At 33.3% G+C, this 42127-nt stretch carries 30 protein-coding genes, 2 tRNA genes and 1 pseudogene; 17 read left to right on the top strand and 16 right to left on the bottom strand.

All coding sequences use genetic code 11. From position 1 onward, the window contains the following. Window positions 1-87: 87 nt before the first annotated feature. Both F596_RS0107320 and F596_RS0107315 read right to left on the bottom strand, forming a co-directional pair. Window positions 88-1311 (bottom strand): IS4 family transposase, encoded by a 1224-nt coding sequence (locus F596_RS0107320; RefSeq protein WP_019036432.1) that lies wholly within the window; start codon window positions 1309-1311, stop codon window positions 88-90. 325 nt (window positions 1312-1636) lie between these two features. Next, entirely contained in the window at window positions 1637-3847 is a 2211-nt protein-coding gene (locus F596_RS0107315) for a RelA/SpoT family protein (protein WP_019036431.1), read from the bottom strand. Window positions 3848-4296: 449 nt separating this feature from the next. Between F596_RS0107315 and rho the strand changes: the two genes are divergently transcribed. Further along, complete coding sequence (gene rho, locus F596_RS0107310) at window positions 4297-6270, top strand: transcription termination factor Rho (RefSeq protein WP_019036430.1); 1974 nt, start codon at window positions 4297-4299, stop codon at window positions 6268-6270. 224 nt (window positions 6271-6494) lie between these two features. On the opposite strand, the gene F596_RS0107305 is transcribed toward rho, so the two are convergent. The 3 genes from F596_RS0107305 to F596_RS0107295 form a co-directional block, all read right to left on the bottom strand. Beyond that, window positions 6495-8204, bottom strand: a complete 1710-nt coding sequence (locus F596_RS0107305; RefSeq protein WP_019036429.1) for an acyl-CoA dehydrogenase family protein — start codon at window positions 8202-8204, stop codon at window positions 6495-6497. A 73-nt stretch (window positions 8205-8277) separates the two neighbouring features. Further along, entirely contained in the window at window positions 8278-9300 is a 1023-nt protein-coding gene (locus F596_RS0107300; protein WP_008448106.1) for an electron transfer flavoprotein subunit alpha/FixB family protein, read from the bottom strand. Between the two features lie 14 nt (window positions 9301-9314). Beyond that, a complete protein-coding gene (locus tag F596_RS0107295; RefSeq protein WP_008448100.1) occupies window positions 9315-10184 on the bottom strand; it encodes an electron transfer flavoprotein subunit beta/FixA family protein in 870 nt (289 codons plus the stop codon). Window positions 10185-10424: 240 nt separating this feature from the next. On the opposite strand from F596_RS0107295, the gene bamK reads away from it, so the two are divergent. Then, window positions 10425-11066: a BamK family beta-barrel-assembly machinery protein gene (bamK, locus tag F596_RS0107290; RefSeq protein WP_019036428.1), complete on the top strand. Its 642-nt coding sequence runs from the start codon at window positions 10425-10427 to the stop codon at window positions 11064-11066. Between the two features lie 26 nt (window positions 11067-11092). After that, the gene (gene glmM, locus F596_RS0107285) at window positions 11093-12487 is read left to right on the top strand and encodes a phosphoglucosamine mutase (RefSeq protein ID WP_008448136.1); all 1395 of its coding nucleotides are present in this window, start codon (window positions 11093-11095) and stop codon (window positions 12485-12487) included. 111 nt (window positions 12488-12598) lie between these two features. Here glmM and F596_RS0107280 read toward each other — a convergent pair whose 3' ends face one another. Genes F596_RS0107280 through rlmN form a run of 3 tightly spaced genes read right to left on the bottom strand, consistent with a single transcriptional unit; the run spans window position 12599 to window position 15704 of the window. After that, window positions 12599-13699: a PdxA family dehydrogenase gene (locus F596_RS0107280; protein ID WP_008448166.1), complete on the bottom strand. Its 1101-nt coding sequence runs from the start codon at window positions 13697-13699 to the stop codon at window positions 12599-12601. A gap of 51 nt (window positions 13700-13750) precedes the next feature. Then, on the bottom strand, window positions 13751-14668 hold the full coding sequence (locus F596_RS0107275) for a DUF4837 family protein (protein ID WP_008448129.1): 918 nt from the start codon (window positions 14666-14668) through the stop codon (window positions 13751-13753). Next, window positions 14661-15704: a dual-specificity RNA methyltransferase RlmN gene (rlmN, locus tag F596_RS0107270; protein WP_008448170.1), complete on the bottom strand. Its 1044-nt coding sequence runs from the start codon at window positions 15702-15704 to the stop codon at window positions 14661-14663. The genes F596_RS0107275 and rlmN overlap by 8 nt, the downstream gene beginning before the upstream one ends. 634 nt (window positions 15705-16338) lie before the next feature. Here rlmN and F596_RS0107260 point away from each other — a divergent pair. The 4 genes from F596_RS0107260 (at window position 16339) to F596_RS0107245 (ending at window position 22065) form a co-directional block, all read left to right on the top strand. Then, window positions 16339-17802: a glycoside hydrolase family 125 protein gene (locus tag F596_RS0107260; RefSeq protein ID WP_008448138.1), complete on the top strand. Its 1464-nt coding sequence runs from the start codon at window positions 16339-16341 to the stop codon at window positions 17800-17802. 155 nt (window positions 17803-17957) lie between these two features. Beyond that, window positions 17958-19004, top strand: coding sequence for a phosphatidylinositol-4-phosphate 5-kinase (locus tag F596_RS0107255; RefSeq protein WP_008448164.1), 1047 nt, complete (start codon window positions 17958-17960; stop codon window positions 19002-19004). 18 nt (window positions 19005-19022) lie between these two features. Continuing rightward, entirely contained in the window at window positions 19023-21092 is a 2070-nt protein-coding gene (locus F596_RS0107250) for an alpha amylase C-terminal domain-containing protein (RefSeq protein WP_019036426.1), read from the top strand. A gap of 13 nt (window positions 21093-21105) precedes the next feature. Then, window positions 21106-22065 carry a hypothetical protein gene (locus F596_RS0107245; protein WP_019036425.1) on the top strand — a complete coding sequence of 320 codons (960 nt, stop codon included), beginning with the start codon at window positions 21106-21108 and terminating at the stop codon, window positions 22063-22065. 87 nt (window positions 22066-22152) lie between these two features. On the opposite strand, the gene tilS is transcribed toward F596_RS0107245, so the two are convergent. Genes tilS through F596_RS0107230 form a run of 3 tightly spaced genes read right to left on the bottom strand, consistent with a single transcriptional unit; the run spans window position 22153 to window position 25403 of the window. Further along, window positions 22153-23523 carry a tRNA lysidine(34) synthetase TilS gene (gene tilS / locus F596_RS0107240; protein WP_019036424.1) on the bottom strand — a complete coding sequence of 457 codons (1371 nt, stop codon included), beginning with the start codon at window positions 23521-23523 and terminating at the stop codon, window positions 22153-22155. Continuing rightward, window positions 23513-24718 carry a class I SAM-dependent rRNA methyltransferase gene (locus tag F596_RS0107235; protein ID WP_019036423.1) on the bottom strand — a complete coding sequence of 402 codons (1206 nt, stop codon included), beginning with the start codon at window positions 24716-24718 and terminating at the stop codon, window positions 23513-23515. Before F596_RS0107235 ends, tilS begins: the two co-directional genes overlap by 11 nt. A gap of 22 nt (window positions 24719-24740) precedes the next feature. Next, window positions 24741-25403: a 3'-5' exonuclease gene (locus F596_RS0107230; RefSeq protein WP_019036422.1), complete on the bottom strand. Its 663-nt coding sequence runs from the start codon at window positions 25401-25403 to the stop codon at window positions 24741-24743. Between the two features lie 103 nt (window positions 25404-25506). Here F596_RS0107230 and F596_RS0107225 point away from each other — a divergent pair, with 103 nt between their 5' ends. From F596_RS0107225 to F596_RS0107215, 3 genes are all read left to right on the top strand, one after another. After that, window positions 25507-27969, top strand: a complete 2463-nt coding sequence (locus F596_RS0107225) for an FtsK/SpoIIIE family DNA translocase (RefSeq protein ID WP_019036421.1) — start codon at window positions 25507-25509, stop codon at window positions 27967-27969. 66 nt (window positions 27970-28035) lie between these two features. After that, entirely contained in the window at window positions 28036-28650 is a 615-nt protein-coding gene (gene lolA1, locus F596_RS0107220) for an outer membrane lipoprotein periplasmic chaperone LolA1 (protein WP_019036420.1), read from the top strand. 250 nt (window positions 28651-28900) lie between these two features. Then, window positions 28901-29404, top strand: a complete 504-nt coding sequence (locus tag F596_RS0107215) for a MarR family winged helix-turn-helix transcriptional regulator (protein ID WP_019036419.1) — start codon at window positions 28901-28903, stop codon at window positions 29402-29404. 603 nt (window positions 29405-30007) lie between these two features. Here the strand turns inward: F596_RS0107215 and F596_RS0107205 are convergent. Both F596_RS0107205 and F596_RS0107200 read right to left on the bottom strand, forming a co-directional pair. After that, window positions 30008-31594: a PorV/PorQ family protein gene (locus tag F596_RS0107205; RefSeq protein WP_019036417.1), complete on the bottom strand. Its 1587-nt coding sequence runs from the start codon at window positions 31592-31594 to the stop codon at window positions 30008-30010. A gap of 110 nt (window positions 31595-31704) precedes the next feature. Continuing rightward, window positions 31705-32643, bottom strand: coding sequence for a hypothetical protein (locus F596_RS0107200; protein WP_019036416.1), 939 nt, complete (start codon window positions 32641-32643; stop codon window positions 31705-31707). Between the two features lie 178 nt (window positions 32644-32821). Between F596_RS0107200 and prmA the strand changes: the two genes are divergently transcribed. After that, window positions 32822-33691 carry a 50S ribosomal protein L11 methyltransferase gene (prmA, locus tag F596_RS0107195; protein WP_019036415.1) on the top strand — a complete coding sequence of 290 codons (870 nt, stop codon included), beginning with the start codon at window positions 32822-32824 and terminating at the stop codon, window positions 33689-33691. On the opposite strand, the gene F596_RS0107190 is transcribed toward prmA, so the two are convergent. Together F596_RS0107190 and F596_RS0107185 are read right to left on the bottom strand one after the other, a co-directional pair. Next, on the bottom strand, window positions 33648-34502 hold the full coding sequence (locus tag F596_RS0107190) for a GH25 family lysozyme (RefSeq protein WP_008448107.1): 855 nt from the start codon (window positions 34500-34502) through the stop codon (window positions 33648-33650). The two genes, prmA and F596_RS0107190, sit on opposite strands and share 44 nt — an antisense overlap. 142 nt (window positions 34503-34644) lie before the next feature. Next, window positions 34645-36288 (bottom strand): diphosphate--fructose-6-phosphate 1-phosphotransferase, encoded by a 1644-nt coding sequence (locus tag F596_RS0107185; protein ID WP_019036414.1) that lies wholly within the window; start codon window positions 36286-36288, stop codon window positions 34645-34647. A gap of 254 nt (window positions 36289-36542) precedes the next feature. On the opposite strand from F596_RS0107185, the gene F596_RS0107180 reads away from it, so the two are divergent. From F596_RS0107180 to F596_RS0107155, 6 genes are all read left to right on the top strand, one after another. Then, window positions 36543-36815, top strand: a complete 273-nt coding sequence (locus F596_RS0107180; RefSeq protein ID WP_019036413.1) for a hypothetical protein — start codon at window positions 36543-36545, stop codon at window positions 36813-36815. A 17-nt stretch (window positions 36816-36832) separates the two neighbouring features. Next, window positions 36833-37378 carry a 1-acyl-sn-glycerol-3-phosphate acyltransferase gene (locus tag F596_RS0107175; RefSeq protein ID WP_019036412.1) on the top strand — a complete coding sequence of 182 codons (546 nt, stop codon included), beginning with the start codon at window positions 36833-36835 and terminating at the stop codon, window positions 37376-37378. Between the two features lie 3 nt (window positions 37379-37381). Then, window positions 37382-39964 carry a golvesin C-terminal-like domain-containing protein gene (locus F596_RS0107170; RefSeq protein ID WP_019036411.1) on the top strand — a complete coding sequence of 861 codons (2583 nt, stop codon included), beginning with the start codon at window positions 37382-37384 and terminating at the stop codon, window positions 39962-39964. A gap of 62 nt (window positions 39965-40026) precedes the next feature. Continuing rightward, window positions 40027-40353 carry a hypothetical protein gene (locus tag F596_RS0107165; RefSeq protein ID WP_019036410.1) on the top strand — a complete coding sequence of 109 codons (327 nt, stop codon included), beginning with the start codon at window positions 40027-40029 and terminating at the stop codon, window positions 40351-40353. A gap of 404 nt (window positions 40354-40757) precedes the next feature. Beyond that, a tRNA-Val gene (locus F596_RS0107160) sits at window positions 40758-40832 on the top strand. Between the two features lie 6 nt (window positions 40833-40838). Continuing rightward, a tRNA-Tyr gene (locus F596_RS0107155) sits at window positions 40839-40920 on the top strand. A gap of 327 nt (window positions 40921-41247) precedes the next feature. Here the strand turns inward: F596_RS0107155 and F596_RS10955 are convergent. Continuing rightward, a pseudogene (locus tag F596_RS10955) lies at window positions 41248-41937 on the bottom strand (IS5 family transposase); the annotation flags it as partial. Between the last annotated feature and the right edge of the window lie 190 nt (window positions 41938-42127).

Raw genomic sequence — 42127 nt, 5'->3', positions numbered from 1 at the left:
TATTACTGTCCGCTAAACATAGAAATCCTCACTCCAACTCATTGAGACACAATAGTTCGGATGACAGCATGTTAGTGACAAGCCCCCTTATTCATTTTCTGTTACCTCCGGTGGCGATTCAGCCGCTGCTTCAAGCATGAGTTTCATATCGGCATCCGGCATGTTGAAGAAATTATTCATGTTGAGGTATTCCATAAGTACAATGCGCACCATAGTAGCCAGCCCTGAGAAACTCCACCGCCTCTGCAATGAGCTTTGCATCAGTGACAGTAATAGATTGGCAATGAGTGTAACCCAAATCTGTATCTTGATGGCGTTGGCACTCTCGCCATAGAAGTATCTAAGCGGGAAGTTCTGTTTTATCTGCTTGAAAAGAGTCTCTATCTGCCACCTCCTGCGGTAGATGGCTACGATAGTCTCCATGGACATGTCAAAGTCGTTGGTAAGCAAGGACACCAACTTTGGCGTCTTTCCCTTCTTGATATCCACATAGGTGACGATACGCGCTATATGGTTGATACCGCCCTTCCTGAACACCACCACCTGCTCACGATATTCCATCAGCCCATCCTCGTTCATATCCATGCAGTCTACCAACACCTCGTATTTGAGATTTTTCTTCATCTTGGTGACATAGACGACGTTCCTTTCGGTCAGTTCCTCAAACTTTTCATAGTTGATATATGCACGATCCAGGGCAATGATTTCATCATGCTTAAAATGGCTGGGGGCGAGCATAAAGGAATCGTTGGTAGCGGCAGAAGTGAACTTCACGTCACAGTGAACTCCTTCGTTTGCATGAATGACGGAATGCACTTTTATGCCTCCCTTCTTCTTTCCCGTCTTAGGATGCCGTCCCACACCCTTGAAGATGACGTTAGAGAACAGGGTTATCGTGGTGGAATCGATGATTCTCAGACGTTTTATCCATTCCTCCGTACCATTGCGTCGGCTGTCCGAAGAAAGTTTGTCCTTATTGGACTCGTAAAGGTCGTGGTACACGTCCTCAAAGAATTTCTCCGAGCGTCTGGCGTTCGCATCTGACAGGGTACTGCGCTTAGGAACCCTGTCAATGCCTATGTGATGAAGCTTGCGCACCTCAGCCGTCATTGCCGCCTCTATCTCGCGCAGGGAGTCGAAGCGCATGATGACTGCATACAGCATCGTAAGAAGATGGGTGAAGCCGTCAAAGGTTTTCACATACCGCTCACCGCCGTTTCGGCGGCTTATTTCAACTATTTTGTCATGGTCGAGAGATTTTATCAACTGACCATATACCGGCTGTCCGAAAAAATGTGTACTTTTGCCCATGTTATCTGAGTTGGGAAACAAAAGCAAAGATAACAAAAAGGGCTGATACCTCGTGAGAAGTGTCAGCCCTAAATTTGTATCTTACTCAAAAGTTTAGCGGACAGTAATAATAATTTATAGCATAATATACTATGAATCAGATGAATATTAGGCTTTTAAGGGTGGACTAAATAAGTTATAAATAATGAAACAGGGTATGCCTATTTTAGCATACCCTTATAACAATTTTATAATAATATAAAAAATATTCAGAATTAATTATTTTACTTGATGTTAAAGATAAAATCTTAATAAACGTTTTTAGTAGAAAGAATTTTTTAGTTTATTATATTCTTATAACTTGCTTTACGCCTTTTACGGTATTAATTTTCTTTATTAAAAGATTGAGGCGAGAGTTGTCATCAAGCATAACAACAAGGTTCCCTGAAAAAAGTCCATCATGTGAATCAATATTGATAGAGCGCAAGGTTATTTTTTCATCTTTTGAAATAATATTCATTATATTACTTACTATACCTATATCGTCATTACCTATCACTCGTAGAGTAATAGCATATTGTGATATTCCCTTACCACTCCATCGTGCTTTTACTATTCGGTATCCGAAACGCGAACGTAGATCAGTAGCATTGGGGCAGTTTGTTCTATGAATTTTGATGCCACCATTTACTGTAACAAATCCAAAAACTTCATCACCATATATAGGATGACAACATTTTGCTAACGAAAAATCAATTCCCTTTAGATTTTGGTCTATCACTAAAACATCATCATTTGTTTTAAGAATTTCGTCTGTTTTATTGTTAAAGGCATAGTTTTCGGCACTTTCAGCTTCTTTGGGTGGATTTAAGTTGTGAACATGATTATATACCTTCTGATATTCTTCTATAACATTGTTAGGATCAAGTTTACCTGCAGCTATCTGCTTATAGAAATCGGACACTTCTTTGAATCCTAATTTCTTTAACAGTTGCATCATAGTACCTTCCTCTATTTCTATTTTTTTATTTTTAAATCTTCTTTCTAATAATTCCTTGGCAAGTAGTCCTTCTTTAGCTTGTGTTTCTTTTATAGCTAAACGAATTTTTGCTTTAGCTCTTGATGATCTAACTATAGACAGCCATTCTTGTTTTGGTTTTTGGTTAGTACTTGTAAGAATCTCTACAGTATCTCCACTATGTAACTCTGTACGTAAGGATACATTCTTACTATTTATTTTACCTCCAACGCATTGATTCCCTATACGAGAATGAATGTGGTATGCAAAGTCAAGCACTGTAGAACCTTTAGGAAACTTTAAAAGATCTCCTTTGGGGGTGAAAACATAAATTTCATTTTCATATAAGTCGGATTTAAATTGATCCATTACCTCTAAGTTGTTTCCAGCTTCGAGAGCTGTACGTATAGAGGCTAACCAATCATCAAGTCCTCCTTCTGCTTTGATACCTTTATATCTCCAGTGAGCAGCTAATCCATGTTCGGCTATTTCATCCATACGTTCTGTACGTATCTGCACTTCTACCCACTTAGCTGCAGGTCCTAAAACTGTGATATGTAAACTTTCATATCCGTTAGATTTTGGTACAGAAAGCCAATCTCTTAGTCGCTTAGGATTAGGTTGATACATATCTGTAATGATAGAATATGTCTGCCAGCATTGCATTTTTTCTTTTTCTATAGGAGAATTAAGTATAATGCGTATAGCAAAAAGATCATAAATACCTTCAAAGTTACACTTTTGTTTTTTCATTTTTTGCCAAATAGAGTGTATTGACTTTGTTCTACCTTTTATATAAAAATGTAATCCGGCATCTAATAATTTCCTTTGAACAGGTTCTATAAAATTTTTTATATAAGCATCTCGTGCTTGTTTTGTAGCATTTAGTTTTTCTTTTATATAATAGTAAGCATCATGTTCAAGATATTTTAGGGAAAGGTCTTCCAATTCACTTTTAAGCTGGTATAATCCTAATTTATGAGCTAATGGTGCATATAGATAGTTAGCCTCTTCTGCTACTTTATTTCGAGCTTCTATATTCGCAGTGTCTCTGATTTGTCGCATTAGGTTCACTCTATCTGCTATCATGATAAGGATAACCCGCATGTCTTCAGCAAATGAAAGCAATAGGTTGCGAAAGTTTTCACTCTCTATTATAGGTTTTTTAATATATAAATTTTGTATTTTGTTTAAGCCATGTATTATCTTTGCGACTCCTTCTCCATACTCTTTCTTTACATCTTCTATACTTGTGAAATTATCTTGTACACTATTATATAAAAGTATAGCTAAAACAGAGTCTCGTTTTAAACCAATATTCTTAGTTGCGATAAGTGTAGTTTGTAAAGCACATAAAATAGGATTAAGGTTAAACATATTACGTTTAACCTCATTATTGCTAATAGAATTATTTATATGCGTTTGAATTTTTTTCATATCTTGACTTGGGAAACTTTCTCCAAGTATTTCACGCAAATCCTTTAGTATTGATGCTACTTTAAGCTTTTCTTCCTCTGTAAAAGTGAATTTCTCTTCCATACTTATAGAATATATTCGTTTTCGCAAAGATACAAAATACTTGTCTTTTACATCTTTTTTTATACAAGCTTTAGCATATAAATAACAAAAATCACTTTTAGTTTGTTAATGTGGGTATATATAAAAACGCATTAATATAAACAAGCGACAGTCATGGGTAGACAAAACACAGCATAGGAAAAGGAAAATATACAAATTAAAAGTAGTTATTAAAAGAACAAAATATTAATATATATTACACATATATACTGCTCACCAATAGAAAAAATTATAATACATACTATAGTTGCTTTTTAAAGTAGATCTACCCTAAATAAAAAAGATATATTATTTTTTGGAAAACTGATATAAATATTATAACTTTGCAAAATCAAAACATTTAATTATTGTTTCCATTCGTTAGAAACAAAAATTATTCTTTAAATGTATTTCCTACACATAGTTTATTTATGTTAAGCAAAGAAGAATTATCGGACAAAGATGTCCAAGAATTGCAAAGTATTGCATTAGAAAATGGTGTGTCATTTAGTAAAAATGAGGATAAAGAGTCTCTTATATATGCAATATTAGATAAGGTTGCAGAAGAGATTGGCAATGCTCATCCTTTAGAATCAAAGCGAAAGAGAAATAGAATTACGCGAAAAGATACTGACCATGTTTATTCTGTTAAAGGTAAAACTGGTGAAAATCTCGACTCAAAGAAGAGCACCCAAGCCTCATCTTCTGAGTCAGAAACGGAAGAAAAGCCAAATTCAGTAGAAGAGGTAGTTTCTCCTGTCGAGGCTCTTGCATCTATGCCAAAACATAGAGGACGTAAATCTAAGGCAGAAATAGAAACTATTACACGTGCAGAAGCTGCTTTGAAAGAATCGAAAGTTTCATCTAAAGAAGCATTTAATCCACAAGAAACATCAGTAGTAGTTACTGATTTACAAGAGGTAGAACAAACTTTACATAAGCATGAAAATCCTATGGAAGAGGATTCTAACACTGTAGAGAAAGTCGCTGATAATGAAGAGTGGACTGAAGAGGAGAATAGTCTGCTTGCTAAACTTCAAGAAAAGGTGCAGGCTCATAATAGTATGAATCAAGAGATGATTCCTGAAAGCTCTGTTAATGACAGTGTATGGGAAGGTGATCCTAATGATGGAACAGATTTTATAACTGTGCTAGATATTCCTATAGAAGATCAAGGGGCTATACCTAATTATGACATGTTCGACCAGCCTACAGCTCCTATAGCTTCTATTAATGATCCAATTATATCTCGTCCAGCAGCTATGCCTATAGTACAATACGAATTTAATGATATTGTAAAAGCGAATGGTGTTTTAGAAGTATTGTCAGATGGATATGGTTTTCTTCGTTCAAGTGATTATAATTACCTTTCATCTCCAGATGATGTATATATTTCTGCAAATCAAGTTAGACAATATGGCTTAAAGACAGGAGATGTAGTAGAATGTCATGTTCGTCCTCCTCATGATGGAGAAAAATATTTTCCACTAACAAGTATTGATAAAATTAATGGTAGAAATCCTGCAGAAGTACGTGATAGAATACCTTTTGAGCACCTTACTCCATTATTTCCAAATGAGAAATTTAATTTAAATGGAAAGCCTAATGTGATGAATATATCGACACGTATAGTCGATTTGTTTTCACCTATTGGTAAAGGCCAACGTGCATTAATAGTAGCTCAACCTAAAACAGGTAAAACTATTCTTATGAAAGATATTGCTAATGCTATTGCTGCTAATCATCCTGAGGCTTATCTTATGATGTTGCTTATAGATGAGCGACCTGAAGAAGTTACCGATATGGCACGAACAGTCAATGCAGAAGTTATAGCTTCAACCTTTGACGAACCAGCTGAACGTCATGTAAAGATAGCAGGATTAGTATTAGAAAAGGCTAAGCGTATGGTAGAATGTGGACATGATGTTGTTATTTTCCTTGATTCTATAACGCGTCTTGCTCGTGCGTATAATACGGTAGCACCCGCTTCAGGTAAAGTTCTTACAGGTGGTGTTGATGCTAATGCTCTTCAAAAGCCTAAACGCTTTTTTGGTGCTGCACGTAATATAGAAGGTGGCGGCTCATTAACAATTATAGCAACGGCTTTAATTGATACTGGATCAAAAATGGATGAAGTTATCTTTGAAGAGTTTAAAGGCACAGGTAATATGGAGCTTCAGCTAGATCGTAGTCTTTCTAATAAGCGAATATTCCCTGCAGTTAATCTTGTTGCTTCTAGTACGCGTCGCGACGATTTGCTACAAGATAAGACTACTCTTGATAGAATGTGGATTCTACGAAAAAATATAGCAGATATGACAGCACTTGAAGCTATGAATTCTCTTAACAACTTAATGCGTCGCACAAAAGATAATGATGAGTTTTTACTATCAATGAATGGATAAGCTGTTTTTATTTATAAATTTTGATAGTATATTTGAAATCAATAATTGTAAAGAAATACTAAAGGAGATATTTTAAGAGCGTTTCAAAGAGTTTCTTTTCTTTTAGTAGTCTTATAAAATTTTTATTATTTTCTAAAAATAAAAGGGGGTGTATCTATTATGATACACCCCTTTTTCATTTTATAAAAAGGTAGAAAATAATAATGAGTTAACTTATTACCTTTCTATTTTTGCTCAAAATTAACAAGGTCTGTAACTTTGAAATTATTAATATAAGCTATCTTTCCGGTTATATTTTCTTCTGCCATTTGTACAAATATATGTGCACTCTTTGCAAAAAGCTCTGGAGCTTTTGATGAATCGGCAATAATTAGCAAAGCCATAATTATCTCAGCTGTAATATCATAAAGACGACGTGCAAGTAAATCTTGTGCATCTTGACTTTCCATTTCTTTCACTTTGTTGATAGATGATTCATATTCTTCTACCATTTTCTCTATTCGCTTAGATAATGGTTGCATATCTTTAGATACTGGTTCAGCAAGCATTTCACGCATAATGCCTAAGTAAGTCCCATTCATAACATATCTATTTGCTGCAACAACTTGCAACTGGGTAGTGCCTTCATAAATAGAGAAAATACGTGCATCACGATATAAACGCTGACACTTATACTCCATAATAAAACCAGAACCGCCATGTACAGATATGCTATCGTAGGTGTTTTGATTAACATATTCTGAGTTCATACCCTTTGCTATTGGAGTAAAAGCATCTGCCAAACGAGTGTATTTCTTCATTTCTTGACGCTCCTCAGGTGATAGTTTCTCAAAGCGAGCAATATCTTCTAAAGCCTTATATAAATCCACATAACGTGCAGTTTGGTATAGTAGTGAGCGTCCAGCGTCCAGCTTTGCTTTCATTCTAGATAGCATATCATAGACAGGAGGCATATTTATTATTTTCTTACCAAACTGAGCACGTTCTTTAGCGTAAGCTAAGGCTTCATTATAGGCTTCTTGACTAACACCTACAGATTGGGCAGCAATACCTAATCGAGCACCATTCATTAATGCCATGACATATTTTATCAAACCTAAACGTGTATTACCACATAATTCTGCTTTAGCATTTTTATAAACTAATTCACATGTAGGTGATCCATGTATACCTAATTTATTCTCTATATGGCGTACATCAACTCCACCATTACGCTTATCATAGATAAACATAGACAGACCACGTCCGTCTTTAGTACCCTCTTCTGACCGTGCAAGTACAAGATGTATATCAGAATCACCATTCGTTATGAAACGTTTCACACCATTCAGGCGCCAACAATTCTCTTTCTCATCGAAGCTTGCCTTTAACATTACACGCTGAAGATCGGAACCAGCATCAGGCTCTGTTAAGTCCATAGACATTGTTTCACCTGCACAGATACGTGGTATATATTTCTGTCGCTGCTCTTCATTTCCAAATTCATATAAGGTATCAATACAACTCTGTAATGACCATATATTTTGAAATCCCCCATCACCTGCAGATATCATTTCCGACATCATTGAGAAAACTACATTAGGAAGATTTAATCCTCCATAACGACGCGGCATACTAACACCCCACAAACCTGCTTTACGGGTAGCTTCAAGATTTTCAAGAGTCTTGCTTGCATAATGCATACGATTATCAATAAGGTGCGGACCTTCTAAGTCTACCTCTTCAGAGTTAGGTGCAATTGTTTCACCTGCTATTTCGCCAGTAACATCAAGTATTCGCTTATAGTTTTCAATAGCATCTTCATAGCAAACAGGTGCTTCTTCGTACTTTTCTTTATCGGCATAGTTACGCTCTTTAAGCTCAACTATGCGCTTCATTAATGGATGATCGAGATGAAACTCAATCTCTGGATGTTCTGTATAGTAATTAGCCATAATTATATCTTTTCAAGTTTTTTCTTTAAAATTGCTGATTTAAAATCTCTTTTTAAAGGACTTTAATTATTTTTCATTTTGTATTTTGCTTATAATACTTAATCATTTTAGGCACCACTTCTTCTATAGTACCATTTATAACATAATCAGCAATCTGATTAATAGGTGCATCAGGATCACTATTTATAGAAATGATAATACCCGATTCCTGCATACCTGCTATATGTTGTATCTGACCAGAAATACCACAAGCTATATAAACCTTAGGGTGAACAGTAATACCAGTTTGACCTATTTGACGATCATTATCTATCCACCCAGCATCTACTGCTGCCCTACTAGCACCTACTTCGCCATGTAGCTCCTTTGCTAATTGGAATAATAACTCAAAATTATCTTTAGAACCTACGCCATAGCCTCCAGCAACAACAATGGCAGATCCTTTTAAGTTATGCTTAGCTGCTTCCACATGACGTTCTAACACCTTTACGGCATAACTCAACTTGCTAACATACTTGTTTACATCAGGATAGACCACCTCATTTTTTGCCTTACCATTATAAATAGCTTTCTGCATTACTCCAGAACGTACTGTAGCCATTTGAGGACGATGCTTAGGATTAACTATCGTAGCTACAATATTTCCTCCAAAAGCTGGACGTATCTGATATAATATCTTATCATAGTGTTTACCTTCTTTCTTATCATCATATGGGCCTATCTCTAACTGAGTACAGTCGGCAGTTAACCCACTTGTTAGTGAAGATGATACACGTGGACCAAGGTCTCGCCCAATAACAGTTGCCCCCATTAAGCATATCTGTGGAGATTCTTCTTTAAAGATATTAACCAAAATATCTGTATGAGGTGCAGATGTATAGGGAAACAAATGCTCATCATCAAACACAAATAACTTATCTATACCATAAGGAAGCACTTGAGATTCTACTTTACCTTTTATACCAGAGCCTGCTACAATAGCATGTAATTCTACTTGAAGCTCGTTAGCAAGTTTTCTTCCCTTAGTTAATAATTCTAGTGAAACTTCCTGTACTGTAGTACCTTCAAGCTCACAATATACAAAAACATTATTCATTACTTTGCCTTATTTTAGCCTATAATCTTTTCTTCTAATAACTCTTTCATGAATCCTTCTATATCTTCATCTGAGCTACTAAGCGTTTTACTCTCTTTTGCTTGAAACACAATATTCTGCACAGCTTTTACCATAGTAGGTGAACCAGCTAAACCACATTGAGCCTCATCACCATTAACATCTGCCACAGACCACTGATTAAGTGTTAAATAAGGACGCTCATCATAAAGATATTGCCACGTCTCTTTACCTGTACGCTCCATAGGACAAGTAGCATACTTATATTTCATTATACGCTTAACATTACAAGGACGAGCTGGTGCTGCAGAACCATTTACTGTGATAAGTACAGGTAAAGGAGCTTCTACCACTTCTACCCCACCATCAATATGACGACGAATAATAGCCTTTCCGTTTTCTATTTTAACTATCTCTTCTGCATATGTTACTTGATTTAATCCTAATTTTTGAGCTACTTGAGGTCCTACCTGTGCAGTATCACCATCTATAGCCTGACGTCCACCAATGACAATATCAACATTTCCTATTTTTTTTATTGCCATAGATAAAGCATAAGAAGTAGCTAAAGAGTCGGCACCCGCAAACTTGCGGTCGGTAAGCAGCCAACCTGTGTCTGCTCCTCTATAAAGACTTTGACGAATAATTTCACCAGCACGTGGAGGCCCCATTGTTAATACACCTACCGTAGAATCAGGATTTTGTTCTTTTAACCTTAATGCTTGTTCTAAAGCATTTAAGTCTTCTGGATTAAAAATAGCAGGAAGAGCTGCTCGATTAACTGTACCTGCCGCTGTCATTGCGTCCTTTCCCACATTACGTGTATCTGGCACTTGTTTAGCAAGTACTACAATTTTTAAACTCATAGTTATATATTATTTGTTTTATATATGATATTTAGTTTACGAGTATGTTATGGCAAAAGTAAGATTTTTCTGCTATAATAGAAAACTTTTACCCTCTTTTTCTACAAATACATCACACTTATATATACTTCAAATAGATATTATGCTAAATAAAAAATAAAAAAGATATAAAATCAAAGTATAAAATAGCTTTCTTAATTACTTTTCTTACCTTTGCAAGGTATATTAATAATTAAAAGAATGAAAAAAATATTTTCCTTATGCGCATTAGCTGCAAGTGTTATAGTAATATCTTCATGCAACAAACATGAAACTTATGCTGATCAATTAGATCGCGAGAATAATGCTATAAATTCTTATATTATAAAAAATAAAATAAATGTAATAAGCCAAGAGCAATTTGCTAGCCAGAATAACACTACAGACACTATAAAAAATCAATATGTTTTGTTTCCTAATAGCGGTGTTTATATGCAGATTAGGGAAAAAGGTACAGGCGATTTTATAAAAAGTGGAGAGACTGCACGCATACTTATACGATTTTCGGAATATAATATATTAACAGGCACTATACAATTATCAAACAATACATTGCTATGGAGTAGTGTTGTAGATAAAATCTCTTTAACCAACTTTAAAGGTACGTACACAGCTTCTTTTAATAATGCTTCAAGTCTTATGGCTACTGTTTATGGCAGCACGTCAGTACCAAGCGGCTGGTTAGTGCCTATACCTTATTTAAAGATTGGAAGATTAATCCATTCAAGCTCTAAGTTAGCCCATGTTAGGCTTATAGTCCCATCACAGCAAGGTCAAGCAAATGCCACTCATGATGTTTATCCTTGTATGTATGATATAACTTTCCAAAGAGGATTAGAATAAGAAATATTTAAGTATAAAAAACTATTATGACTTTAATAAAATCAATTTCAGGTATCCGTGGCACTATAGGAGGTCATGTTGGCGATACCTTAAACCCTTTAGACATAGTAAAGTTTACTACAGCTTATACCACTTTTATTGGTCGTAAACACCCAAATAAAAAGCTAAAGATAGTTGTAGGTCGTGATGCTCGCATATCAGGCAAGATGGTAAAAAACATTGTATGTGGCACTTTAATGGGTATGGGAGCTGATGTAATTAATATAGGCTTAGCTACTACCCCAACAACAGAATTGGCTGTTCGTATGTCGGAGGCTGATGGAGGTATTATAATTACAGCATCACATAATCCTCGTCAATGGAATGCTTTGAAATTATTAAATAATGAGGGGGAATTTCTTACAGCTAAAGAGGGTGCTGAAGTATTAAGTATTGCAGAATCTGAAGATTTCGACTATGCTGGTGTTGATGCCTTAGGATCTTATCGTGATGATGATACTTTCGATGAACGACACGTTGAGGCTGTATTAGACCTCAATTTAGTAGATGTTGATGCTATAAAGAAGAGTAAGTTTAGAGTTGTAGTAGACTCAATAAACTCTGTAGGTGGTGTGATTTTACCTCAGCTACTTGATAGATTAGGCGTCGATTACACTTTTATTAATGGCAAAGCTAATGGCGACTTTGCACACAATCCTGAGCCAATAGAGAAAAATCTCACCAGCATAATGAATGAATTATCAAAAGGAGGTTATGATCTTGGAATAGTGGTAGACCCTGATGTTGACCGTTTAGCTTTCATTCAGGAAGATGGTAAGATGTTTGGTGAAGAATATACTCTTGTAGCTGTAGCCGATTACATTCTCGATAATACGAAAGGCAACACTGTAAGTAATTTAAGTTCTACACGTGCTTTACGCGATGTTACTGAAAAACATGGTGGTAAATATTATCCTTCTGCCGTAGGAGAAGTAAATGTTACTACTAAAATGAAGGAGGTAAATGCTGTTATAGGTGGAGAAGGAAATGGTGGAGTAATATACCCAGAGTCTCACTATGGGCGTGATGCTCTTGTAGGTATAGCCTTATTCTTAACATTATTAGCTCAAAAAGGTATGAAAGTGAGTGAACTACGTGATACTTATCCAAAATACTTTATGGCAAAGAATCGTATAGATCTTACTAAAGGTACTGATATAGATGCTATCCTTAATAAGATAAAAGAGCTTTATTGTAATAATACAGATGTAGCTATTACTGATATTGACGGCATAAAGCTCGATTTCCCTGAATCGTGGGTACATCTTAGAAAATCTAACACGGAACCTATCATACGTGTTTATAGCGAAGCAAAAACTATGGAAGAAGCTGATGATTTAGGTAAAAAGCTCATGCAAGTAGTATATGATATGGAAAAATAAAATTAGAAAAGCACCATTTCATATACGATATAAGCATACATATATATTATAATATGGCAGAAATTAAGTCTCGGAAAAGACACCGACTTAATTTCTGCTTAACTTTATATCTTACTCTTTAGGCATATTATCATTGCGTTTTATAGCAAAACGTACTTTCTCGCCTTCTTCTTTACGCTCTTTATAAAGCTTAGGTAAAGGATTAGCAAAAGGTTCATCATAATTAGAACGATTACGATAAATATCAATAGCTGTATAAATAGCATTTCGAAAAGCATCTATTTTTACTATATTTTTACCTGCTTGCGACAAATTATTAGGCATATCAGGAGCTGTACGTATTAAAGATAATCCTGCTGTATAGTTTATTCCATTAGTAGCAGGAATAATATGAAAAGGTGTAAATGCTTGTTCGTAATACATTGCAAGAATACCATCAAACTGTTCATAATCACCATTGCCAAAGAAAGTATCAGAAGGATAAGCTCCAAAAGCTTGTATCCCATTACTTGCTAACTCTTCTATGGCTGGCTGTATAATATCTACTTCTTCTGAACCTAATAATCCGCTATCTCCTGCTTTAGGATTTACTCCCAGCAAGGCTATTCGAGGACATGATACACGAAAGTCGCGTTTTAGACAGTTATGAAGAAGAGTGGCTTGCTTTACGATAACATTCTTTGTCAAACATTCGCATACGTCCTTTAAAGGTAAGTTGCGTGTAGCTAAAGCTATACGCAAGCCTTCATTTACTAATATAGTCAAACCTTCTGTCATTATACCAAGATGATCGTTTATATAACGACTTTGCCCGCTAAAATGAAATTTATAATTATTATCTAACGGACATGTTACAAGAACATCAAACAGACCTTTTTTATAATCTTCTAAAGCACGATCTATTGCTACTAAGCCTGCATTACCCGATTCTTCAGATGCTTCTCCAAGGTCTACTTTTACCTCCTCTTCTAATATTGGTAATAGATTAACTTTGTTTTCTGCCATTTCTGTGGCATCATTAATGATAGTAAAATTAGCCTCTATATTTAAAGCATTGCGGTGATAAGTAGCTACTTTGGGCGATCCATAAACAATGGGCGTACAAAGGTCTAACATGCCTGGTTCTGCAAAAGTTTTAAAAATAAGTTCATAACCAGTCCCATTAGTATCACCATGGGTTATCGCAACGCGTAGTTTTTTGTTATTTTCCATTCTGTAATATGAGTTGGTAAGTGTTTAATATGTTTTTTATCATAAGAATTTTCAGTGTAACGTATATAAGGCAGCTTCCAGTCGACGCATACGATTACGTTTTTCTTTTTCTGGAGCAAAAAGGAAAGCCTCTACTGCTAAACATTTATCTTGCTTTCTGACCTTTGGTAATAAGTAAGTAACAAAACTTCCTCCCATTGCATCTTTCTTCATCTGCCATGTTCCTCGTATTGTTATGTTACCTGTATGTTTGCTTATAGTTTTACTTGATATATTAGCAAGGGCAAGATAATCACCTTTCTGAGTTCCTTGAATGTTTTGTTGCATAACACTATCATGCTGTGCTTGAAACTTTTTTTCATTAATATAATAAAGACAAATATTCATCATTCCTTCTGAAGCATTATTAGATAACCACAAAAAGTCTTTTCCCACTTTGCTTTCTGTGAGCTCTGTTGGTAAACTTATTTGTTTCCTAAAAAGTTTCAGTACTAATGCTTCCGCCTTATTATTAGGTTTTTGAATGAGATTTTGTTGCTCTCGCATAATCTCTTTTTGAAGAATTTTTATGAGAACTTCTGGCATTATTCTTTTTAATACAGCCTCATCTTCTGCTTTAATATAAATAACTAATTGGTTGTCTACGAACTCATTATCTTTTTCTATTAAGCAGATTGAAGGTATACCTTTTTTAGTTATCTTCTTTATCTGTACTACTACTATTGTACGAAAGTTATTATTACTCACAGATAATTTTTTAGCTTTTATTACATCTACCATGGGTTCAGCCTGGAGCAATCCCGGTGTAGGCACAGATAGGGCATTATATACAATATTATTCACATCGCCCACAACTAATACCTCATATGGTTTACCTACACTTTTAGGTCTACTTGCTATATCTTTACACCCTAAAAAAGCAAATAATATAATGGGGAGTAGACAAAAGTAATAAATATTTTTATACATTTTCTTTCTTCTTTGCCGTAGAAAGCAGACCACATGCTGCAAAAATATCCTGTCCTCTGCTGGCACGAATAGTTGTAAAAACACCATGCCTTGTTAAGTAATCACGAAAATGTTCCATTGTAGAAATATCAGACCCCTTTAAAGGAACATTTGGTATTTGATGAAACCTAATGAGATTAACCCTGCACTCTAATCCTTTTACAAGATTTATTATAGCTTTAGCATGTTCTAAACTATCATTCTTCCCACCAAAAACAATATATTCAAAAGACAATCTACGCTGGTGCGAAAAATCATAATTATGTAAAAGATTTATTACCTCTTTTATGCTCATAGCTCGCTCTGCAGGCATCAACTCCTTTCGCTGTTCCTCTAAAGGAGAATGCATGCTTATAGCTACCTGACACTGGCTCTCGTCTAAGAATCTTTTTAATTTGTTTTTTACTCCTACACTACTTACCGTTATACGTTTAGGCGACCATGCATATGCATACTCTGCTGTCATAATCTCAGTAGTACGTAACACATTGTCTATATTGTTCATAGGCTCACCTTGACCCATGAAAACTATATTTGTTAGCTTTTCTCGCTCAGGTAATGAATAAATTTGATTAAGAATATCTGTTACCGATAAGTTTCCTTCAAATCCTTGCTTCCCAGTTTGACAAAATAAGCAATTCATTTTACAACCTACTTGTGATGAAACACATAGCGTAGCACGGTCGTTATCAGGGATATAAACTGTCTCTACAAATTTATCTTCTTCCGTAGGGAAAAGATATTTTATTGTACCATCTTTTGAGTATTGTGCATCTATGGGAGCTTTACAGCCAATAGTATATACCTTTGAAAGCTTCTCACGATTAGCTTTCGATATGTTAGTCATCTCATCAATACTCTTAATATGCTTTATATATAGCCATTCTGCTATTTGTTTACCCGCAAAGGCAGGTAAACCAAGATCTTTAGCTATTTGCTTTAGCTCAAAAAGAGTCTTACCCAATAAGGGAAGTTTTTCTATAATTGTCTTGTTCATCTTTGCAAAGTTAATAAAAAGACATGAAAAGATTAATAGTTTTATATTTTTATATCTTATTAGTCTGCTAAAACTGTTTAAAAGATTGTAATTCAATGAGCTATAAAAGAAAGGTGTATCCGACAAAATAGTTTCTTTACTATAATATATGACAATATGTTTTATACGCTATAACTTATATGCTTTAAAGTACTAAATGTAGGGAAATATAAAAGCACATGCTTATCAAAAGTTATTAATTATGAAACTTTATACATATTGTTCTAAAATATTTAAAGGGAAACGGTATTTTCAAAACATATTAATATAACTTTTATATAATAATAAGTATGCTTAAAACTATAAAAACATAATCTTTATAGAAGAAAAATAGCTTATTTTTGATAGATTTTTAATCTATTTTATATTCAAAAATAATCTATTTTTATTTATAATACCTATTCTTTTCATTGCAAATATATATGTTATTCCGCAATAAAATATAAACATTTTACTCTTTTTCAATATATACACAAAGAAAGAAATGCTAACAGTTTGCAAATTATTGTCTTTTTTGTTCATATCTAACTTATAATTTGAAGAATTTATGTACATTTGCATATAATCTATATATTAATATAACTAAAGCATATCAATGAAAATATCATTTCTTATAACAGCTGTTTTTAGTGTTACTTGCCCTAACATCATGGCTAATAATATATCTATCAATAAAGATAAAATACTTGTAAATACTTGCGTAAAAGATGCTATTACTTATGTTTGTCAACGTCCAAAAGAAGCTGATAGGCTTTTTAAATCGGACGTTGTAGATAAGGAAATAAGACGTATATTAAAAATGCTAAAGAATAGAAAATTAGCATGGATGTTTGAAAATTGCTTTCCTAACACTTTAGATACTACTGTTCATTTTACAACTGACATTAATGGCAATCCTGATACTTTTGTATATACAGGAGATATACCTGCTATGTGGTTACGAGACTCCAGTGCACAAGTATGGCCTTATCTACAATTTGCAAATAAAGATAAACGAATAAAGGATATGATAAAAGGGCTCATTCTTCGCCAGTTTAAATGTATTAATATAGACCCTTATGCTAATGGTTTTAACAAAACACCTGATCCTAAAGGCAAGTGGATGAGCGATGGTACAATAATGAAACCCGAGCTGCACGAGCGTAAATATGAAATAGACTCTCTTTGCTACCCTATTCGTTTAGCATATGAATATTGGAAAATAACTGGCGATGCAAGTATTTTTGATAAAGAATGGCTAAAAGCTATTGATAACATACTCATGGTTTTTCATGAGCAACAGAAAAAAAACGGAAGAGGGTCCTATTCTTTTCTACGTGTTACCGATCGTGCATACGACACATTAAGTAACGCCGGATGGGGGTCGCCCGTAAAGCCTGTCGGGCTTATAGCTTCGGCTTTTCGCCCATCAGATGATGCTACTACGTTTCAGTTTCTTATCCCTTCTAACTTTATGGCTGTATCTTCATTAAAAAAAGCTACAGAAATTCTTTCTAAAGTAAATAAAAATTCAACTATAGCTTCTGAATGTATTAACTTAGCCACTGAGGTTAGTAACGCACTAAAAAAATATGCTATTTATAATCATCCCAAATATGGTAAGATATATGCCTTTGAGGTAGATGGGTTTGGAAATCATCTTCTCATGGACGATGCTAATGTCCCAAGTTTGCTATCAATGCCTTATCTTGGAGATGTAGATATTAAGGATCCTATCTATCAAAATACCCGTCGCTTCATATTAAGTGAAGACAATCCTTTCTTTCATCATGGCAAAGCTGGTGAAGGCATTGGCAGTCCGCACATAGGGAATGATATGATTTGGCCAATATCTATTATGATGCGAGCTTTTACTTCGACAAGTGATGAAGAAATAAAACGATGTATTATTATGCTTATGAATACCGATGCTAATACTGGTTTTATACATGAATCGTTTTATATGAATGATGCAAACAATTTTACACGACCATGGTTTGCTTGGCAAAATACACTTTTTGGGGAGTTAATTCTAAAGATAATTAGCGAGGGTAAAGTTGATCTTTTAAACAGTTTATAATAATTTATTTAATAGATACTTATAATATTGTTTATCTTTAAAGTTAAAACTCATAAGATTAAAAAAGATTTATATATTTGTTTATATCAATCAATATAATTATCTTTGCAATTAAATGATATTCCTTCATTCTATTATAAATAGCCAATCACAAGATGAAGCATAAATATATTTTTTTACTTTTATTACTTTTTCCTATTCTTACTTTTTCCCAAGGCATAGTTATTGGAAATTATACTTTTAAAAATAATGCTAAGTTTCATGGAGAGATGTTTCGTGGTAAGCCATGGGGAAAGGGTAAAACAATTTATCCAGATGGAAGTATTTATGAGGGAGTATATGCTAAAGGTGTACGTGAGGGTATTGGCACACTTACTAAACCTAATGGAGAGAAATATGAGGGTAACTGGTTTCAAGATCAGCAATTAGGCTATGGTAGGTATACTTATTCTAATGGTAATATTTACGAAGGATTATGGTTTAAAAATCAACAACATGGCATCGGTACTATGTATTATTATAATAAAGATAAATATGTAGGTAGCTGGAAAAATGGCAAAAGATGTGGTGAAGGAAAATATATATTTGCAGATGGATCATATTATGATGGCTCATGGGAAAATGACATGAAAAATGGTCATGGACAGTTTGTCTGGAGAGACAAGTCTTCTTATACAGGCAATTGGGTAAACAATGTAAAAGAAGGTCGTGGTATCTTTATTTATTCTAATGGTGATGATTATTCAGGAGGATGGTCAAAAGATCTACAAAACGGTAGAGGTACTTATCATTTTCGCAACCGTGATGTTTACCAAGGCGATTATGTTAATGGGCAGCGTACTGGAACAGGTCTGTTACGTTATAGGAATGGTGATGAATATTATGGCCATTTTGTAGATGGAGAAAAAAGTGGTTCAGGTATGATGAAATGGCATAACGGTGATATTTATACAGGAGAATGGAAAAACGATAAGCAAAATGGTAAAGGCAAGCTAATTAAGCATAATCAAGATATATATGAAGGATCTTTTTCCGATGGTATGCTTAATGGTAACGTATCTGTTAGCTATGCTGATGGTTCTGTTTTTAGAGGTATTTATAAAAACAATAAGCGTAATGGCGATTTTATAGAATATGATAAAAACGGACAAATAAAAGCAACAGGTACTTATAATAACGGAGTAAGACACCAAAATAAATAACATTAAAACTTCTATTTTATGGAAAAGCAAACAAACCAAACTACTACTTCAAAACCAAAAGTTATGAAGAAAAATATAGTAAAACACATAGGAATAGTAGAGCATGACCCTTTCTTGAAAGAGTATGAGACTATTATTTCTAATAGGCATAACTTTATTTTAAATAAGAAAGAGGAGTTAACTAAATTTACCAATAATTCTTTATCTGACTTTGCCAGTGGCTATAAGTACTTTGGTTTGCACAAAACCGATTCAGAATGGATATTTCGGGACTGGGCTCCAAATGCTAAAGCGATCTATCTTATTGGTGATTTTAATAATTGGAAAAAATCATCTAAATATAAAGTAAAACGTATTAAGGGTACTAACAACTGGGAACTTAAGCTACCTTTAACAGCATTAAAACATGGACAGCTATATAAGCTCATTATAGAATGGGACGGTGGCGAAGGAGAACGTATTCCTGCATGGGCACAACGTGTAGTGCAAGATGAGAACACACACATTTTTTCAGCGCAGGTGTGGGATCCTGAAACTACATACAAATGGAAGAAAAAGGTATTTACACCCAAAACCTCACCCCTACTTATCTATGAATGTCATATAGGTATGGCGCAAGAAAAAGAAGGTGTAGGCTCGTATAATGAGTTTAGAGAAAATATTCTTCCACGCATTGTAGAAGACGGTTATAATGCAATCCAAATAATGGCTATACAAGAACATCCTTATTATGGCAGTTTTGGTTATCATGTGAGCTCATTTTTTGCACCAAGTTCGCGCTTTGGAACTCCTGAAGAATTGAAGCAGCTTATTGATGAGGCTCATAGAAAAGGTATAGCTGTTATAATGGACATTGTTCATTCGCATGCTGTAAAAAACGAGATAGAAGGTTTAGGCAATTATGCTGGTGATCCGAATCAGTTCTTTTATACAGGCGATCGTCATGAACACCCAGCTTGGGATTCTCTTTGCTTTGATTATGGTAAAAACGAAGTTATTCATTTCTTGCTTTCTAACTGTAAATACTGGTTAGAGGAGTATCATTTCGATGGATTTCGCTTTGATGGCGTTACCTCTATGCTTTATTATAGTCATGGCTTAGGTGAGGCCTTTACAAATTATAGTAACTATTTTAATGGTCATCAAGATGATAATGCCATTTGTTATCTAACACTTGCTAACTTACTTATTCATGAGGTAAATAAAAAAGCAATAACAATAGCAGAAGAGGTCTCTGGTATGCCTGGATTAGCAGCTAAAGTAAAAGATGGTGGTTATGGGTTTGATTATCGTATGGCAATGAATATTCCCGATTACTGGATAAAGACTATAAAGGAATTACCTGATGAAAAATGGAAACCTTCATCTATCTTTTGGGAAATTAAAAACAGACGTATAGATGAAAAGGTTATCTCTTATTGCGAATCGCATGATCAGGCTTTAGTTGGAGATAAAACGATTATCTTCCGTCTTATAGATGCTGACATGTATTGGCATTTTAAAATAGGAGATGAAAACGAAGTAGCACACCGCGGTATAGCTTTACATAAAATGATTCGTTTAGCTACAATAGCAGCTATAAATGGCGGCTATTTAAACTTTATGGGCAATGAATTTGGTCATCCAGAATGGATAGATTTCCCACGCGAAGGAAATAATTGGAGCTATAAGTATGCACGACGCCAATGGAGCTTAGTAGATAATAAAGATCTTAACTATAAATATTTAGGCTATTTTGATAAGAGAATGCTTGAAGTTGTTAAGAGTGAAAAGAAGCTAATAGATAGCACTGTGAATGAAATCTGGCATAATGATGAAGATCAAATACTTGCTTTTATGCGTGGCGAGCTACTATTTGTTTTTAATTTTTCACCTAATAAATCATTTACAGATTATGGGTTTTTAGTTCCTGAAGGATCTTACAATGTTGTTTTAAACACAGATAATAAGGATTTTGGAGGATTTGGATTAACAGATGATAGCATAGAGCATTTTACAATAGAAGATCCTCTTTATAAAAAAGATAAAAAAGGTTGGGTGAAACTATATCTGCCTGCTCGTAGTGCAGTAGTTTTAAGAAAGAAATAATTAATATATATTAATGGAAAGTAAGTTATTGCGCTTTATTAGTGCTGTGTTTTTTTGCTCATTTAGTTTCTGTTTCTTGTTCTTTTATCAAGTAGATGTAATGACGGTAACACAGCATATTGCTTCGCATGGTAAAACTTTTTATAATCCAATAGTAGGTGCTATCTTAATAACAGTTATTCTACAACTGCTACAAAATAGTATTGATGTTTTTGTAAAAATACCAAACAGAGTATTCGCTTTAACTTACTTCCCTCCTATCGTTTTACTATCTCTTATAAGTAGTATTCGATCAGATGTAGAATATAATAATTTCGCTATTAGTCAATGGTGGTGGATATTATTGATATTGTTTCCTATATATATTTTTATAGTTTTCTTTGTTAAACGTTACGAACCGTATGCACAGCAACAGCGCAACATAGGGGTGTTTTCACAAAGTATGTGGAGAAATCTATTTATTTTGTTTCTTTTATTTTTTTTTGTTGGTTATTTTTCAAATAATGATCCTTATTTCCATAAACGAGCAAAAATAGAACATTTAATAGACCAACGTCAATATACTAAAGCTTTATCTGTGGTAAAGACCTTATCACATACAGACTCTGTAATATCTATGCTTACAATATATGCTGCTGCTCGTAGCAATAAGCTTACAAACCACTTGTTTAGCTACCCTTTAGTGGGTAGTAGCCATGTCATGCGTCCTCTTTATGTGCATTCTTATTTACAGCCAGATAGTATAATATTAAAAAACACACTATTGTCTGCTAATTATCAGCTAATGGGTTTTTTATTAGACCGTAATCTCTCTCAATTTATCCGCTATCTCCCACAGTATTATCCTTCAAAAAGTGTTTTACCTCGCTACTATAAGGAAGCTGTACGTATTTATTCATTACATTTAAAAGATAGTATTCCTTCCCCGCCATATCCTCATGATAGCTATTACCAATATTATTTTAATAAATAATATTGGCTTATTTATATAACAGCTCTAATCTAAAAGAATAAGTGTTTTATAAAGAAAAACAAGATGCCTTAGATAATATACTGTGTTTTATGTTGTTTCATGCGTTTTTTCTAAGTACTTTATTCTTAAAACTTTGGTTGATATATTAGTATATCTTACTCTATTGTCTGTACGTAGACCTACTAACCAAAGTGGTTTTCCAGTGACATCGGTAAGTAGAAGTTGATCAGATTTCTCAAAACGATTTCTTTTCATATTAGTAAGATAGTCACTAATCAATTTTGATTTATCCATTCCAAAAGGCATAAACCTATCTCCTTGTGTTATATTTCGCAAAACAAGGGGGAAAGTTATGTTATCAGCATCTATATATACAGTACAAGGCTCTTTACTAAGATCTGTTTTTTTTATGGTTTTATTATCTATATATGTAATTTGTATAGAGCGATTTTTATCAATTATATATAATCCTGTTTCCGGTAATAGCTTATTTATATCTGCATGTAATTCTTTTTTACGTACAATAAGAGAAAAAGAATCTAAAGTTATTTCATATTTTTCACTTTGCCAAAGATTTCCTACCATATTCTTCTTAAAATCGGAAATAGAGCTTATTTGCTCAGAGTTGAAACCTAATGGAGAAAGTAGTTCAAATAAAAAATATTTTTTTGATGGGAATTCAGTAATCACTTTTAAAGGTATGGACAAAGAGCCATATGTGTAAAGTTTGCTGTGTGAGATGCCAAACTTATCAAAATAACGCAAAAGAGCATCATCGGCTACCGTTCCAGCTTCTGAGAGATATTGTGCTGTTTGTGCAATAGATGCTTGTACAGAAGGATTAATTTCTTTTAATAACGGTATCACCAGAAGACGTAATTTATTACGTACTACATTAGATACAAGATTACTACTATCAGTAACATAGTGTTCACCTTCGCCAATGATAAATGTTTCTATATCTTTACGTGTACAGCTAAGTAACGGTCTTATTACATTTCCGTTACGAGGTGCTATTCCTGTTAGCCCATGTATACCCGTTCCACGAGTAAGATTAAGCAAAATAGTTTCTACAGAATCTTCTTGATGATGTCCAACACAGACGCCTTCTGCATTAATACTCTTTCGTAATTGTTCGAAATAAGTATAACGAAGTTCACGCGCAGCCATTTCAATACTTATTTTTCTAAGAGAAGCATATTCTGTTGTATCAAAATGAATGCGCTTTAGTGGGATATCATGTCTATTACATAAATCAATACAAAACTGTTCATCACGATAGCTTTCCTCACCACGAAGTTTGAAATTACAATGAACAGCATTTATTTTATAGCCTAATTGGTGTAATACCAGTAATAGAGATACACTATCAGCTCCTCCTGAAAGAGCTACCAAATAACATTTTTCTTTATTTAATAACTGATATTTGGCTATAAATTTCTTAACTTTATTCAACATATAATACTAATCCTTTAAGATATTCTCCTTCTGGATGATATATATTGATAGGATGGTCAGCTGGCTGATGAAGCTGATGTAGAATACGCACCTTACGCCCTGCTTGTGCAGCTGCAGTAAAAACAGCTTGACGGAAATAATCTTTAGTTACTGCTTGAGAACAGCTAAAAGTAAAAAGTATACCTTTCTTTTTTATTTTTTCAAATCCTTTTAGATTTAAACGGGTATAACCACGCAAAGCATTTTTTAAAGCATTTCTATGTTTAGCAAAAGCTGGTGGGTCTAATATAATTAAATCATACTTATCGTCATGTTCATCTAAATATTTGAAGGCATCTTCACAAAAGGCAGCATGACGCTTATCTTTAGGGAAATTTAGTTCTATATTTTTATTAGTTAACTCTATAGCCTTAGCTGAACTATCAACAGAGTGTACTTCCTTTGCCCCTCCTCTCATCGCATACACCGAAAACCCACCTGTATAACAGAACATGTTTAAGACGCTACGATCTTTAGAATAAAATTCTAATAACTTGCGATTCTCACGCTGATCTATAAAAAAGCCAGTTTTCTGTCCTTTTATCCAATCAATATGAAAAAGTAATCCATTTTCTATTGCTATATTATTATCTGTATAACCATAAATAAATCCATCTTCCTGACCCAAATTAGCCTTGTAAGGTAGAGTTGTTTCACTTTTATAGTAAACACTATTTAGGTTATCTCCCATAATGTTAATTAGAGCATTAGTAATAAGATGGCGATCTACATGCATTCCTACAGAGTGAGCTTGCATAACTGCTGTATTACCATATATGTCAATGATTAATCCAGGAAGATTATCCCCTTCGCCGTGGACAAGACGAAAAGTAGTATTATTATTTTTTGATATGCCTTTTTGGGTAGTTTTATTTATTACTCCTATAGCCTTGCGTGCTTCAAAAGCCGAAAATAATCTATTTTCATAAAAAGATTCATCAACGTAGACTTCTTCGAAAGACAGAACACGTATAGCTATGGATCCTACCTGATAATGTCCTATAGCTATGAATTTGCCTTGATTATTTAACACGCAAACTACCTCTCCTTCTTTTATTTCTTCTTCCATCGTTTTTATAGCTCCTGAAAAAATCCAAGGATGGAAGCGAAGAAGACTATCCTCCTTACCTTTTTTTAAGTAAACCTTTTTATACATACTTATTTTTAGTTTGCTCTTATTATTTTTTATCTTCTAACTTTTCTTTTTGTAAGTCAGAACATATTATATCATTTTTTATAAGATTGTAATCACCTGTTTGCTTTAGCTCTTTTATTCTTTCATAAAGATTAATGCAAGCCCATGCATCTATTGCTGCATATTGTTTTTGCTTATCAGTTAGCTCGATATTCTCCCAATTGGTTAATTGTTCACGCTTTACTATCTTTTTCCCAAATATATTAGCATATATCTTTTGCAAACTTAAATCATTTATTCCAATATCTTTCACACAATCTTGTAAATCAATAAAATAGCCAGGATTAAAACTTATTCTTTTGTGTAGCATATGAAAATCATCATGCAAAGATATGCCTACCTTAGGAATAGTAGTATCTTCTAACAAACTAATAATGCTATTAGTCATGCCTATAATATTCAATCGAAAAAGAAAGCATTCTTTATGAGTAGATACTTGTAACAAAGCAACCTTATGACTTCTACCTTTTTTAAATGATGGACGAGTCTCGGTATCAATACCAAGAATCTTTTTTTGTTGTAGATAGTTTACTGCGACAGAAGCAGCATCAGCTGTTTCTATAACTTGTATTTTACCAGGAAATATAACCCGTGGAAGGTTGTTTATTTTTTTCTTATCAAAATTACTATAAATTATAGATCTCATTTTTATACGCTTTCTGTGTGCAAATTTAAAAAAAAACTACGAGAACATAGATGTATATGGCTCTAAATTATTAATTTTGCAAGGATAAAATATAGAAAATGGAATGGTAAGAAAGAAGACAGAACGTACATCAAAGACTTTTATAGAAGCTTTAGGGGTAAAGAGTATTTTTAACGATAAAACAGGGCTTATAATAGGATTGTTGCTTGTTTTACTAGCCATTTATATTTGTTTTGCATTCTTCAGCTATTTTTCTACAGGTCAGGCAGATCAAAGCCTTGTAACAGATCTTCGTCCAGGAGAGCTAAAAAATACAGGACAAGAGTTTCAAAACATTTGTGGATCCTTAGGCGCAATGATATCTTACTTTTTCATATCAAGGTGCTTTGGTATACCTGCTTTCTTTATACCCGCATTTATAACCTTATGTGGCGTAAAAATGATAGGAGCATATAAAAACGTAAATCTTTGGAAATGGTTTTTAGGTATGGCTCTTTGCATGATTTGGTTATCTATTACTTTTGCCAAATTTCTTACGCCATTAATGAATAATCAGATATTTAACCCAGGAGGTGATCATGGAGCTTATAGTGTTCACTTTATAGAAAATTTTGTAGGAACTCCCGGATTAATCGTTCTTTTGGTAATAGTTTTAGTAGCATTTCTTACTTATCTTACATCTGAAACTATCACTGTTATAAGAAGGATTATTAATCCTATTGGTTATTTACGTGATAAGGTTAAATTTACTGTAGTAAACAAAGATAAGGGAACTATTTCTAATACGGAAGAAACTCTTATAAACGACTCCCCTCTTTCTAATGAAGAAATATATTGTAATGACTCTACTGATACTAATAAAAAAGAGTATGTTGAGCTTACTATACCTAATACAGCTGCTCAAGGAAATATTTCTGAAAGTATAATCAAAAAACCTATAAACAAAGAAAATGCAAGAGGTGATATTGGATTAGAAGTAAAAATTGCCAAAGCAGAAGAAAAAGCTAATAGCCCGATAGTAGCAAACTCTACAGATATAGATACTCCTATAAATCCTCGCGAGCCATTTACTAAATGGAAATATCCTACCCTAAATCTACTTAAGGAATATGATTCTGACACGCATATAAACTATGTTGGTAAAGACGAGTTAGAAGCAAATAAAAATAGGATTATTAAGGTTTTAAATGATTTTGGTGTACAGATTAGAAGCATACGTGCAACAGTAGGGCCAACCATTACATTATATGAAATTACTCCAGCTCAAGGTATACGAATATCTAAAATTAAAAATTTAGAAGATGATATAGCACTTAGCTTAGCTGCTATTGGTATTCGTATTATAGCACCTATGCCAGGTAAGGGAACTATTGGTATAGAAGTGCCTAATGCTAAGCCAAGCATCGTTTCAATGTTCTCTATATTAAATTCTAAGAAATTTCAAGAGTCGAACATGGATCTGCCAATAGCTTTAGGAAGAACTATTACCAATGATGTTTTCATGGTAGATCTTGCAAAAATTCCTCATCTTTTAGTAGCAGGTGCTACAGGACAAGGAAAGTCAGTTGGCTTAAATGCTATTATAACTTCATTGTTATATAAGAAGCATCCAAACGAGTTAAAAATAGTTCTTGTTGATCCTAAGAAAGTTGAATTTAGTGTTTATTCACCTATCGCAAAATCTTTTATGGCTGCCATTGATGACAATGAAGACGAGCCTATTATTACTGATGTAAAAAAGGTCGTAAAAACATTAAAAGGTCTTTGTGTTCTTATGGATGAACGCTATGATATGCTTAAAGCTGCAGGAGCTAGAAACTTAAAGGAATATAACCATAAGTTTTTAAACCATCATCTAAATCCTGAAGAAGGGCATAAATTTATGCCATATATAGTAGTTATTATTGATGAGTTTGGAGATCTTATATTAACATCTGGTCGTGAGATAGAAATGCCTATTACACGTATCGCACAATTAGCTCGTGCCGTTGGTATTCATATGATTATAGCAACTCAACGTCCTACAGCAACAATTATAACAGGTAATATTAAAGCTAATTTTCCTGGACGAATAGCTTTCCGAGTAGGTTCAATGATCGACTCGCGTACTATTCTTGATCGTCCAGGTGCTCAACAATTAGTAGGTAGAGGAGATATGCTCTATCTTAATGGTGGAGAACCTGTTCGTGTACAATGTGCTTTTGTTGATACAATAGAAGTAGATAAAGTCAACAAATTTATAGCTAATCAGCCTGGTCCTATACACCCTCTCGAAATACCTGAACCTATATCAGAAGATGATAATAGTAATACAGAAGGATTGGATACAAATAATGTTGATCCTCTTTTTGAAGATGCTGCACGTACTATAGTTGTAACCCAGCAAGGTTCTACCAGTATGATACAGCGCCGCTTCTCTATAGGATATAATAGAGCAGGACGCTTAATGGATCAATTGGAAAGTGCTGGCATAGTGGGAGCTGCACAAGGCTCTAAACCACGAGAAGTTCTTATAAGTGATGAAAATTCTTTAGAAGCATTACTGACAACGTTACGTCATCATTAACTTATTAAATTAAATAAAATAATATATTATATAAAAACAATATCAAACTTTTTAATAAAAACTACAATGAAAATTATAAAATGCTTTTTTCTTTTAGTTATATTAATGTTTAGTAGTGAGCTATATTCACAAAATTCTAAACAAGCAAAGATATGCTTAGATAAGGCCACTGCCATCATAAATAATAAAGAAGGTTTACAAGTGTACTTTTCTATGTCAAAATCAGATATAGGAGGAGGTACATCTGGCAATTTAGCTATAAAAGGTAACAAGTTTATGGCTATAACGCCATTAGTTTCAGTATGGTTTGATGGTAAAACACAATGGGCTTACACAAAATCAACAAATGAGGTAAGCGTTTTTAATCCTACAGAAGCTCAACGATTATCAATAAACCCATATAGCTTTATCAATATATATAAAAATGGTTATATGCTATCTATGACTATAACTGGTAATCAAAAAGTAATACATATGCTAGCTCAAAATAAGAAGCGTAGCGTGTCTGAAGCATATATAACTTTAAGTATGTCAAATCAGCTGAAACAAGTAAAAATGCGTAAAGGAGGAAAATGGACTATTATTAAAATAATACGTATTAAAACAAAGAAACTCAATGATGCTATTTTTAAATTTAATAAAAAATTATATCCAAAGGCAGAAATAGTAGATATGAGATAAATTATCATATACTATAAAAGTTAAAACTATATTTATCATTGTTTTATATTTAGGCATGACATACTGTAAGATTATATTAGAAGTTGTCAAGTTAGCATGATTACAACAAAAGAGTGATGTTATTTTAGAAATATTTATATTGAGAAAAATAAAATAAAACATCAATGTATATTAATCAAATGATATATGTTCTCTAACAGCAATTACTCATATTTTTTATCTATATTTAAATAATAATACAACAAATATAATGGCATACGAACTTCTTAAATTAAAAAACCAACTCTGTTTCAGACTATATACTGCAAGTCGTCTAATTACTCAAGCATACTATTCTTTATTAGATGAAATAGGACTTACCTATCCACAATATCTTGTGATGATGGTGTTATGGGAAAAAGACTGTCAAAAAGTCATGGAGATATCACATCGGTTAGAACTCGATTCTAATACAATGACACCATTACTTAAAAGAATGAAAGAAGAAGGATTTGTAAATCGCAGAAAAGGAAAAAAAGATGGAAGAGAGACTTTTATCTTTCTAACGAAAAAAGGTAAGGAGCTTGAGGAGAAAGCTAAAAATATTCCTCATTGCATGATAGATAAATTATCTTCAGATAAATTTCAAACCAATAATATTGAGGAGCTTATTAATAGCTTAGATGCACTTATAGAGCAACTTCATAAAAGGAAATTAGAAGAACTCGAAATAAAAGCTGAAATAAAAAATAATAAAAAACAGTCTGAAATATAAGAGAGGTGTAAAATATATAAACAGATTATTATGTAAGTTTTATCATTTATTGATATAATATTTTCTTTTTATGAAACTATTATATATAATATACCATTAACCTTTCCACCCTTTTACATAAGAAAATGTACCAACAAATATAAGAATTATTCCTACAAATAGAAAACTATTACCATGATAATTAAGCAATATATGGACAATAAAACAAAGTAAGCCTAAAATAATTGCTATTAACCCTATTTTTTTTATATTCTTCGACATAACTGTTATTTATTTACCTTATATGTTATAAGAGTAAAGTTACATGTTTTTTAGATAATAAAAGCTACTATAATAATAAGTTCAAACTGTTTTATAAAGCGTAAACATTATTCTGAAAATATGTGTATCATATCTAAATACTTACTATAAAATTATCTGTGTTTAGATATTATCTTGCTTACAAGGAAATATAATTTATCTCTTATCTTTATAGCACACAAAAAGCATCAACGTTATTATACAACCTTACATATAAAAACAAGAAAACAACTATAATAGAAATCTGCTTATTTTATTTGAGATGTCTAAATATGTTGTAATCTTGTAATTATGCAATTTATCTTATAAATGATAACTCAAAGTTAATAATAGCTGGCTACGATTATTAGCTACTTCAGTTGGAGCAATAACATTAGATTTTTCTATATTAGAAAAAGGATAGAAGTTTCCTTTTTGCATACTATATTGATAAGCAAGATCTATATTAAATTTCTTTATTTTAAAGCCTAAGCCAAAAGTGAAACGATTAATATCCTTCCAATTAGTAAAGTCTGCTTCAGAAGAATAACTATTGCCCAAAGATGCTAATGTAGGATCTTTCTGCCCATTGTTTCTATATGCAGATGTCAAATAATTATAACCTAAACGTATAGCTACAATTCCTGTAGGTCTAAATTCTGCACCAAATTTTAATGTGCTTACACCTTTAAGAGTGCGTTTAGTATGATTATTCATTTTACCATCAGGAACAGAAGTTTCTACAAATTCATTATAATACCAGTCGTAATACCCTCCATTATTAATACGAGTATCTATAGTTGAATAATCCTCATATTCGTAAGTAGCACCAAGAGCCATATAGTTACCAATGGTATGCCCAAGAGATACACCAAACTTCCATGGGCTGAATAACTTAAAAGAATAAGAATTATTAATAGAATAAGTTTTATTTACTGCACGTGAATTATTAGTATTTACCCCAGTATAGTTATCCACAGTTAGATTATACCGAGTAGGTGTCTTTATATATGCTCCTACACGGAAAGGAGATTCATCTATAGGACGTACAATAATACCAGCACTTGCATCAAACCCAGAGCCAGTTATTGCCTTATTATTATTATAAGAAATATTACTATTCCCATCAATAAGCTCTTCCTTATATTCATTATACCCTTTATAATGAACACCTTTTACCCCTAATGTTATACCCCAATATAGGCGATCGTTAATGTTCCCACTAATATTAAAATCATAATTGCTCGTATAACCTACATTATCACGATAAAAGTCGAATGACTTCCCTCTATAGTCATAAAACTTACCATCAGTTTTATCGGTTATTATAGTATTGTAATTTAAGTAGTCAAGCTGATCAAAAGTTAACGCTTGTTTATCGGAATTGCCATTTATATATCCATTATAAGCCCCATTGTTGCTTGCACCTACAAAAAAGCCCCCTTTATCTTCACTACCTAACATTCCTTTAGCAGAAGACTGTTTGTTAAGCGAAGCTTCTTTAAGCTCGTTAGCAGCATTTAATACATAATTAAAATTACGCCCTTTATGATAATTAAAACCAAAATTAAGGAAAGATCTTCCACCAGTTCGGATAGAGAATACTCCTCCTATCTGGTCAAAGCTGGCATGAACATTCTTATTATTATCAAAATCTTTATAGTTTTCTTGTACTATAAAACCTGTGCTCATACTTATTTTGCTACTACGAAAAACACCTATTCCTGCAGGATTACTACTTATGGTAGAAATATCTGCGCCAAGAGCCTCAAGAGCGCCACCCATACCAACATAGCGAGCAGTTCCATTAAGGTCTTGAGTTATAAGCTTGGCGTTTTGATAAGTTTCTTGCGCTTTCATAGACATTGCTGCCAATAAAGTTACAGCAAATAAATAATATTTTTTTTTCATACTGCTCTCAATTTACAATTTAACAAATATTTTCCACATAAAATATAACATTTCCTTATTGAATAATAAAATGCTATTAATAAAAAGTTATTTACACTATATGATAGCCTTCATCGATGGCCACCAAAGTTGTTTCCTCTATTAAAGCTGCCATTACCTGAGCCTCCAAAACTTCCTCCGTTAAACATTCCACCCTGAGGTTGCGAAGAAGGAAATGAATAGTTTGGACGTGAGCTTTCAAAGTTTCCACGATTTCCTCCAAAATTCTCATTGAATGTTCTATACCTATCACCAAATGAGCGTTGTTCATTACTAAAGGTACGAACATTGCTATTATCATAATTACGAATAGTTTGATTATAACTCCTTCTACCTCCCCAATGATTAGCAGTACCTGTATGACCTTTATAAGTATAGAAACCACTATAATAAGGAATCCCATAATAGTATCCACTGCCATAGCCATAGTAAGGATATACTCCACCCCATCTATAATAACCATAATAAGGGTCATACCAGCCATCATAAATATAAGGTGAGTTATACCAACGCGTATAATAAGTGTTATACCAAGGATCATACCAACCACGACGGAAAGGACTATTATATCTCCAACGAACATCATAATAGAAAGGATCATAATAATCTATATCTAACCATGGATCATAATAGCTACCATAATAATCATCAAAACGGCTCATACGACGACTATAAGCAAAATCATCATTATCATAATTAAAATTGCGCATATAATCGCCATATAGTGTATCTACTACTAAACTTCTACCTGTTCTTCCATTTCTTATATATTGGATAATATCGTTACCCAAAGAGTCTTGACCTATAACATTGAAAGTTTTTCTTAATTTGCCATGACGATTATAATCTTCATTGCTTTTATCAATACCACTATAATAAGCTGAATATTCTTTTATAGATTTATTATATTTATCTACATCTTTCTGTTTATAAATATACATATCATCTTGAGCCACAGCAAATATAGGCATAAAGCTCATAATTGCTAAGATAATTATATTCTTTCTCATCTTATTCCCTCCTTATTTTTATTCTGTTAGTACTATTTTTATAAATATCTTGTTTGATTTGTTGTTGTTTTATATAGCAATAATCTGTTTTAAACTTATGCAAATATACTTATTTTTCTCAATCTATGATATGTTTCTACCTATTTTTTATATATTTGCAGTATATAATTAACAAACAATGAAATACATTCAAGCTATTTTTACAATATATCCTGATAATCAGACTACTCGTGATTTAGTTACAGCTATTGCTGGGGACTGTGGTTTTGAATCTTTTACTGATGAGAGTAACTTATTGATAGGTTATTGTCAGAAGGAATGTTATGATGAAGACAGACTAAAGAAAGCTCTATCTACTTTCCCTTTAGAAGAAACAAACATAAGCATTGATGTAAAAGATGTTGAAGATAAAGATTGGAACGAAGTATGGGAAAATAATGGTTTCGAACCAATTGTAATAAAAAATAAATGCATTATTTCTTGCTTTAATACTACAAATACCCCACAAAAAGGGCAAGTTAAAGAAAAATTTCCTATTAATATTTATATAGATGCTAAGCAAGCATTTGGAACAGGTAATCACGAAACAACACAAATGATTGTAGAAAAACTTATTGACCTAAATTTAAAAGATAAGCGTGTGCTTGATTGTGGCTGCGGAACAGGAATATTGGGAATAATAAGTGCAAAATGTGGAGCGACAGAAGTTTTTGGATATGATATTGATGAGTGGAGTGTGAAAAATGCTATACATAATGCTGAGATAAATGATGTAAAAATAAATGTACATAAGGGAGATAAAAAAATACTTTCAAAAATAGATGGTTTGTTCGATTTAGTTCTCGCTAATATCAATCGTAATATTTTAATAGAAGATTTAAGTGCTTTTTCTAATATCTTAAAATGTGGAGGTAAGGTTATATTAAGTGGTTTCTATGAAGATGATGCTAACCTTTTAAAGGAAAAAGCTAACAGCTTAAGACTTGTCGAAACAGAACGCAGTGTTAAGGATAATTGGTGCTGTCTGATATTTCAGAAGAATCTGTAGAAGAATACTCAGGTATTAACATTTGTTGCATATCATAATAACTTCCATTATAAATATCTAAATCCACATATCCTTTTATACCTGGTAACCTGCCAGCATCAGTATGCTGCCATATTTTCCACTCTCCTTTATACTCCATTTGACTAACATAATAATGAGCTATCCAATAAGGGTAATCATCAAAACGCTGATCACTAAGGTATTGTTGTTTAAACTTATAATAAGTATATAAAATAGGTTTTACATGATATCTATCTTCTACTATATGTAACCATGTTAGAATGTTTTGCTGAAAATCTTGTATTGTCATATCTTTAGGCTTATTTTCAACATCTAATATGGGAGGAAAATCACCTGGTAGAAGTTTTACCATTGCTAAGAAAAAATAAGCCTGCCTGCGAGGCTGAACATTATTACTCCAATAATGATATACTCCACGCAAAAAACCATTTTCTTTTGCTTCAAAAAAATTAGATCTAAAATTAGGATCCATGTAGCTATCACCCTCTGTTGATTTTATAAAGATAAAACGAACAGGATATGTATCTATGAGAGCATTATGTAAACGATTCCAATTGATATTACCCTGATATCTACTAATATCAATACCATGTATATTATATCCTTTAGGGTAATTAGGCTCGCCATATATAGCTCGCCAACGAAACCCTGTAGGAGATACTATGTAAACATATATAAAGGTACAGTAAAGCACACATATTATTATTCCAAAACACCATTTCTCTAATAAAGAACGAGATTTTAGAAAATACTTTAATCGGCGAAAAAAAAAAGATGCTTCTTTTGCCATTATATGATTTTAATTATATATGTTTCTATTTGATCTTTTTTCCTGCTAAAACATGTAAACGTAAAATCACTAAAATAAAAAAAGAAGAATAGAATAAACAAGCTACCCTTTTACCCTATTCTTCTTTAATTATATATGCTTATTACTTATTTTGCTCAAGAAATAAAGTCTTTGTTGTTATATCACAAACAGACGAAGCACCCCAATACTGTATAGGACCAGGGTAAACATAACAAGTTTCTTTAGCCCATTTTTCACGTTGTGCTACAAAAGCTTTGAAAGGAGCTCCATTAAGCTCTACAAGAGCTTTGCGTATTACGGGTTTCATCTCACCATTACGTTTCTCCATATTCATCATCATTGTTATAGGCACACCTCCTGCAAGCCACTTATCTGTTCCCGCAATAGTATTCTTAACTATAGCCATATAGCCAGTTTTACCATTAGCAATAAGTTGTGCGGCAGAAGAACCTAATGCATAACAATAATCTGCATCAAAATTAGAAGGAGCAGCGCAACGACCTTCATAACCAAAGAAATGGTGAAGTGGAGAGAACTTACCATTATATTTACCTTCTTTTTTCCACTGGTCAAGCTTTACTCCTACCATTTCTGATATCAATTTTTCCGTTTCTATCAATGAAACTTGTACATTTCCATGAGGATCACGATCTAATGATAACTGGCGTGCAACCCCTTCTGGTAAAGTTTCAAATGTAGACTTATTTTCAGATGATAAGTGTGCTAAGATATATTCACGCTGTGCTACCTTATCAAGATTTAAGTATTCATCTCCGTGTGCAGCAAGTAAGTCATTTAATTCTTGTATCAAACGCCCTATAGAAGGTATAAACTCTATCAAGCCCTCTGGAATAAGTACTACCCCAAAGTTATTCCCCTGATTAGCACGATAAGCTACAGTTTTTGCTATATCTTCTACTATAGCATTTAAAGACATGTCCTTAGCTTCAACCTCCTCTGAAATAAGACAGATGTTAGGTTGTGTCTGTAACGCACACTCCAACGCAATATGCGATGCAGAACGTCCCATTAATTTTATAAAATGCCAATATTTACGTGCAGAATTACAATCACGCTCAATATTACCAATTAGCTCTGAATAAGTCTTTGTAGCTGTGTCAAACCCAAAAGAAGTTTCGATCTGATCATTTTTCAAATCGCCATCAATTGTTTTAGGACAACCAATTACTTGTACTCCATATTTCTTTGCTGCATAATATTCTGCAAGAACACAAGCATTAGTGTTAGAGTCATCACCACCTATTATTACTATAGCCTTTATATCTAACTTACGGATAATCTCCAATCCTTTCTCAAATTGCTCTTCCTTTTCTAATTTAGTACGCCCAGAACCTATCATATCAAAACCACCTGTATTACGATATGCTTGCAGGTTTTCTGCTGTTATTTCCAGGTATTTATGGTCTACCAAACCACCAGGACCCATTAAAAAACCAAAAAGACGATTTTCTGGATTTAGCTTTTTTATCTCATCAAAAAGACCTGATATAACATTATGACCACCAGGAGCCTGACCACCAGATAATATTACGCCTACATTCATCTTGGCATTATTAAATTCTGTAGCTGGTTCAAACTCTACAAGGGGCATGCCATAAGTGTTAGGAAACAATTTCTTAATGTCTTCCTGATTGTCTACACTTTGTGTTAAAGCTCCTTCTTTTACTTTTACTGCACCTTGTAAAGCAATTGGTAACTTTGGCTGATAGTTTGCTCTTTCCTTTTGCAATGCACTAATTTCCATAAATGATTTATTTTAAATTTGGATTTTAAAAATTTCTTTCTTGTGCAAAAGTACTGTTTTTTCTGTGATTATTAAAGACAAAGCAGATTTTTTACAAATATTATTTCATAATATTACTTTTCATTATTTGCTTTTAAAATTAGTTTAAGAACTACTAAAAAATAAAATTAAAAGGTTTTTTTCTGCAAATTATGCACTTTATTGTAATTTTTGCTTATCTTTGGCATAGTTTTTTATAAAGAAAGGGTAAAATTATGAGTAATAAAAGAGATTTAAAACGTATTATTAACTACATAACAAGTGATTTGTTCACTGAATGTATGGCAGCTTCACTTTATGGTAGTAACAGCAATTCCGAAGAAATAAATGCTTTATTATCTTCTATAGTTACTATTCGTGATAACTATATTCGCCGCATATCTCATATAGAACCTGGTATGCCAGTAAAATTATATTTCAAAGATTTAAAAGAAAAACTGAATAAAGAAACTAACGAGATTATAGATCATATAAACAATCTTTATTAAAATACTTAGCTTCGTTGATGTTATCGCGATTTATATTATATAAACTATTAGGCTGGAAGAAGTTAGTTAGCATTCCACAGCCAAAGAAGTGTATTATATGCTTAGCTCCACATACAAGCAACTGGGATTTTATTATTGGTAAACTATTTGCTTGTTCTGAAGACTTAAAAAGCAATTTCTTAATGAAAAAAGAATGGTTTGTTGGTCCCTTAGGAATTATCTTTAAAAAAATGGGAGGTATTCCTGTATGGCGTAACAAGCATTGCAGCATGACAGATCAACTTGCTTCTTTAGCCAGCCATACGCCTAATTTCCAATTATGTATCACGCCAGAGGGAACGCGCTCTATAAATGCAGAGTGGAAAAAAGGATTCTATTATATTGCTCTTAAAGCTAATATCCCTATTATTCTATATGCTTTAGATTACCAATCAAAAACAATTTATTGCAATAAGATGATCATACCTAATGGGGATATAGACGAACAAATGAAAGAAATAAAACAATACTTTAAAGATTTCAAAGGCAAAAATCCCGAAAAATTTACAGTTGGAGACATTTAGTATATGAATAAAAAACTTCTGTTTTCTTTATTTATTGCCTTAATAAGTGTTTTTTCTAAAGCTCAAAATGACACTATTTGGGGGAAATACGAATATAAAGGTGCTCCATGGGTAGAAAATATATCTAAACCAAATATTATATCTAATGGCTTAGCTAATAGGCATATTGCAGTATGGGCTTCGCACGGAAGATATTACGATATTGAAAAAAGCAAATGGAGATGGCAACGCCCTATACTTTTTTCTACTACAGAAGATTTGTTCACACCTACCATAGTTGTACCATATCTATTACCAATGCTTCAAAATGCAGGAGCTGTAGTATTTACGCCTCGTGAGCGCGATTGGCAAACAAATGAAGTAATTGTTGATAATGATAGTCCAAACGGAGGTTATCATGAGATTAATGGTAAAAAAAAATGGGAAGATTGTTCTAAATGTGGCTTCGCTTTTCATGAAGGCAATTATCAAGATGGCGAAAATCCTTTTAAAGCTGGCACAGCCAGAAAGACAAAAGCTCGCAAGCGCAATAACAAATTAAGCTCTATTATATATCAGCCCACTTTTAAAAAAGCAGGACAATATGCTGTTTATGTAAGTTATCAAACACACAAAAAAAGCATAGATGATGCCGAATATATAGTGTTCCATAAAGGAGAAGAAACCCACTTCAAAGTAAATCAAAAAATGGGAGGAGGCACGTGGGTTTACTTAGGCACTTTTAATTTTGATGCAGGCAGTAGTATGCTCAATTCTGTAGTACTTACAAATCATAGTTCACATCATGGCATAGTTACAGCTGACGCTGTACGCTTTGGTGGAGGCATGGGTAATATAGAGCGTGAAGGTAAGACAAGTGGTTTACCAAGATGTTTAGAAGGTGCTCGCTATTATGCACAATGGGCAGGTGCACCATGGGAAATTGTTAGCAAAAGTAATGGAAAGAACGATTATAAAGATGATATAAATGTACGATCTCTAATGACTAACTGGTTAGCTGCTGGATCATCTTATATACCTGGTGAAGGAGAAAAAGTGCCTATCGATTTGTCTTTAGCTATTCATAGCGATGCCGGTACTGCTCCTAAAGGTAACTATGTAGGCTCTTTAGGAATATGTACAACACAAGAAGGCGATAAGTGTATAGGTAAGAATCTGGCTCGCAGCGTATCAAAAACACTTGCAGAAGAGATGATATATAACATAAAGAAGGATATAGACCAGACGTTACATATCAATTGGAATACACGTTACATATACGATCGCAATTATAGCGAAACACGTTTACCTAAAGTGCCATCAATGATCCTTGAAACTTTATCACATCAAAACTTTAATGATATGAGATTAGGACAAGATCCTAATTTTAAATTTATCATAGCTCGATCTATTTATAAGACTATACTACGGTATGAGGCTATGATGCATAATACATCTTACACTGTACAACCACTTACCCCCTCCTTATTTAGCATAAAATTTATCAACAAGAAGAAAGTACGGTTACAGTGGAACATTGTTAAAGACCCTTCTGAACCTACCTCTACCCCAACCTCTTATAATATATATACGGCAGTTGGTAAAGGAGATTTTAACAATGGTATTAATATAAAAAATACTTATTATGATGTAGAATTACAACCTTATAAGATTTATCATTTTCGTATAACTGCTTGTAATATTGGAGGGGAAAGTTTTCCTACAGAAGTATTATCTACCTACTATAATCCTAATGCAGACAAAACAATACTTATTATAAATGGCTTCAATCGCTTATCATCGCCTGCTGTTATCGACTCTATAGACGCGCAGGGGTTTGATATAAAAGCAGATCCTGGCGTTACTTATGGTAAAACTATAGGCTGGAGTGGGCAGCAAACTGTTTTTAATACTAAATATTTAGGTCAAGAAGGAGCTAATGCCTTAGGGTTTGGCGGAGAAGAGTTAGTGGGTAATATTATTGCTGGTAATGATTTCGACTATGTTCGCACACATGCAGAAGCAATCGCTTCGGCTGGAAAATATAATATTGTGAGCTGCTCAAAAAAAGCTGTAGAAAAAGATAAAATACGCCTTATTAACTATGATGCTATAGATTTTGCACTTGGTCTTGAAAAAGATGATGGGTACAGTCTATTATATTATAAAACCTTTACCCCAGAAATGCAACACCAAATAAGTAATTATCTACAACATAATGGCAGAATTTTTGTAAATGGTGCTTACATTTCATCAGATATGAAAACTGAAGAAGAAAAAAGTTGGTTATCTAATAATCTGAAAATAACATTTGCAGGTAGCAACCTTAATAATAGCTCTTCTTTGATAAATGGCTTTGGGAAAAAGTTTGACATATATCGTACTATTAATGCCTATCACTATGGAGCTTATAATCCTGACAATATTATGCCAGCTAATAATCAGTCCAAACCTTTTATGATGTACGCAGATGGTAATTATGCTGCTGTAGCTTATAAAGGAAATGATTACCGTACTTTTATTATGGCTTTTCCTTTAGACTGTATAAAAGATGCTACTATTAGAAATCAGATAATGAAAGAAGTTTTAACATACCTGTTATTATAACAAATCTAATTACATAAAAAAATATATTATAAAATATTTACCTTAACTAATAAAACAAAGTTATGCATAAAATTCAGGCAAATTTAAGTGGAACAAGAAGTATCATAATAAAAGATACTCACCTTGAAGTAATAGAAAAGTATGCTCTTTTTAAAGACTTAATAGGCTCAACAGGCATAGTAGATGAAGATACTCTAAACCGCCTTAAGCTAAACGTACGTAGCCTCTTAGAAACAGAGCAAGGTAATAATAATGAGTTACTCGACCTATGTTTAGATGTTATATATAATACCGATATGAAAGCTTTAGGACTTAACAATCTTATAAAACTATATAAGGTATGGGAAAACGAACGAGAAAAGACAAATCCACAAGAAACAACAATATAAAATAAATTTTTGGATTATCTTGATTCCTATTAATACGTTTATACATATATTCTAATTACATTAGTTTTCATCTTATTAAAATAATTCTATTAATAAGTGTACATCACATACACTACTATTGTATATGATGTACACTTATGGTGTATATACGCTACACTAATAGTGTACGTGACGTACATTAATATAGCAAGAAAGAAAAAAGTTCAGAATATTTTTCTAAATAAAAATAAATGGCACAATTTACAATTTATTTTATTCTATTACTAACCTTTCTATCATGCTATATAACTATCTTTGCTTAAAACTTTGCTATTTTTTCAAGAAGTTTATTTTTTATATATAAAAACTTTGGTGTGTATATTTTTTTTATTATCTTTGCAAACGTTTTAGAGGAACAACGCTTTGGGCGTTTAGCTCAGTTGGTTTAGAGCATCTGCCTTACAAGCAGAGGGTCGGCGGTTCGAATCCGTCAACGCCCACTTACAGGGTAGTTTCCAGAGTGGCCAAATGGGGCAGACTGTAAATCTGCTGCTTCTTGCTTCGGTGGTTCGAATCCATCACTACCCACATGAAAAGAGTATTAATCTTAAATTAGTACTCTTTTTTTTTACTTTATTTATTATACACATAGAGTACGTTATTTATAAAATAATCTCTAAATGAGCAGTTAATATATGTCTTTTTAAACAACTATATTATAATTACTGTCTACTTAGTTATAAACAGGCTAATATTTTTTATTATTACTTATAAATATATTATTACTGTCCGAGACATCTGCAAAACCTTACCCCATTCTCTTTCATTCTTGTTTTTGAGCACTATTGGCTCACCCGCAGTCAATATTTTTGATTTTTAGGCTGTATATGCTCTATTTCATCTCATATTCTCCCCTTATTTGAGAGAATTAGACACAATTATCCCTGGAGTTCTATATAAATTGTAGGCAATAGCCTCCATGATGTGTTGTGCGTGAGTCTTAGCTAAACCTACATATCTGGCTATCCCACCATGAAACAATCTGTGAATAGATCCAAAGGTACGTTCCACTTTGTACCGTGTCTTGCTGATGGCTACATTAACACGCTGCTCTCTTTCCGTTAGCTTACGTCCCCTTACTCCTTTGTGCATGATGCGACTCTTGAACTTCATACGTTTAAGTACATCCTTGTTTGCTGTAGAATCATAACCCTTGTCGGCATAAACAGGTGTACCTTGTGGAAGTTTAGCTTTTTCTAATGGCTTTTCCAAATGTTTGATATCACTTTCGTTAGCTGGTGTGGTTTCCTCGGCTATCACCAACCCGTTCTCATCTGTAACCGAATGTCGCTTGTAACCGAAGTGGAGCTTTCCCATTTTCTTAATCCATCTTGCATCTCCATCAACGTTTGGCTTAACAACTTCCTTGACCATTGCTTTTTCTGAACTATCACGACTGTCAGCTTCATTACGCTCTTCCACTACTTCATACTCCTTGCGTCCACGCGGACGGCGTGGAGTATCGGCAATGCTCGCATCGATAATAGCACCACGCTTAACAATGACACCTTTAGACTCAAGTTGCCGATTGATTTCATTGAGAACTATTGCTGTCCGATAAAACTCAAAAGAGCATAAATATCCTCCCCGAAGCCCAGTAAAATTGGACTTCGGGGTTTATTTTTTCAAAAGTAAGCCCCCTAATCGAAAAGACTTGGTTCAGGTGGTGCTTTTTGCATCTCCTTTGCAAGGAAATCATTCCAAGTTTTTTCGGGATTTTCCATGAATGCGATAA

The organism is Prevotella amnii DSM 23384 = JCM 14753 (assembly GCF_000378745.1).
GTDB classification, from domain to species: Bacteria; Bacteroidota; Bacteroidia; order Bacteroidales; family Bacteroidaceae; genus Prevotella; species Prevotella amnii.
This window is presented reverse-complemented; position numbering and strand designations above follow the sequence as displayed.

Excerpts from the sequence above, each read along its gene's own strand:
- F596_RS0107320 (WP_019036432.1), bottom strand. The coding sequence starts at position 1,311 with ATGGGCAAAAGTACACATTTTTTCGGACAGCCGGTATATGGTCAGTTG.
- F596_RS0107315 (WP_019036431.1), bottom strand. The coding sequence starts at position 3,847 with ATGGAAGAGAAATTCACTTTTACAGAGGAAGAAAAGCTTAAAGTAGCA.
- rho (WP_019036430.1), top strand. The coding sequence starts at position 4,297 with ATGTTAAGCAAAGAAGAATTATCGGACAAAGATGTCCAAGAATTGCAA.
- F596_RS0107305 (WP_019036429.1), bottom strand. The coding sequence starts at position 8,204 with ATGGCTAATTACTATACAGAACATCCAGAGATTGAGTTTCATCTCGAT.
- F596_RS0107300 (WP_008448106.1), bottom strand. The coding sequence starts at position 9,300 with ATGAATAATGTTTTTGTATATTGTGAGCTTGAAGGTACTACAGTACAG.
- F596_RS0107295 (WP_008448100.1), bottom strand. The coding sequence starts at position 10,184 with ATGAGTTTAAAAATTGTAGTACTTGCTAAACAAGTGCCAGATACACGT.
- bamK (WP_019036428.1), top strand. The coding sequence starts at position 10,425 with ATGAAAAAAATATTTTCCTTATGCGCATTAGCTGCAAGTGTTATAGTA.
- glmM (WP_008448136.1), top strand. The coding sequence starts at position 11,093 with ATGACTTTAATAAAATCAATTTCAGGTATCCGTGGCACTATAGGAGGT.
- F596_RS0107280 (WP_008448166.1), bottom strand. The coding sequence starts at position 13,699 with ATGGAAAATAACAAAAAACTACGCGTTGCGATAACCCATGGTGATACT.
- F596_RS0107275 (WP_008448129.1), bottom strand. The coding sequence starts at position 14,668 with ATGTATAAAAATATTTATTACTTTTGTCTACTCCCCATTATATTATTT.
- rlmN (WP_008448170.1), bottom strand. The coding sequence starts at position 15,704 with ATGAACAAGACAATTATAGAAAAACTTCCCTTATTGGGTAAGACTCTT.
- F596_RS0107260 (WP_008448138.1), top strand. The coding sequence starts at position 16,339 with ATGAAAATATCATTTCTTATAACAGCTGTTTTTAGTGTTACTTGCCCT.
- F596_RS0107255 (WP_008448164.1), top strand. The coding sequence starts at position 17,958 with ATGAAGCATAAATATATTTTTTTACTTTTATTACTTTTTCCTATTCTT.
- F596_RS0107250 (WP_019036426.1), top strand. The coding sequence starts at position 19,023 with ATGGAAAAGCAAACAAACCAAACTACTACTTCAAAACCAAAAGTTATG.
- F596_RS0107245 (WP_019036425.1), top strand. The coding sequence starts at position 21,106 with ATGGAAAGTAAGTTATTGCGCTTTATTAGTGCTGTGTTTTTTTGCTCA.
- tilS (WP_019036424.1), bottom strand. The coding sequence starts at position 23,523 with ATGTTGAATAAAGTTAAGAAATTTATAGCCAAATATCAGTTATTAAAT.
- F596_RS0107235 (WP_019036423.1), bottom strand. The coding sequence starts at position 24,718 with ATGTATAAAAAGGTTTACTTAAAAAAAGGTAAGGAGGATAGTCTTCTT.
- F596_RS0107230 (WP_019036422.1), bottom strand. The coding sequence starts at position 25,403 with ATGAGATCTATAATTTATAGTAATTTTGATAAGAAAAAAATAAACAAC.
- F596_RS0107225 (WP_019036421.1), top strand. The coding sequence starts at position 25,507 with ATGGTAAGAAAGAAGACAGAACGTACATCAAAGACTTTTATAGAAGCT.
- lolA1 (WP_019036420.1), top strand. The coding sequence starts at position 28,036 with ATGAAAATTATAAAATGCTTTTTTCTTTTAGTTATATTAATGTTTAGT.
- F596_RS0107215 (WP_019036419.1), top strand. The coding sequence starts at position 28,901 with ATGGCATACGAACTTCTTAAATTAAAAAACCAACTCTGTTTCAGACTA.
- F596_RS0107205 (WP_019036417.1), bottom strand. The coding sequence starts at position 31,594 with ATGAAAAAAAAATATTATTTATTTGCTGTAACTTTATTGGCAGCAATG.
- F596_RS0107200 (WP_019036416.1), bottom strand. The coding sequence starts at position 32,643 with ATGAGAAAGAATATAATTATCTTAGCAATTATGAGCTTTATGCCTATA.
- prmA (WP_019036415.1), top strand. The coding sequence starts at position 32,822 with ATGAAATACATTCAAGCTATTTTTACAATATATCCTGATAATCAGACT.
- F596_RS0107190 (WP_008448107.1), bottom strand. The coding sequence starts at position 34,502 with ATGGCAAAAGAAGCATCTTTTTTTTTTCGCCGATTAAAGTATTTTCTA.
- F596_RS0107185 (WP_019036414.1), bottom strand. The coding sequence starts at position 36,288 with ATGGAAATTAGTGCATTGCAAAAGGAAAGAGCAAACTATCAGCCAAAG.
- F596_RS0107180 (WP_019036413.1), top strand. The coding sequence starts at position 36,543 with ATGAGTAATAAAAGAGATTTAAAACGTATTATTAACTACATAACAAGT.
- F596_RS0107175 (WP_019036412.1), top strand. The coding sequence starts at position 36,833 with ATGTTATCGCGATTTATATTATATAAACTATTAGGCTGGAAGAAGTTA.
- F596_RS0107170 (WP_019036411.1), top strand. The coding sequence starts at position 37,382 with ATGAATAAAAAACTTCTGTTTTCTTTATTTATTGCCTTAATAAGTGTT.
- F596_RS0107165 (WP_019036410.1), top strand. The coding sequence starts at position 40,027 with ATGCATAAAATTCAGGCAAATTTAAGTGGAACAAGAAGTATCATAATA.